This window comes from Litorilituus sediminis (assembly GCF_004295665.1).
GTDB classification, from domain to species: domain Bacteria; phylum Pseudomonadota; class Gammaproteobacteria; order Enterobacterales; family Alteromonadaceae; genus Colwellia; species Colwellia sediminis.
The window spans coordinates 1,557,132-1,614,802 of record NZ_CP034759.1 but is presented as its reverse complement, the minus strand read 5'-3'; the positions used below and the strand labels follow the sequence as shown (position 1 = coordinate 1,614,802).

Below are 57,671 nucleotides of genomic sequence, written 5' to 3'. Positions count from 1 at the left end.
CCTGTGGGCTCTTGTCACAATTTATTCCTTTTAAATAAGCAATTTGGAACTAATCCTATGTTTAAACACATCTTAACTGGCTTGCTTTTAGCCACAAGTTTAGCTGCGACTGCAAGTGAAGAAGTTAATGTTTACTCTTATCGCCAGCCGTTTTTAGTTAAACCCTTGTTTGATCAATTTACCGAAAAAACAGGTATTGAGGTAAATGTTGTTTTTGCCAAAAAAGGTATGGCTGAGCGTCTAGCAAGAGAAGGCAAATTAAGTAAAGCGGATGTGTTACTGACCACAGATATTAGCCGTTTAATTGAATTACGTGATAAAGGCTTAGTACAAGCGGTTGATTCAAATGTGCTAAATACTGTTATCCCTGAGCAATATCAAGCGCAAGATAAAACCTGGTTTGCCTTAACAACGCGTGTTCGTAATATCTATTCTGCTAAGCGTTTAGGTAAAATTGATTTTAATTATGAAGATTTAGCCGATGAAAAGTACCGCGGCAGAGTGTGTACTCGTAGCGGTAAGCACCCTTATACCGTGGCTTTAGTGGCGTCTATGATCAGTGAACATGGCGAGGCTGAAACGCTAAAATGGCTTGAAGGCGTTAAGGCAAATTTAGCGCGTAAACCTCAAGGTAATGACAGAGGCCAAGTGCAAGCGATCCATCAAAATTTATGTGATATTTCATTGGGCAACAGCTACTACTTTGGCAAAATGTTGAAAGATGAAAAGCAAAAAGTATGGGCAGACGCTGTTTATATTAACTTTCCAAATCAGAAAAACCGTGGCGCACACATTAATATTTCTGGCGTCGCTATGGCAAAATATGCACCAAATAGTGCTAATGCCAAAGCACTGATGGAGTTCTTAGTATCTGAATCAGCGCAAAAAATGTACGCTGAAACAAATATGGAATATCCAGTACGCGCGGGAGTTAAGGTTTCACCATTAGTTGCCTCGTGGGGAAGTTATAAAGCTGACACATTACCATTGGAAGAAGTGGCAAAAAATCGTAAACTTGCGCTCATGTTGTTAGACAAAGCCAAGTTTGATTTGTGATATCCCTCTATCATAGTAAAAAATGGAAATTTATTAGTTATTTAGCCGCTCTGGTACTTATGGTGCCAGTGTTGGTTATGTTAATTGGTGGTGTAGGCTCCTCAACACAGTTATTTGCTCATTTATGGCAAACTGTGTTACCTACTTATTTACAAAACACCCTAATGCTAGCGGCATTAGTGGTGTTTTTTTCGTTAATCTTTGGTGTCATTAGCGCCGCGATTATCAGCCAGACTAATGTTCTCTTTAAGCGCTATTTGCGCTGGATGTTATTGCTACCACTGGCAATGCCCGCTTATTTAGTCGCCTATATTTATACCGACTTATTTGATTATGCCGGCCCTGTGCAACGTTGGCTTAGAGCCAGCTTTAACTGGCAAAGCCCGGCGGACTACTGGTTTTTTGATATTCGAACACTTCCTGGTGCCGCACTTATGCTGGCACTGGTATTATTTCCTTATATTTATATGATCACTCGTGGGGCTTTTGAGCAGCAAGATCAAAGCTTGGCTCGCGCAAGCAGGTTGCTAGGGTTAACGACTAAGCAGAGCTTTTTTAAAGTGGCATTACCGCTTGCACGACCGGCAATTGCGGTATCGGCCAGTTTAGTGTTAATGGAGACCTTAGCTGATTTTGCCACAGTACAGTACTTTGCCGTTAATACCTTAACAACTGCTGTCTATGATACCTGGCTTGGTTATGGTGATATGGCAGCGGCTAATGCACTGGCGAGCATTTTAATGCTGTTAGTACTTTTTGTGATTGTTATGGAGCAGCGCAGTAGAGCCGGGCTTCGTCATCAAAGTGCCAGACCAAACCATAATAGAGATATTATTAAGCTTGGTGTTGTGACGCAAATACTGGCAAGTAGTTTTTGTTGGTTGCTGGTTGTTTTAGGCTTTGTACTGCCGTTTGCTTTGTTGCTTGCTATGGCGGTTGAGTACAGCACCTTAGCACAGTTAGAAGTATTGCTAGAAACTGGCTTAAATAGTATTAAAGTTTCTGTTATTGCGGCAACAGCAGCAGTCGCCATTGCTTTGCTGCTCGGTTTGTATCAAAGGTTACACGCTGATAAGTTTCGTCATTTACCTATTCAAGTTTCTGGCTTTGGTTATGCGATACCCGGTACTGTCTTAGCTATGGCGATGTTATCGACTTTTGGACCGCTAGATCATTGGTTAAACGATATAATGGAGTCATTTGGCCTACAAGCGCCAGGTTTGATTTTATCGGGCACCATGTTTGCGATGATATTTGCCTTTGTGGTTCGATTTTCGGCGATAGCTAACGGCACGATAACCAGTGCGATAAAACAAATTCCACCGTCATTAGATTACGCCCCGGCAACGCTTGGCGTGAGCTTAAATAAAGCCATACAGCGAGTGCATATGCCACTACTTAAACCGGCTATTTTGGTTGCCTGGTTATTGGTGTTTGTTGAGTCGATGAAAGAGCTGGCCGCGGTATTAATTCTCAGACCGTTTAATTTTGAAACCTTAAGTAGTCAGATATATCAATTGATTTCAGATGAAATGTTAGAGCAAGGCGCTTTAGGTGCTATTTTAATTGTTTTATTTGGTTTATTGCCCATTGTTTTATTAAACCGAACTAAGGAAACCTGATGACAGCGTTGCTAACGATTAACCAACTCAGCGTTAATTTACAAGATAAGAGTATTTTGCAAGATTTACAGCTAACACTTGCTCAAGGGGATATTCTCGGTTTAGTGGGACCAAGTGGTTGCGGTAAAACAACCTTGTTAAATGTTATTGCTGGCTTTATTGAGCCAAGCATGGGCTTTATTAATATTGATGGTGTTGATATTGTCAGTGACAGTACTTTTATCGCGGCGGAAAAGCGACATGTAGGTATGATATTTCAAGATTATGCCTTATTTCCTCATTTAACTGTGCGCGAAAATATTGCTTTTGGTATCGCGAAATTGTCAGCCGAGCAACAAGCTGTTCAAATTGATAATCTACTTAACTTATTGAAGCTTTCAGAGCATGGCGATAAATATATTCACCAGCTTTCAGGTGGTCAACAGCAAAGAGTGGCAATAGCGAGGGCGTTAGCTCCTCAGCCTAAATTACTGTTACTGGATGAGCCGTTCTCGAATATCGACGCTAGATTAAGAACTGAGTTGATGTTAGAGATTCGACAGCTACTCAAGCAATTTAATACAACGGCCATTTTTGTTACCCACAACAAAGATGAAGTGTTTACTTTTGCAGATAAAATGGCCTTGATGTCACAAGGTAAATTATTACAGCTTGATAGCCCGGCGATGATTTGCCAAAAGCCTAACAGTTGGCAAGTAGCAGATTTCTTACAGCTTGGCTCTTGGTTGCCTTGTCGAATTCTTGATGGCAAAGCACATAGCGCGTTAGGGGAAGTAGCATTACCGAAAAATACAGAGATCCCTCAAGCTAATCATCATCAGGTATTAATTAAGCCGCAGAACTTAATGCTTGTCAGTGATGCAGAGGCTAATGCTTATGTTGAACATATCAGTGTTACTGAGCAGGGCTATCATTATCATCTTGCCAGCATAAGTGATGAACATGACTTACACTTTGATAAACTCAGTTTTTACAGTGATCAGGTACTCGCGATAAAACAGGCGGTTGCGATTAAGGTCGAATCCGATAATTTATTATTATTTGCCAAAGAAGATATTGTCTAGTAGTCGATTTTTGTTTATTTTGGTGTTTTTATAGTAATCAATTCTCGTTGTGTTAACACAGGCTAGGGAATAAAGATTAAAAAATAAGGTTTAAGGATATGAAACTTATTGGTTCGATAACATCACCCTATGTACGCCGTATTAGGCTCTATTTAGCCAGTCTGCAACATCATGATTATCAGTTTATTAATCTTGATATTTTTTCGCCCAATGACAGGGAAGTACTGACCGAGAATAATCCTGCACAAAAAGTGCCTGCGCTTGTGCTGGATAATAATGACAGCCAAGAGGTTGATTGCATTTATGATTCACGTGTTATTTTTAGATACCTGCAACAGCACTTTAATCAAGAGCCACTGACTTGGCAGCAAGAGAACCTATTAACATTAATTGATGCCGCTAATGACTCCTTTGTTAGCTTATTGCTTTCAACGCGTTCAGGCCATGATGTCAAAGATGATAAGCTGTTTTTTAATTTACAGCGTGAGCGGATAGAGACTGTGCTAACTGAGCTGGAAAAAGATGCCGCTAAGCAAGCGTTTTCAAGCTGGTCATATCCAAGTATCTGTTTATTTTGTTTACTTGATTGGATTCGTTTTCGAGCTTTATATGATGTTGAGCCATTTCCGCATCTATCGGCATTTTATCAACAAAGTTTACAAGGAGAGTTTAAGTTAATCATTGAGCAAACCGATCCCCGTCAGTGATGATGACTTTTACTGTCATATTGACATTCTACTAAGTGTTACACAGGCGTTACAACATCTTACAATGTAGCGCTTAGCTTTCTCTTATCATTTCAGTGTAGAAAAAATAATCTCAAAGCAAGTGCTTTTCCTTATGCGCTTTTGTTTTGAACTGAATGTTTAAGGAGAAAAGTTATGACTGCATATACAAACCTTATTGAAAAAGAGTCAATGTATCAGGCTCCAAAACAACTTGCCCCTCAAGGTAATATCTTGCTTATTGAGAATGATTTGTTTCTATCAAATTCTCTTAAGTCATTTTTATCTAGAAAAGGCTTTGAGGTAGAACAAACGCGCCATCAGGCCGATTTGAATGAGGTTATTACCAGCGCACAAGCAGATATGGTATTGCTTGATATTGGCTTTGTTAGCCTTGAACAGCTGTCAATAATTAAAGAGATCCGTGAAACCTTTACCGGTTTACTGATTGTACTGACTTCTCGCGATAGTGAAGCAGAGCAAGTTAAAGCCTTTAACTTAGGGGCTGATGATTATTTAGTGAAACCTATTTCAATAAATATTCTAACGGCTCGGATTACGTCACTATTTCGACGACAACAAGATAGAGTAGATTACAATGAAGCTAGTGATATATCTTTAGCCGAGATATTGTTACAGCCTAAATCGCAAAAGTGCTTTGTTAGCGGTAAAGCGGTTAAGTTAACGGGATTTGAGTTCAACTTACTGAAATTACTAATGCAGCATGAAGGTAGGATTTTAACGCGGGATGCGATATATACTCAGTTGCTTGGGCGCGCATATAACGGTGTTGAGCGTACTGTGGATGTAAGAATGTCGCAACTTAGAGAAAAGTTAGCGCTTGAAGGCTTAAAGCAAGTACAGATTGAAACCATTTGGGGACAAGGTTACATGCTAACTAAGTTAAATTAAGCCGAGCTAAGGTTGAGCTAGTGTTTAGAACGAATAGCTTGTTCCTATCAAGGCGATGCTGTTAGTGTTTTCGCCTTGGTAGGCTCTATTAAGCTCTGTTGTTGGTACTGAGTGAACAATACCACCACTTACTTGCCATGACGGTGTTAATAAATAGCTACCAACTAAGCCATAGTGACTGGTATTTTGTCGTTCAATAGATAATTGCTTATGATTTAAATGCTGACTTAAAGAAGTACTTTGATTATTTAATTCTGGGTTGTGGTTTGCTGTCATGGCAATATTAAAATTGTCAGTTTTATGTATGGTTAATTGTCCGGAAAAGTGAAAACTCTCGTTTGATATCTCCAATGGCGCAACAAGCAGCTGCTGGATATCAGCATTACTTGTATAGCTGGTATCAATAGCCAGTTTGGCAAAGCTTGCTTGGCTTGTTTGTGTTGCTGTGACTGACGTTAAGCTTAAGTTACGAACCATTGGTGCATTATCTTCAAGCTCCAAAGAATACGCAGCAAACGAGTGCATTACCGCTAAAATTGCAATTACTAGTCTCATGTTATTCCCTGCTGGTATTATTATAATGTTTTTTATTGTGGTCTTTCTAACTATAGCCAAGCTTGATAAAAATGCTGGCTAAAAGAGAACTAATTTGCAGATTTTTTACTTTAAATATAGGCAAATTTAACTAACTTGTTGAATTAAAAAGTTACCTAGCTAAAAAGAATTTTAAATATCTTTGACAGAGTAAATTTACCCAAAACAGTTGTTTTTCTGTATACTCGCTCTCTTGTTTTTGTATTGATGCTTTGGGAGCTTTAATTGCTAGCTGTTGTACGCCTATTATTAATGGCGATTGCCATGATATTGATAAGCATTATTTCGTGCTGTTATTGTTTGTTTAAACCATTTCACCGCGATAATGTATATCATGCTGCCAGAGGCGTGAGCCTTTTAAGTAAACTGGTGGGAATAGAAGTAGAAGTGAGGATCTCTAAAGAGATTGCTCAGCTATCTCCCGTGGTTTATGTCGCTAATCATCAAAACAATTATGATTTACTTACCATGAGCCACGCAGTCAGACCTTCAACGGTAAGTGTGGGTAAAAAAAGTTTAAAATGGATTCCCTTTTTTGGTCAAATGTATTGGTTAACAGGCAATATTTTAATTGATCGAGTCAATACCAGTAAGGCGATTAATACCATCAGCATGACCGCAGAAAAGATTCGCGAAAAGCGTTTATCTGTTTGGTTATTCCCAGAAGGGACTCGAAGTAATGGCCGAGGTTTATTACCGTTTAAAACTGGCGCTTTTAGAACAGCCATTCAAGCTAACGTCCCCATAGTGCCTATTTGCGCGAGTAATCAACAGGGCAATATTAAGTTAAATCGTTGGCATAATGGTAAAGTTATTATAGAGTTTCTTGCGCCGATTTATGCTGATGATGGCTCTCGAGAAGGTATACGTAATACCGCTGATATTGTCCATGCTTTGATGAAAGAAAAGATAGCTCAATTATCAGCTGAAGCGGCGTTAGAAGATAAGCCATCATTGACATAATATTAGATAACATTAGGTACAAACATGAAAAATGAAGAGCTACAGCATTGGTTAGAGCACACAGAACAGCTGATTCAAGAGTTGTTAGAAGACGGTACGAATGATGAAGTTTATCACACTATCGAGCATCATTTTGCTAGCAGTAATTTTGATACGCTAGAAAAAGCCGCAATTGCTGCGTTTAAATTAGGGCTAGATGTTGAAGAGCCAGAAGAAGCTGAGCTAGAAAATGGCGCTAAAATCTTTGCTTTTGATATTGTTACCGAGCAAATGCTTGATGTGAAAATACTTAAGCAAGAAACAGAAAAAATGTATGAGCTTGCTCAGCAGTGTCAGGTTGATTATGACGGCTGGGGAACTTACTTCGAAGAATAATTGAATAAATAATCTATAATAGGCTAGAATAAATTGAGCATTGATTGATGCATTGTTGATCATAAATAAAGGAGTTTTGCCATGGAATGGATTCAAGGTGCCTTGTTGCACGAGCCAGTTGTATTATTTGCATTGGTTTTTATTATCTTCGCTATTTTTATTTTTGCAGCTCGCAGGGCGCACTTAAATCATGTAGAGCGGATGCGAAAAATAGATGAAACCTTTAATCCAAGAGAAAGTTTTCATCGCAAGTATTGAATTACATTGAACTTTATAGAGCAAAAAGCTAACCAAACTGGTTAGCTTTTTTGTTTTTAGCTGTCCCGTCCTAAAAGTGTAAACACATTTCAGGACGGGACAAGCTTAGTTGCTGTTTAAGCGTTATTACGCAGAGGTTGAGTCTCTAACAACCAGTTGTGGAATATACTGGCTAGTGGTGGTTTTGCTTTCTTGTTTACGTACTTGGGCAATCAATAAGTTGGCAGCATCTTGAGCAATTTCTTTGTTCGGTTGATCGGCCGTGGTTAACTTAGGCCAGGTTTGACGCGAGAAGGGGCTGTTCTCAAAGCCAGCAATTGAAAGTTGCTCAGGTATAGCAATATTCATTAATCTTGCTGCAAATAAAGCACCGGCAGCAATTTCATCGTTACATGAGAATACGGCTGTTGGGGTAATATCATCAGCTGAGCTTGCCGACATAAGTTGCTTTGCTCCTTGTACGCCTGATTCAAATGAGTACTCACCTTCAACGACTAGTCGTTTATCAAAAGCGATATCATTAGCTTTTAATGCTCGTCGATAGCCTTTATATCGTTCAATGGTTGACATATGCTCAGCATCACCCGCGAGAAAGCCAATTTTCTTATGGCCAAGGTCAATTAAGTGTTGAGTTATGGTTTGCGCCGCTTCCCTATCATTTACCATAACACATGGAGTTAATTCATCTGGCGCGATATCGCCCGACATAATACGAACAACCTTGACATCAAGCTCTGTCATACGTTTAACGAATTCAGGCATCTCTGAAAAAGGGGGGGTTAAGATTAAACCTGCGGTGCGCGAGTGTTTGACCATGTTAACCACTTCATCAGCGATATTGGCATTTTTTGCATCACATGGGTGGATCAGCAACTCGAAGCCTTGTTGACGACAGGCTGATAAAATACCTTCTTGCATATCAATAACATAGTAGGCATTCGGGTTGTCGTAGACATAGGTGATACTGAATGATTTAGTACCCGCGAGATTTCTTGCAGATAAATTGGGTTGATAATTTAATTCATCAACAGCAGCTTGTACTTTTTCCCGTGTTAATTGCCTAACGGATGGCTCATTATTTATGACTCGAGATACTGTTTTTATCGAGACTCCCGCGTGTTTTGCTACATCGTTTATCGTCGCTTTCATGGGTTGACTAAGCCTTACTCGTTATTATTTTTTGTATACTATCTTGTTATTAGCGGCAATAGGGTAGTGTTTCCTGCGCAAAGCGGCAATAACTAATGCAATTTTTATCTAAATTATTATGCCATATCATGCAAAATTACCATTATTTAAGCAAGAATAGCAATTGACAGCGCTGTCATTATTTAATAGGGTAGCATAAAATCAATAAAAATACATAATGGCTCAGTTGAACATTTGGGGTGGCTTGTTGATGTGTTAGCCGCTAGTTCAATGTATCATTTAATCGAAAACTTATTTTATTTACAGGAAAAAATATGTCAGCTCGTCAAACATTAGCCAGTTGGAAGAAGTTGCAACAACTCGCGCAGGTGAAAAAGTCTCAGCATATGAATACATTGTTTGCCGAGGATAGTGACCGTTTTAATAAGTTTTCTATTGAATTGCCCAATATGCTGCTTGATTACTCGAAAAACTTAATTGATAGCGAAACGATTGATAGCTTATTGGCACTTGCCAAAGAGACTGAAGTTGAGCAGTGGCGTGAGCGCATGTTTCGTGGTGATAAAATCAATAAAACCGAAGATCGCGCTGTACTGCATACCGCGCTGCGTCGTCAAAGTGATGAGCCGTTAATACTTGATGGCGAAAATATCACTGAACATGTTCAGCAACAGTTGGTAAAAATGGAAGCGTTTGTTAATAAAGTACGTGAAGGCCATTGGCAAGGTTATTCAGGTAAGCGCATTACCGATATTGTTAATATTGGTGTAGGTGGCTCAAATTTAGGGCCGCAAATGGTCACTGAGGCCTTAAAACATTACAGTGATAATAGTGTTAATGTGCACTATGTTTCTAATGTTGATGGTGCGCAAATTGTCGAAATTTTACGTCCTTTAGATCCTGAGAAAGTACTTTTTATTGTCTCAAGTAAAACCTTTACCACAACTGAAACCATGACCAATGCAAGAACGGCAATTAATTGGTTAACCAGCTCTTCTTTCGATGAATCTTCTGTTGCTAAGCACTTTGTTGCGGTAACGGCGAATAAAGAAAATGCCATGAGCTTTGGTATTGAAGAAGACAATATTTTTGATATGTGGGATTGGGTTGGTGGCCGCTTCTCCCTTTGGTCTGCCATAGGTTTAGCCATTGCACTTGATTTAGGCTTTGAGAAGTTTAAGGAGCTACTCGAAGGTGCGCACGATATGGATCAGCACTTTATCAAGGCGCCACTAAAAGACAATATGCCGGCAATTATGGCGCTTATTAGCGTGTGGAATACCACATTCTTAGGCTCTCAATCACAAGCCATTTTACCTTATGATCAAACCTTACATATGCTGACGGCGTATTTACAACAAGCTGAAATGGAAAGTAATGGTAAGTCAGTAACTTGGCATGGCGACGAAGTTGATTACGCAACCGTTCCTTCGATTTGGGGGGAGTTAGGAATTAATGGTCAACATGCGTTTTATCAGTACTTACACCAAAGCAATAATGTTGTTCCGGCTGATTTTATTGGCTCAGTGGAGAGTGTCACGCCAGTTAAAGGTCATCATGAAACCTTAATGGCTAACTTTTTTGCCCAAACTCAAGCATTAATGGCCGGGGTTGACGAGAAGCAAGTAAGAGCGGATTTAAAAGCGAAAGGGCGCACAGCTGACTACATTGATAAAGTAGCACCACATAAAGTGCATAAGGGCAATAGACCAACCAATACGATTTTATTAAAACGTATTGATCCGAAAACGTTAGGTAGCCTTATTGCCGCCTATGAGCACAAAATTTTTGTTCAAGGTATTATTTTGCAAATCTGTTCATTTGACCAATGGGGCGTTGAATTAGGTAAAGGTTTAGCGGCTGACATTCAGCATGAACTCGAAAATGATGCTATTTCTGAGCATCATGACTGTTCAACTGCTAGCTTGATGAGATTTTATCAAAAGGCAAAGTAGTTTCTAAATTAGATGAACAGGATTAGCGCGTTATCTGTTCATTTGTTGTCATTTTGTTGTGATTATTGTTTTAAAAAGCCAATTGTTACTAAGCTAACAATTGGCTTTTTTGTGTAAAGAACAGTTTACCTTGTGAAAATTCATCCTTTATAATTGAATTTATATGCAAATATGTGAATATCGAGTTGTTTTTTTAGACGTTTTTTGGCTGTTTTTTCTTAAAACTTGAAAAATAATACAAAAGTTACAATATTTAAAATTTAATAAAATCAGGTACTTATGTTGTTTTCGACTGTTTTCAGGCAATTTTTTGTTAATTTAATCTAGCCAAATGTAAAAATAAACGGTATGGTTTTAGGTGTCTTATGACAGCGTTGTCATGAATTGATGACAGCGCTGTCGTAAAACATGAAAATTATTATACCTAGTTATTAAAAAATATTTTAAAAAACAAAACGTGTGTAAGGGAAAGTCGATGTCATCAAAAACATTTAAAAAAGGCATGCTAGCAAGTTCAATTGCTATGATCTTAGCTGGCGCATCATCGCAAGCTATTGCTGCTGATGAAGCTAATGCCGAAATAAACAAAGACGAAGTTGAAGTAATTCAAGTTACTGGTATTCGTGGTTCTAACCGTGCTAGCGTAAATGCTAAGCGTTTTGCTGATGCAGTTGTAGATGCTGTTTCTGCAGAAGATATTGGTCAGTTCCCTGATTCAGATGTTGGTCAAGCCTTAGGTCGTATTCCTGGTGTTACTGTAGGCCGTTCATTTGGTCAAGGTGCATCAGTATCAATTCGTGGTACAGATCCTGTGATGACATTAACTACCTTAAACGGTCAAAATGTTGCCTCAACTGGTTGGTACGATCAATTAAACATTGACCGTTCATTTAACTACTCAATGTTACCGTCTGAGTTAATTGGTGGCATGGAAGTTTATAAGTCAAGCCAAGCAAACCTAGTAGAAGGTGGTATTGGTGGTACGGTAATCGTTAAAACACGTAAGCCATTAGATATGGATGCCAACACTGTATTTGCTGGCTTAAAAGGTGAGTACGGTTCAATCAATGAAACAGTTTCTCCTGAGTTCTCTGGTTTATATAGCTGGAAAAACGATTCTGAAACATTTGGTATTTTAGTTGCTGGTTCATACGTAGATCGTGAATATTTACGTGTAGGTACTGAGTCTGATTTAGACTGGGGTGGTCGTTCTTCTATTCAGCCATCAAGCTTCTTACAAAACCAAGAGCGTACCGCATTAGATGCAACTATTCAGTATCGTCCTACTGATAACCTAGAGTTTGGCTTCCACATGTTATCTCTTGAGCTAGGTGCAGACAGCATCGGTGCCAACATGTACATCAACACTGACACTAACTGGGGTGCTGGTGAGTCAAACTGTCAACAATTTAACAATGCTGGTGTGTGTACTATTAGTGATACGCCAGAAAGCGCACCAACTGATGTGTTCTTCCAAAACTGGGCACGTAAAGGTGAAATGACTTCAGAGACGTTCGAATTTAACGTAAATTATGAAGGTGATGGTTTCGCTATCGCAGCTGTAGCTGGTAACACATCTGCTGAAGGTGGTACTCAAATGAGTGCAAACTTTGGTTACGGTTGGTGGGGTGACAACTTCGGTCAAGTGAAATGGGCTGGTAAAGTTGACGCAACTGGTAAGCAAATTGCGATTAACGGTCGTGATATGAGCTTCACACGTGATCAATTAGATACTACTGTTGGTACGTCACAGTGGACTGGTGTACAAGGTCCTAACTCAGATGAAGAAAAATACGTTCAATTAGATGTAGATTTCGACTTAGACTTAGGCGCAATCACTAAGTTTGAAACGGGTGTTCGTTATACTTCGCACGAATTTAAGAAGTCTTTCTACAATGCACGTTATACCGATGCTCCTAACTCATTTAATACTGAAGATTTATACTCAGGTACAATGAAGCTAGGCGCTGCTGAGTACACGATTCCAAAAGCAAACCTAGATGCTATGATTAATGGCACTTTAGATTTAGTTGACCACTTTACATACAACCGTCCAGGTTACGGTTTAATTGAAGAAGATAACTTCTCATTATACGGTATGTTCACTTTTGAAGGTGACGGTTTCCGCGGTAACTTCGGTTTACGTTATATCTACACAGATGTAACTTCACATGGTCATGAAATTGATAACTCACCAGAGGATGACTTACCAGCAAACGCAGGTTGGAGTGAAGAAGTTATTAGCCATAACGAAAGCTATAACGATGTATTACCAAGCTTTAACGTGTCATTTGACTTAGCACAAGACGTACTATTACGTTTCTCTGCTGCACAAGCGATTACGCGTCCTAGCTATGATAACTTATTCTTATCAGCGATTTCTGGTTATCCAGATGATCGTCAAGGTAACGAAGAAATCACTTACGGTAGCCCAGGTTTATTACCGATGAAATCTTCGCAAGCTGATTTAAGTATCGAGTACTACTACGGTGACGGTAACTTAGTGTCTGCAACTTACTTTGTTAAAGACATCAGTAACTTTATCGTTGCATCAACTGAGTTTGACCAACAAATTGGTGTACCAAACTTAGATATTGACCCTGAAGGTAATGTTGATAGCTGGACTATTCACCAGTACGAAAATGCTGGCGGTGGTACTATCGATGGTATCGAGCTACAAATTAACCATGCGTGGGATAACGGTTTTGGTGTAAACGCTAACTATACCTTCACTGACGGTGCCGCTCCTGCTGAAGTTTACACTGATAATATTGGTGTATTTACTGAGTCTTCAGACCATACCGCTAACTTAGTAGGTTACTGGGAAAATGATGACTTCTCTGCACGTGCTGCTTATAACTGGCGTTCAGAGTACATGGTTCGTGAATACGGTAAATACTATGGTAACCGTATGCATGATGACTTTGGTACTTTAGATCTTACCTTAGGTTGGAATGCAACTGATAACATCTTAGTTAAGTTAGAAGTAGTTAACTTAACGGGTGAAGACGATATCCAATACGGTGCAGCAGCTCCAGGTACTGATGTTAAACCAGCACTACAAGATGGTTACCCAACGTGGTCATTTAGTGGTGAAACTACGTACAAGTTAGGTGTTAGCTTTAACTTCTAATCTTAACTAGTTGAAATAAAAACCCAGTTTCGGCTGGGTTTTTTTATATCCGAAATTACTGATTTTTTCATGATGTGAGGACGTTATGCAAATAAAACGAATTGCCATTGTTGGGGCTGGCACTGCCGGTTGGTTGGCGGCAAACCACTTAGGCTCAGAGCTTAACGCAGAAGAAAATATTGAAATTACCGTCATTGAATCGCCAGATGTACCGACTATTGGTGTTGGTGAAGGCACAGTGCCTTATATCATGAAAGGATTAGAACGCTTTGGTATCTCTGAAGCTGAGCTTTTAGTCAGTTGCGATGCCACCTTTAAGCAAGGTATTAAGTTTGTTAATTGGCTAGACAGCGAAAAGCATGGTCAGGATAATTATTACTATCACCCATTTGATGCGCCATATCCGCAAGGCTTTAATGCCACGCCTTACTGGCTTGCTCACGAACAACACAGACCATTTGATGATGTCGGTATACAAGCGCGAGTATGTGAATTAGGGCTTGCGCCCAAGCTAAAGAGTTCAGGTGAGTATCAAGGGCAGTTGTCGTACGCGTATCATTTTGATGCGGCAAAGTTTGCCCAGCTATTAGCCAATAATGCCAAACAAAGATTTAAAGTACAGCATCAATTTGCCACGGTGACCGGAGCAAAATTGTGTGATAAGGGCAATATTAGCCACTTAGAAACTAAGCAGGGTGAGCTACTTGCTTATGATTTTTATGTTGATTGTAGCGGTTTTTCCTCAATTTTAATCGATAAAGCCTTAAAGGTACCTTTTATCTCTAAGGCTGATGAGCTACTAACCGATACGGTGTTGGTACAACAAGTCCCTATTTCAGAAGAGGAAGCATTAAACCCATATACTACCGCCACAGCACATAAAGCAGGCTGGATTTGGGATATTCCATTAACCACTAGGCGTGGTACTGGCTTTGTTTACTCCAGTCGTCATATGGATGAACAAGAAGCCAAAGCGCTTTATGCCGAGTACCTTGGCATTGATAGTAAAGATTTTAATCCTAGAAAGTTGCCTATGAAAATTGGCTATCGAGAAACCTTCTGGCAAAACAACTGTGTCGCCTTAGGCTTAGCGCAAGGCTTTTTAGAGCCTTTAGAAGCAACGTCAATATTGTTATCTGATTTTTCCGCGGAATTGTTAGCCCGTAACTTTCCGCGTGAGTTAGCAGAGATTGATTCAACAACTCCCTACTATAATGAGGTGGTTAGCTATGCGTGGCAACGCACTGTCGATTTTATTAAATTGCACTATTGCTTATCTGACAAGACCGACTCGGCATTTTGGTGTGAAAATCGCGATCCGGCAACTTACTCCGATGAGCTAATTCAAAGGCTTAATAAGTTTAAATCTAAACCACCACAGCAGTCAGATTTTTTTAGCCGTTTTGATATGTTCGATGATAAAAACTTTCTCTATGTGCTTTATGGTATGAAATATCAGACCAAAGCCCTTGCTATATCAGATGCAGAGCAACAACACAGCAAAAGCTTGTTGCTGCAAAATGATGACTTAGTTGCCAAAGCACCAGAGCATTTAATGAAACATAAAGATTGGCTGTTGGGCTTAAAAGCAGCGATGCAAGCTCGTTAATTGAAGCATGGTAAGATCAAAAGGTAACGCTTATGCAGCAACAGGTATTTAATCAAACTATTTGTGTGTATGATTTTGACGATTACGCTCAGCTTGAAACAAAAGTCGCCATGGACAATATTCTCGATGAATTATTTGCTTTACCTGAAGTGATTAACAAAGAAAATGTTGATGATGCTCAAGGGGGTAGGGCATTTTCCACAGTGCATTTATCGCAAAGTTTAGTGATCCCAGAAATTCTAAACTTTAAGCAAACCCGCTTAGGAGTTTGGATTCTAAGAAACCTATATCAATCAGCGCAAGCATTGGGTTTGGATAAAACCCGCAATATTAAAAAAATGAAGTATCATCGTACTTGGGTTAATCGAATGACAAAAGGTTGTGATGCCGTTGCCCATCGCCATGCTGGTGAAGATTGGTCTATTCCGCATTTAGTGGCCATATTCTACACTCAGGTTCCTGATGAGAGTGCTGATTTGATTTTTATCGATGATGATAATTTTGAGCTAATGCGGGGGGCTAGCGCTAAGGAATACCCCCTAGACAAGCAATATAAAATTGCATCAAAAGCAGGGCGTTTAGTGTGTCATGATGCTAAAGCCTTTCATGCAACTAGCGTGCATAATAGCGACTTGCCACGTAGTTGCATTATTATCGAGGTTGGTTTTCCACCACGTTAGTGATGATTTAGCCTAGAGTTGTCATAGGCTAAATCAACAGGTGCTGTATCGTATTACTTGTCTTTTTGCAGTTGCTTCATGGTTAAGCGGTTGATTTGGTGCAAAGAGTTTAGGTGGGCATAAATTAATGGTAATAAGCCCTTGCTTCGTATGTCTTCAAATTCTGGCGTTGCTAGCTCAGCTAGTTTCTTCTCGTCAATTAAATATAAGCCATTAATAGTAAGCGGTTGCTCATTTAATTTCACGGTTAATTGTTGTGATACAAGCAAGTCTTTTTGTGCGAAATATTGCGTGATGGCCGTGGTTTGTTGAGAGAATTGTGCTAGCTCAAGTAACGCATTTGAACGATTTTTTAAGAATTCAGTTTGCTCACCCTTATCATCAAACAGTGCCTGACCATCTTCTGAGTTGACTTGAGGATCATCTAAGTCAATGCAAACAGTAGCTTCGTTACTATCCTCACTAGCTTTAGCTAAAGAAAACGGGGCGTTTCTAAAGCCAAGCGGTGTCACTGGGCTATGCCATTCGTTTGTTTGACAGTATAAGTTTTCCCCTTCTTTTAAACCCATTAAAGCAACAGGAATAAATTGGCCATTGTCTGAATTTTTAACAAACACAATCGGGAATTCAGCAGCTAAAGGAGCAAACTCTTGTACAACAACGGGTATTAAGTGTTGTGCCTTAAAACGGCTAAAATCGTTACTTGCCGTTACTTTTAACGCTTTATGTGCTTCGTTATGCAGTGGGGTTTTATTACTCATAGGGAACAGCCATTCTATTTGATTAATTTTACGGATGAACTCAACATTTCAACATAAATGAACTCATCCGCCAATGTTTTTACTTGCTTAAGCATAATTAGTTTTGACAGCGCTGTCAAAACTGTGGAATAGTATAAATATCAGGCTGGTTTTTTTCAGCGCATAAGCACATTGATAGTTTCATCACTGCTGCTGATTTCAAGACGGAAGATATAATGAAGAAAAGATTTTTAGCATTAGCTATCGCATCAAGCTTAACTTTAATGGCATGTGACTCGAATACGCCTGCCAGTGAAAACAGCGTTAACAGTGAAACTAAGCAGGCAGAACATCCGTTAATAGCTTTACATTCTGCGACTGAAAAAGATGTTAAAGCAATTGCTGAAAGTTTGCAGGTTAAATATCAAGTATTAACCAATATTCCGTCTGAGCAGTGTAATAAAGATATTGCCGATGGCCTTTGTTTTGAAGCTGAAATTGCTTTTACTGCAACTAAAGCCATTAGCGCTAAAGATTGGCGTATTCATTTTAGTCAAATATCACCCATTCAGTCTTACGAAAGTGACCAGCTAAGTGTTAAACACCTTAATGGTGATTTACATTTGCTCACTTTAAAGGATAACTTTACAGGTTTTGCCCAGGGTGAAACTAAGCGCTTGCGCTTTAGAGCACAATACTGGTCACTGGCTGAATCTGATGCGATGCCAAACTATATCGTCAGTGCTGATAATAGCAAAGCGCATGTTATTGAAAGTACTAAACCTTATATTGACGAAGAAACTGGCTTAGAAATGCTGTCGCATGTTGTCGCTATTACTGATCATGAAAAACAGTTTAAGCGTAATGCCAAAGATAAGACCCAATGGCTAAATAGCGCATCTTTATACCAGCGTAACGCTGAGATGTTTGATAGTCATAAGCTAGCTTTACAGCCTACTATAGCCAAGCAAATAATTCCTACGCCTAAGTCGGTGACTTATAGAGATAACGGCGCGACAGTTGATGTAGCAAAAGGTTTGAAATTAGATTTGGGCAATGTCTCCCAGCAAGGTGTTGATGCAGCTTTAGCAAGATTAGCTGATTTATCTGTAAATATTAGCTCTGCAAAAGATGCCTTACCCTTGGTGCTTAATATTGCTGCGGATGATAGTAAGCCGATAGGTAGTTATCATTTATCGGTAACCGCTTCGGGGATTGCCGTTGAAGGTGTTGATGAAACTGGCGTGTTTAATGGTTTAATGTCGCTTGCCTCATTGGTTACTTTAGGCTCAAATTCATTGCCTTTGCTTGAGGTGGTTGATGAGCCGCATTATGCCTTTCGTGGTATGTTAGTCGACGTTGCTCGAAACTTTCACTCGAAAGCATTTATTCTTGATTTACTCGATCAAATGGCGGCATATAAGTTAAACAAATTACACTTACACCTTGGTGACGATGAAGGTTGGCGTTTAGAAATACCAAGCCTACCTGAGCTGACACAAATTGGCGCTAAACGCTGTTTTGATACCCAAGAGCAAAATTGCTTAATGCCACAGCTTGGTGCTGGTGTTGATGAAAACAGTTCAGTCAATGGCTACTACTCAGTTGCTGATTATCAAGAGATATTAAAGGCGGCAACAGCACGTCATATTCAGGTTATCCCATCGTTAGATATGCCAGGACATTCGCGTTCATCGGTTAAAGCTATGACGGCGCGTTATAAAAAATACCAAGCGCAAGAAGATGAAGCTAAAGCGAAACAATTTTTACTTGATGATTTTGACGATACCACCAAATACTCTTCTGTTCAGTTTTATGGTGATAACACCATTAATGTTTGTTTAGAGTCTTCATATGATTTCGTTATTGAAGTGATGACGCAAGTGAAGAAAATTCACGCTGAGGCTGGTCAGCCACTGACCCGTTATCATATTGGCGCTGATGAAACCGCGGGTGCTTGGGTTGATTCGCCTGCTTGTAAAGCCTTTGTTGCTAACAATGATAAAGGCGTTACCGATATGAAAGAGTTGGGCGCTTATTTTATTGAACGTGTTGCGGGTATCTTATCTGATCTTGATATTGAAACCGCTGGCTGGAGCGATGGCATGGAGCATACGCGCAAAGAGAATATGCCAGCCATTGTACAGGCTAATGCTTGGGATGCGTTATTTTGGGGCGGTCACTCAAAAGTACATGGCTTAGCAAATCGTGATTGGCAAGTGGTTATCTCAAGCCCAGATGCACTGTATTTTGACTTCCCGTATGAAGCAGATCCGAAAGAGCATGGCTATTACTGGGCATCTCGTCAAACTAACACTGAAAAAGTTTTCCAGTTTATGCCCGACAATTTGCCAGTACATGCGGAGTTCTGGTTTGATAGAAATGAAAACCCATATGAAGCTGATGACACTAAAACACCTTTGGTCAGCGGTACACGCTTTTTAGGAATTCAAGGCCAGTTATGGAGTGAAAATACTCGCACCGATAATACGGTAGAACATAAAGTCTTCCCACGTTTATTAGCACTTGCTGAAAGAGCATGGCATTTAGCTGATTGGGCTGTACCTTACAATTATCAAGGGGCGAAATATAGCCAAGACACGAATGCCTTTACTAGTGAAATGCAGCAACAGCGCGATAAGCAATGGCGCGTGTTTGCACAAACCTTAGGGCAAAAAGAATTTGCCAAGTTAGAGTTGGCTAATATTGATTATCGTTTACCGACGGTAGGCGCGATAATCAAAGCAGGTAAATTACATGCCAACATTGCTTTTCCAGGCTTAACGATTGAGTATCAAGTGGCAGATGGACAGTGGCAACGCTATCAAGGGCCAGTTGAAGTGACAGGTGATGTGAAAGTACGCAGCCGTAGCCTAAATGGTAATCGAGCAGGCCGTACCACATCAGTTAAGCAAGCAGGTTAAGTTTTTCGAAATCATACCAGTTGATAATTATTTAATTATCAACTGGTTACTTCTTTTATTTGGCAGAATGTAAAAAAAGCGCTGAATTTGTAAAAAAAGTAAATGACAACGCTGTCATTTGGCGATAAGATGAAAACAATCAAAAAGTGAGCGATATATTTTTCCCAAATATTAGGTGAGTATGTTTGTGAAAACTATATTGAGACAACATAGTTAGTTAGAGGTTGGTATGCTGAAAAGCAGTGATATAGACAATGAGTTATTTTTAGGTATTGATGGTGGCGGCAGTAAGTGTAAAGCCATTGTTATGAATAAAGATAACCAAATACTTGGTACTGGCATTGCAGGCCCAGGTAACCCTTTACATGGATTTGAACAAGCAACCAACTCAATTACCGAATCAGCCAAGCTGGCCTTAGAAGATGCAGGCTTAGCGCATATTGAATTAAATGAGCTTATAGCTGGTGTCGGTTTAGCAGGCGTTAATTTACCTGTACTCTTTGACAAAATGCAATCATGGCAACATCCGTTTAAGCACATGTATTTAGCAACAGATTTGCTTATTGCTTGCTTAGGCGCGCATCAAGGCCAAGATGGTGCTGTAATGATTTCAGGCACCGGTTCGTGCGGTTTCTCATGCATAGACGATGAAGAGTTTATTATTGGTGCACACGGTTTCCCACATGGTGATAAAGGCAGTGGTGCATGGTTTGGTTTACAAGCGGCTAAACATGTATTGCTCTCAATTGACGGTGTTATTGAACCATCAAGCATGAACCAAGTACTACTTAAGAAGCTTAATTGTAAAGATGATACCGAATTAGTCGAAGCCATCGCAGGTAAAGTGGCGACCTATTATGCACAACTGGCGAATCTTGTTTTTGATGCTGCTGAAGCAGGCGATAAGGTTGCGCTTGGTATAGTAGAAGAAGGCGCCGAATACATTAACAGTATTGCAAGAACGCTTTGGGCTAAGAATCCAAAGCGCATGTCAATGATTGGCGGTTTAACCCCGCGATTAAAGCCATGGCTTGCAAAAGAGATTCAAGCGCAACTGTCTGAGCCGTTAAGTCCGCCAGAGGTTGGTTCAGTTTTATTTGCCCGTAAGCAACACGCTAAACTTCAAGCGTAATGCTATTAAGTTGGTATACTCAAACACTAGTTTAAATAGAGCATAATTTTAGGATCATAAATGACACAATTACGCATTCATACGCCAAAATTATTTGATGGTGAACGCTTTTTACAAGAGCAAGTGTTAACTATTGCTGATGGCAAGATTTTGGCTATTGATGAAGATACCAGCCAAGTAGATATTGTTGCTAGCGGATTAGTTGTGCCAGGTTATATTGATTTGCAAGTCAATGGCGGTGGCGGTGCCTTATTTAATGATCAGCCCAGCGTAGCAAAGTTAAAAACTATTATGGCGGCACATGCCAAGTTTGGTACTACCGCTATGCTGCCAACATTAATTACCGATAAAGTGTCGGTTATGGCACAAGCTGCCGATGCTATTGCTCAAGCAATTAAAGAAAATGTTCCGGGTATTATTGGCGTGCATTTTGAAGGGCCGCACTTATCTGTTGCTAAAAAAGGCACTCATTGCGCGGATTATATTCGAGCAATTTCAGATGAAGAGTGGCAGGTGCTTTCTCGCCAAGATATTGGTGAGGTGATGGTAACTATTGCACCAGAAACGGTATCGCCAGCAGAAATTCAGCGCATGGTTGAGCTCGGCATTAAGGTTTGCCTCGGCCATACTAATGCGGATTACCAAACAGCTGAGCAAGCGGTCAATGCCGGTGCCAGTGGTTTTACTCATTTATTTAATGCCATGTCACCACTACAAGGGCGTGAGCCGGGGGTTGTTGGTTGTGCACTATTAAACGATGCTACAAGTTGTGGTTTGATCGTTGATGGTCACCATGTTGATTATGCCAGCTGTAAGCTCGCAATTAAGGCAAAACCTCAAGGGAAAGTTTTTTTAGTGACTGATGCCATGCCACCAGTAGGAACAGAGCAAACTCAGTTTGCCTTGTATGATCGCACCGTATATGTGGAAGATGGCAAGTTAACATCAACCACGGGTGAATTAGCTGGCTCATCACTTGATATGGCAACTGCGGTAAAAAATACCTATCAAGGTCTAGGTATCAGCCTTGATGAATCGTTGAAAATGGCAGCTTTATATCCAGCTCAGTATATCTATCAAGGTAAAGAGGTTGTTCGCGGTGAACTGAAAGTGGGTAAGCAAGCAGATTTTCTCATTTTAAATGATGACTTAACTGTGTCACAAACCTGGATTTCAGGTAAAGCACTGTAAAAACAAATACAAGATAACAATAATTATAAATACTCAATAACCGAATAATTACGAGGAAGTTATGGAAATGTCACTTACGCAAGATAAGCAAGAGAAGCAGAAAAGTAATGCCTTACCCATGATTATCGTGGCAGGGCTGTTTTTTATCTTAGGCTTTGCCACTTGGCTCAATGGCTCATTGATGCCTTATTTAAAACAAATTTTGCAATTAACGCCATTTCAAGCTTCGTTAATTCTGTTTTCATTTTATATTGCGGTTACTTTTACCGCATTACCTTCTGCCGCCATTATCCGCAGAGTTGGCTATAAAAATGGTATGGCGTTAGGTATGGCAACTATGATGCTTGCCGGATTATTGTTTATTCCTGCGGCGAAAACTCAAGTCTTTGCGCTATTTTTATTTGCGCAATTAGTTATGGGGGCAGGGCAAACCTTATTGCAAACTGCTGTTAACCCATACGTTGTCCGTATCGGGCCAGAAGAGTCAGCAGCAGCGCGTATTTCCATTATGGGAATTTTAAATAAAGGTGCAGGTGTGGTGGCGCCTATTGTGTTTACCGCGTTGATTTTAAGTGGCTTTAGTGATACCGCCAGTGGTGATTTATCACAAGAAAAGATTGACGCTATGGCAAATGCTTTAGTGTTCCCGTATTTAGGTATGGCGCTATTTATTGGTTTATTAGGTTTTGCGGTTAAAAAGTCTCCTCTACCAGAATTAGAAAAGGAAGCTGATGAGGGCGATAACAAAGGTCATATCAAAGAAGCCTTATCTCACCCTAACTTGGCACTTGGTGTACTGGCATTATTTTTCTATGTCGCGGTTGAGGTGATTGCAGGTGATACCATAGGTACTTTTGCACTATCACTAGGTGTTGAAAACTATAGTGTTATGACCTCTTATACTATGGGCTGTATGGTTATTGGTTATATCTTAGGTATTGTCTTAATCCCTCGTTATGTCTCTCAACAAACTGCGTTGATGGTCTCGGCAGCTTTAGGTGTAGTACTTAGTTTAGGTGTTGTCTTAGGGGATAATAACTCTTTTGCCATTGCTAATGCCTTATCGTTTATTTTAGGTGATGTTGCATTCCCTGATACCTTAATTTTGATTGCCTTTCTGGGTTTAGCTAACGCAATTGTCTGGCCAGCAGTATTTCCATTAGCACTTTCTGGTATGGGCAAGTTAACCAGTGTTGGTTCGGCATTACTTGTGATGGGTATCTCTGGCGGCGCATTTGGTCCTTTATTTTGGGGCTTAGCAAGCGGTACCTCAATGGGTCAACAAGGTGGTTATATCGTTATGCTACCTTGTTATCTGTTTATTTTATTTTATGCAGTAAAAGGCTGCAAAATGCGCTCTTGGAAATAAAGTTTTTGTTGTTTATTTGTTATTTAAGCTTGTCGTTAAGGTACAAGTGATTTTTAGCTAAGTACTACGGGGGCGTTTTACTTAGTTATCTGCTCTAGTGTTTAGTTTGTTAGGCTTTCATGTGGTTTAACAAGCTAAGCCGTTGAGGGTGCGTTAAACGGTCAGTTGATCGACCTCGGGTTTAGCTTGCTAGCCCGAGGTTTTTTTATGCCTTATTTTTGCTGAGTTAAACAGTATATTCACATAGGATACATGTTATTGCTTTTTGGTGTTTTAAATATGGGTTTCTGGTTGTACTAGTTGTCGACTAACTGGTCGTACCATAATGTGCTAAGACCATGTATAGAAATATACGCGTAACTGGTAACCAGCATGATTAGCTGAACAACCTCAGGTTTGCATAAGAAATGGTGCTAAAACTAACCGAATCAAAAAGTTATTGTTGTTTGTTATTTCTAGCTAGATATTTTTGTCTGAATTCAAGGCTTTTTGAAGTAGGAATAGCTGGCTATTTCTCTTCAAAGTAACGCAGAAGTCAGTAAAAATAACTGCTAGAAACACATGGCTTATGTGAAGCTGAGGTTGAATATATATGTGTGAAGCGCAGCGCAAAGTAACAGTCATTTATTGTAGTGATGGTGAATTAACCTTATACCGAAAGACGAAGAGCTTTGCGGTGAATGCCTACGGCGATATGATTATTCCGCAAGATTTTAAACAAGGAAAGACAATTGTCGCGCTATGTGAAGGTGATGTTGAAGTGATCAATAGCCTTGGTGATAGGCTAATAAGCGATTATTAGTAGCTTAATTTGCTTAAAGAGTATGACTTGATATGTTGCGCTAGCTAAGCATTTAGCTAGCGCTTTTTTATTGCTAGTTAGGTGTTTTCTCTAGCTGTTTTTCAGAGTAAGTTGCTTTGTGATGACCTTTACCTTCAGCCTCTGCTAATTCGGCCGGCATATAGTTTTCATCATGCTTAGCAAGTACTTCTGTTGCTTCAACACTTAGCCCAGTTAAGTTATGTTTAACCAGTTCGCCGTTGGCAACAATACCTTGCCCTTCACGAAATAAATCAGGCAAGATTCCTTCATAGTACACAGTTATTCTTGGCTCACCTTCATCAAAAGTCATTGGGGTTTTCATATCAGATAGCTTAAAGCTTACTTTTAAGCTTTCTGGATCACGCTTAACCGAGCCAGGTACAACTAGGCCACCAATACGAATACGTTGACCAATACTTGGCTTCATACCTGTATCTTTTTTACCTTGAGTGATTTCAGAAGGGGTAAAGAAAAGATCAATGTTTTGGCTTAATGCAAAAAGTACTAGGCCGGCAACGGCACCTATGCCTATCAACACTGAGCCTACTATGGCAAGACGCTTTTTACGACGTGGGTTCATGGGTTTACCTCAATTACAAAATTTAAAACTGGTTAGTAAGCCAACTATTTAACAAGCTATTAAGGCGCTGCTTGCTGGCTTTGCTGTTGTTTACGTTGCTCACGCGCTTGGCGCAGTTTATCTTCACGTTGCTTGCGTTTGGCAATATTGTTTATGGTTCTTTGATGTCCTGATTTTGAGTCTAAGAACAGGATAACAAGTAGCAAGGCAGCGACACCGAAAGAAAGCCAGACATAAAAGCCATAACCACCCATATTGATAAATTCACTAAAACTACTAAATTGCATGTGCTCTCTCCAGCTATTCGCTAGCCTTAATTATAAATTAACTTATTTAGTTGCTTGTTCACTAACTAATTCACGTACCCAAGGACGAATACTATTACGTGCTAAAATTTCACTTCTAAAGCGTAAACAAACAATCACAGCCACCAACATTGAAAAACCTAAGAAGCAAAATAAGAAAGGCCATAGCATATCTAACGACATGGCAGGCTTACCTAATTTACTTACGGTTGAGCCTTGATGAAGGGTATTCCACCACTCAACAGAGTATTTAATGATAGGTAAATTAATTGAGCCTACTAAGGTTAAAATGCCAGCCGCTTTACCTGCTAAGTTTTTATCTTCAAAAGCGCTGTGTAAGGCGATAACACCTAAATATAAAAACAGTAAAATAAGCTCTGAGGTTAATCTGGCATCCCAAATCCACCAAGTACCCCACATAGGTTTACCCCAGGCAGCACCGGTAATTAAAGCGATTGCAGTGAATACTGCACCTACTGGCGCCATAGCAGCAGCAGAGGCGTCAGCCAGTTTTAGTTGCCAAACAAGGCTACAAAAAGCGGCAATAGCCATACCCAGATATATGCCCATTGAAAGTGAAGCAGCAGGGACATGAATGTAAAAAATGCGGAAACTTTCCCCTTGCTGATAATCAGCAGGTGCGAATAATAATGCCCAAACCAGACCAATTGAAAGCAGTATCGCGGCTAAGCCACTAAACCAAGGTAATAAGCGTCCAGTGAAGTGATAAGATACTTCAGGGTTTGCGTAAGGATGTAACCATTTCCACATTAGTTTGTACTCACTTTTAAAGCTGCCCCAACAGCAAATGGGGCTAATGTAATAGAACCAAAAAATAGTGCTGCAATAATAGCTAGTTGTCCGCTATAAGGAAGGCCTAGTGCTGCGGTATCAATTGCGCTGGTGGCAAAAATCAATACAGGAATATAAAGCGGTAAAACCAGCAAGCTGAGTAACACGCCGCCTTTTTTTATGCCAACCGTTAAGGCGACACCTACCGCGCCAAGTAAGCTTAATACCGGCGTGCCAAGTAGCAGAGTTAACATTAACGCGCCATAACTTTGCTCATCTAAGTGGAGTAATACTGCTAGCAAGGGGGCGATAAAAATCAGCGGCAAACCGGTAATTAGCCAGTGGGCAATAACTTTTGCAAGCACGAGCAAAAAGACTGGGTGAGGGCTAAGTAGCATTTGTTCTAACGAGCCATCAGCGTAATCAGATTTAAATAGTCTATCAAGCGATAATAGCGTGGCTAAAAGCGCGGCCACCCAAATAATACCAGGGGCAATTCTACTGAGTGTTTGCTGTTCAGGACCAATTCCTAGCGGGAATAAAGTCACGACAATAATAAAAAATAGTAGTGGGTTGATAATATCATCACGATGGCGCAAGGCGATGGTTAAATCACGCTTTAATACCAGTAAGAAGGCGTGACGATAAGACAGTGTTGGCAAAGATTGTTGTTTGTCACTTTGCTTGGTCATTATAGTGTGCTCTTGATTATGGCTTAGTTCTGCTTTGCTATTCATCTGCGTAATGTCTCATCGCTTACTCAAAAGCATATTCTAGGGTGACTTTCTTAACTTGCTCAGCAGGTATGGTGATTAAATCTTGATGCGTCGTTAATATAACACAGCCTCCGCGTGCTGCATGTGCCGAAAAAAGCGCTTCTAAACTGGCAACACCTTGTTTGTCGATGGCGGTAAATGGCTCATCTAATATCCAAATTGGTGCGCTACTTTGGTATAAGCGTGCTAAAGCAATGCGTCTGTGTTGGCCTGCACTTAAGTGTGATGCTAGGCTATCTTCAAAGCCGAGTAAGTTGACTTTGGTTAGGTTTTCTAAGCATTGTGAGGTATCTATGCCGTGCAGTGCTAGATTAAAGTTAAGATTTTCTTCTGCGCTCATCTCACCTTTTACGCCGGGTAAGTGACCAAAGTAGAGTAAGTGCTGATGATATTCTTCACGACAATGACTAATTGGCGTGTTTTTAAAGCAAACATCACCATCATAGGGTTGCGATAAACCGGCCAGTATACGTAATAAACTGGTTTTTCCTGAGCCGTTTGGCCCTTCAACTTGCACAATATCACCGGCATTAATTGCTAGATTGAGCTCGTCAAATAATAAACGCTCTTCTCTAATGCAGGTTAAATTTACGCCACTGAGTAAACTAACTTGCTTATTTTTATCGATGTTTTTTTGTGCTTGGGTCACGTCTGTTATTTCTTTCAAAGCTTATATCTAAAAGGCTGTGGCAAATATTAACCCATGTTTGTCGAATAATTCTTGATATGGATCGTATAATCACTTTGCATGATATCATACCATAGCCAGCGAAATGCAAACTAAATTAACATGTGTAAAGATGTAACATTATGAAACAACTTGACCATGATAATTGAGTTAATATTTTTGCGACGAAAATGCTAAAATCGGCATTCTTTTTAAACTTAGATTGAAATAGCTTGTTAAGAAATAGAATGTTATTCATTTTCTTGAAGTAAAGCGGAGAAATACATGATACCTGATTTGGTACCAATCCTCATTCCTGAGCTCGGACATTTTGCGTTAATTATTGCGCTTGCTTTTGCGGTTTGTTTAAGCATAGTGCCATTAATTGGTTTGCAATGTGCACAAGATAGCGGTCTTAGAAAACTAATGACCTTTGCTAAGCCATTAACCTTTGGCATGTTTATATTTACTGCCATCAGTTTAGTTATCTTAGCTTATAGCTTTGTTGTCGATGACTTTTCTGTCAAATATATTGCCAGTCACTCAAATAGTCACTTACCTTATTATTTTAAGATTAGTGCTGTATGGGGCGGACATGAAGGTTCATTATTACTCTGGGTATTTTCGTTAACCGCTTGGACAATGGCTGTTGCTAAATATTCAAATGGTATTGAGGAAGAGTTTATAACACGTGTATTAGCGGTAATGGGCATGATAGCCGTTGGTTTTATCGCCTTTACTTTACTTACTTCAAACCCATTTGAACGATTATGGCCAAATGTACCGGTAGAAGGCAGAGACTTAAACCCACTATTACAAGATGTTGGTTTAATTGTTCACCCGCCGTTACTGTATCTAGGTTATGTTGGTTTTGCCGTAGCTTTTGCTTTTGCTGTTGCGGCGTTGATGTCTGGTAAAATGGATGCTGCATGGGCACGTTGGTCTCGTCCATGGACAGTTGCCGCTTGGATGTTCTTAACCTTAGGTATCGCGCTTGGAAGTTGGTGGGCTTACTATGAACTTGGCTGGGGCGGCTGGTGGTTCTGGGATCCAGTTGAGAATGCTTCATTTATGCCGTGGTTAGTTGGTACTGCGTTAATTCACTCGCTCGCCGTGACCGAAAAACGTGGTACTTTTAGAAACTGGACCATTCTTCTTGCTATATTTGCCTTTGGTTTAAGCTTGTTAGGTACTTTCTTAGTACGTTCTGGCGTCATCACCTCTGTGCACTCGTTTGCGGCAGACCCATCTCGTGGTATCTTTATCTTAATGCTACTAGCCATTGCCATGGGCGCATCATTAACCTTATATGCCTTTAGAGCAAATACCGTGGCAAGTTTTTCACGTTTTGCGTTTTTCTCCCGCGAAACTGCCTTGCTTTTATGTAATGTTATTTTAGTGGTTGCGACAGTAACTGTGTTACTAGGTACCTTGTATCCGCTATTAATTGATGCCTTAGGTTACGGTAAAATCTCTGTTGGTCCTCCGTACTTTAATGCGGTATTTATCCCTATTATGAGCTTGCTCTTTATTGTTATGGGCATAGGTCCACTGATTCGCTGGAAAAAAGCTAAACAAGGTGAGTTAAGCAAGCAAATTTTAAAACCATCAGTTATCAGTATTGTTACTGGTATTGCTTTCCCGTTTATTTATGGCGGTGAGTTTAATGCGCTAGTTTCTATGGGCATGATTTTAGCTATCTGGGTATTCCTAGTTGTCGTGAAAGAAGTACGTAATCAATACAAGCAAACTGGCAAGCTAACCATGAGTCATATAGGTATGGCGGTTGCTCATGCGGGTATTGCGTTCACTATTGTCGGTGTCACCATCGTTTCTATGTACGAGAACGAAGTGAACGTGAAAATGGCCGTTGATGAGAAACTGTCGGTATCAGGTTATGAAATTGAATTTAAAGGCATTAAGCATGTTGAAGGCCCTAACTATAGTGCTGAGCAAGGTCAAATTAATGTTTATAAAAATGGTGACTTTGTTGCTTTATTAAAACCTGAACGCCGTGCTTATCGCGTACAAACTATGGGCATGACTGAAGCAGGTATTGATCCTGGCTTATTTAGGGACGTATATGTTGCTCTAGGTGACCCACTTCCTGATGGTGCTTGGGCAGTACGTATTCATTACAAGCCATTTGTCCGCTGGATTTGGTTAGGGGCGATCTTTATGAGTATTGGCGGTATTTTATCTATGTTTGATAAGCGTTATCGTCAAAGAAAGTCAGCAAAAGCCAATAAAACGGTAGTGGCTGATGCTGTGACTAATAAAGTGATCAATCAACAGCCATCGGAGGCATAAACTATGGGTAAGTTAATTCGTTTTTTACCGCTTATTTTAGTGATTGCTTTAGGTGTGGTGTTATATCGTGGCTTGTCATTAAACCCACAAGATATGCCTTCTGCCTTGGTAGGCAAGCCTATGCCGCAGTTTTCTTTACCTACCTTAAATAATAGCGAGAGAATTGTCACCAGTGCTGATTTAAAAGGGGATATTGTTTTACTGAATGTTTGGGCAACTTGGTGTCCAACGTGTAAATATGAGCACCCATATTTAGTTGATATTGCTAAAAATCCACAGTTAAAGCTGTATGGCCTTAACTACAAAGATGAACGCGCTGCAGCACAAGAATGGCTGACCGTATATGAAGACCCTTATATGTTCTCTATTTTTGATGACGTAGGTACCTTAGGTTTAGATTTAGGTGTTTATGGTGCGCCAGAGACCTTTGTCATTGATCATCACGGTATTATTCGTAAACGCTTTGCAGGTGCTATTGATACTCGTGTTTGGCGTAAAGAGTTTGAGCCTTTGATCGCACAGCTTATTAGTGAAAAGCAGCAAGGAAAGTAACTTAATGACTATGATGAATAAAACATTATCAAGCATCTTAGTGATGTGTACTGCATTTTATCTAGTAATAGCTGCTATCGGCACAGCGAATGCAAGCCCGGTAGATACTTATGTGTTTGAAGATGAAGTGATGAAGATTCGTTTTCAGGCATTAAGTAAAGAGCTACGTTGCCCTAAATGTCAAAACCAAAACTTGGCTGATTCCAATTCACCTATTGCCGCTGATTTAAGACGCGAGCTGTATGATTTATTAAAGCAAGGTAAGGCAGATAGTGAAATTGTTGACTTTATGGTGAATCGCTACGGCGAGTTCGTGTTATATCGTCCAAAAGTATCTGAATTAACCTATGTATTGTGGTTTGGTCCTGCGGTGTTAGTGCTGTTAGCAATTATTGTCGTGATTGTTGTCGTTCGCAGAAAACCGGCCAACAAAGAAAAACTGGCATTAAGCTCAGAGCAACAAGATAAGCTAAAGCAGCTATTAAAAGATAAGTAGAGAAGTAGATACTATTATGGAATTCGTACTGATAAGCCTTGGTTGTTTAATTTTGTTGTTAGCCGTTGTTTGGCGACCTTTTTTTAAACAATATAAGCAAGCAAATCAAAGCAGTGTAGATGTTGGCTTACGCAAGCAAACCAACATAGATTTATATCACGAGCATAAGAAAGAAATTGAGCAAGACTATGCTGATGGTGGTATCGATGAAGAGAACTATCAATATTTATTAGCTGAGCTAGACAGCACCTTATTGCAAGATATTGAAAACAATGACTTAGAGTCAACGCAAGCGGCGACACAAGCTAATAAGCAAGTATTTTCGATATTTTGGCCTGTTGGCATAAGCTTATTTATATTAGCATTTTCATTTGCTTTATATACCAAGCAAGGCACTTATGAAACCTTGACCCGTCAAGCGCCAGCAGATAGCCAACATATGTCTGCACAGCAAAGCCAAGAGCAAAGAGCACAACAAGCATTGGCCTATATTGATGAATTGAAATTGCACTTAAAAGATAACCCGAACGACGGTGAAGCTTGGTATAACTTAGGGCAAACATTAATCAGCGTTGCTGATTTTGATGCCGCCATTGCCGCGATTGACCAAGTAATTCGCATTGAAGGTGAGCATGCTGATTTAATTGGTACTAAGGCGCAAGCAAGTTATTATCGCAATAATCAACAGATTGATGAGCAAGTCCAGCAATATATAGATAAAGCGTTAGCGTTAGATCCGGCAGATCCTTCTACCAATATATTACTGGGTATGCATAACTTTATTGAGGGCAATTTCCAGCAGGCAATCGTGCATTGGCAATTAGTAATTGATGCAAATAAACCTGGCGTTAATACCGCAGCGTTGCAAGAAGCGATTGCAGAAGCGAATAAGCGCATGAATATGCCACAAAGTCAGCAGCAGGCCGTTGCAGGTCCGCAGCTTAAGCTGAATGTTACCTTGTCAGATAGCATAGCTAAGCAGCTAGAGCAAAGTGAAGATAAAGTCGTGTTTGTTTATGCTGTACCGACTGATGGTCGCCGCGTACCACTTGCGGTAGTAAAAATGATGTCGAGTGATTTGCCCACTCAAGTTGTCTTGAGTAATCAACAAGCTATGACACCTGAAACTAACTTAAGTAGTGTCGAGAATGTCCACTTATATGCGATAGTTTCTAGTCAAGGTGGTGTTGGTATCAAGCCTGGTGACTTTAAAGGACAGTTACTTAATATCGACGTGAATTCTCAAGAAATCATTGAGTTATCTATAGATCATCAAGTAGAGTAATTAATACTTGTTATTTCGGCATTTTTATAAGGGCGGCATGAGTCGCCTTGAATACCAATTGAATTAATTATTTGATCATTCAGCGAGAATTAAAAGGCTTATAGGCAAGGCATTGATTGCAGAGAATGGTTATTCCCTTGTCAAAATCAATAACACAGCATATATGCCTTTTAAACTCGCCCTTGGGAGCTTGTCAGGAAGATGATAATTTCACAAATTTCTTGGCTGGAGAATGACTACAGCGGCATCAATTTGCTTTATTCTCACCTCCCTGACACAGCTCTGAACTGGTCAAATAACTATTTCACTTGGTATATTTTTTGGAACAATAATAATGAAGTCTAGATTTTCCGCTGCCCTAGGTGTTACCTCTAAGGTAAAAACAGGCGTTTTACTTACTAATTTAGGTTCTCCAGAAGCGCCAACAGCGCCAGCTTTGCGTAGTTATTTGCGCGAGTTTTTATCAGATCCGCGCGTGGTGGAAATCCCTCGCATTATCTGGCTGATTATTTTACACGGTATTATTTTACGAGTAAGGCCAGCAAAGTCTGCCAAGTTATACCAAAGTATTTGGACAGATAATGGCGCACCTTTGATTGAAATAAGCAAAAAGCAGCGTGATAAAGTCGCTACGCGCCTTCAAGCTGAGTATGGTGAAGATGTGGTGGTTGAACTTGCTATGCGTTATGGTCAGCCAAGCATTAGCAGTGCTTTACAAAAGTTAAGACAACAGGGCGTTGAAAATATTATTGTCTTGCCCCTGTATCCTCAATATGCGTCACCAACAACAGGCTCAACCTTTGATGCCATTAGTCGAGAGTTAACTCAGTGGCGATGGCTGCCTAATATTCATTTTTTAAGTGGTTATCATACTAATAAAAAGTATATTGCCGCATTAGCCAATTCAATTATTGAACATGTTGAGCAACACGGTCAGCCAGATAAATTTGTTTTGTCGTACCATGGTATGCCAGAAGCATTTCGTCAGTGGGGAGATCCCTATTATGACAAATGTCTTGAAACGACTAAGTTGCTTGTTGCACAAGTTAATAAAACCATTAACATTTCTGAAGAATGCTTTCTTAGCTGTTTTCAATCTCGTTTTGGTAATGCGCCCTGGTTACAGCCTTATACGGATGAGGTTTTAGAGCAATTACCGCAGCAAGGTAGTAAGCATATTGCTATTTTGAGCCCTGCCTTTAGTGCTGATTGTTTAGAAACCCTTGAAGAGCTTATTTGTGAGAATAAAGAAGTTTTCATTGAGGCAGGTGGTAAGCAGTACCATTATATTGCTGCGTTAAATGAGCGTGATGATCATATTGATGCCATTGTTGATGTATTACAGCCAGCGCTCAATTCGGCATGTAAGTAATTTATAGCCTTATATAAATAAACAATAGAAGTACTTGCCAATTTTGAAATTCATCGTATACTGTTTTTACATACAGTGTTTGGTGGCGAGGGTAAAGGCAAAGAGCAGAAAGATTATGTGTATCGATATAAATCGTTAATGTCAAAAAAATATATGCGTACATAAGTTTTTGATCATCAAATGCCCTCTTATTAACTTCATGCAGAAAAAGATCGCGCACATTGATATGGATGCATACTATGTCTCGATTGAAATCAGAGACAATCCATCTTTAGCTAATAAGCCAGTTGCTGTTGGCGGTAAATCTAATCGAAGAGGGGTTCTCTCAACCTGCAATTATATTGCAAGACAGTATGGCGTTAGCTCGGCGATGCCAATTGGATTGGCACTTAAAAAATGCCCTGATCTTGTTGTCGTCCAGGGAAGAATGGAGGTGTATAAAGAGACTAGCCAAATTATTCATAGCATATTTGAAAAATACACAGATAAAATCGAGCCATTGTCACTCGATGAAGCCTATTTAGATTTATCTGAATCCTCACTTCATCAAGGATCTGCGACCTTAATTGCCCAGGAAATAAGAGAGGAGATTCTAAAGGCTACAGGCTTAACAGCTTCGGCAGGGATTGCTCCGCTTAAATTTGTCGCTAAAATCGCTTCCGATCTTAACAAACCCAATGGTCAATGTACCATTGTACCAGAGAATATATGGCAGTTTTTAGAAACGTTGCCACTAAAAAAGATCCCCGGTGTAGGTAAGGTAACTTTTGATAAGCTTAAGGAGCTTGGGTTTGAAACTTGCGGTGATATAAGGCGTTCTGATGAAGGTTTCTTGGCAAGCAAGTTTGGAAAGTATGGTCACGTACTATGGAAGCGAAGTCACGGAATAGATGATAGAGAGGTGCAAGTATCACATATACGAAAGTCCGTAGGGGTTGAGAGAACTTTTGAGTTTGACATCAGTGAGCAGAGTGAACTTGAATCGATAATAGTTGACAAGTTATTGCCAGAATTGAGGCGTCGTTCATCGAAGTACCTTGAGACTCGTGCTATGAGTAAGCTTGGCGTAAAGGTTAAATTTAACGACTTTCAACAAACAACAAAAGATCAGAAAGCTAGTGAAATTAGTTTAGATTTGTTAAAAGTATTGTTATTGGAAGCAATGAGTAGGGGAAAGGGAAAGCCTGTAAGGTTACTTGGTATTCATATCGGGTTAAAAGAGCCTGAGGAAAATAGCGTCCAGCTCGGCTTAGAGTTTGACTAATACTAAACCTTAGCCATATATAAAAACAGAGTTAATCTTTTCACAAAAGCAAACCTAAATAGTGTTTGCAGAATGTAAGAGAAAAGACATTCATTAAAAAATATTTGTTGCCACGACTACTTTTAATTACATTAGCGACATTGATGAATGACGGACATAACAAATGGATACCCGAGTTTTTAAGACTTTCATAGCGGTAGCAGAAAATAAGCACTTTGGCCGTGCTGCTGAAACCTTATATATCACTCAAGCGGCGGTAAGCGCTCGTATAAAACAGTTAGAAGAATTTTACTCTACTCAATTGTTTGTAAGAGAGAAAAACAATTTACGTCTCACGCCCTCAGGCGAAGCATTGATTGCTCATGCCTATTTGATGGTGAGTCAAATGGAGCAATCTAAACTAGCAATTTCATTAGCCAACCACCAAAAAACTTCTTTCAACATTGCAGCTACGCCGAATGTATGGGATGCATTTTTTAGTAATCGTATTCATGATGCGATGGAGCTCTTTGTCAATGTTGCACTAGGCACTGAAATTTCGGTTAGAGAAGTCATTCAAAGAAAATTAGATGATAAAAGTTTAGATGTTGGACTCTTAATGGATCCAATAAAAGACGATGATTTTACTAACGAACTTATTGGGCATTTCGATTTATCTCTCGTCGGTAGTCAACCTGAATTTGACAAAAATGTTGAAGATTACATATTAGTTGATTGGGGAATTACTTTTAAAAAGGAGCATGCTTTACATCATAAAGTCACGCCTCATTTTAAAACCACTGCGGCAATGATTGCCCTTGAAGTTATTATGTCAAAAGGGGGATTTGCCTATTTGCCGACAGAGCTGATTAAGGAGTATGTTGAATCATACGAGTTATTTGAAATAGAAGCCCCTGTTCAAATTAAGCGTTCAATTTTTATGGTTTATAGAAAAAACAATAACAATGAAGATTTAATTAATAGGCTGAAGGAGCTTTTTGTAAAGATTGCCGTCAATAAAAAACCTTAATTTTATGAGGCTCAATGTCAATCACTCTTTTGACATTATTCGAGAAGACACTGGTATAATGCCAATCGAATTAGTTGTTCAATTAAAAGGTAAACCGCAAGAGTATTGTAGTGGGTTTAAAGAGGTTGCAAAGCGTTATAACGCATTAATTGAAAATAGGCTCGATGTAAGATTGCAGGCCTTGAGCCAAGTGTTAAGGTATCAACAACAGACATAGGCAAGATTAAGGGGTCCTTTAGTTCATTTTGTCCTATTGAGGATGCCATTGAGATTGAACAAAAACTGACGACTGATTTTTTTGAAATTTGGAATCACTGCTTGCAGCATTAATTAGGAGAGTATTTGTGGAAGGTTTAACAGAGATAACTGAAATTAATGAGCTTATAGAGTTACTAGAGCAGGAGCAAGTTCAGTTACCTTCACATTATAGCGAGCTTAATGCTGGGCAGTGGGCGCGCATTTTGGAAGGCTTAACTAATGATATTAGGTTAAAACTGTGGCCGCATATTGATGCGTCGTTAAACAGTGCCATTTTAGTGGAACTTCATGAAGATACCTTGCAGCAATTTCTTGCTGTACTTCCGCAAAAGTCGATAGAAAAAACCGTTTGTTCCAGTACGCAGGTAGAAACTGTTGAAATATTAGAAGCACTTCCTCAAAAAACTGCTCGTAGGATTGTTAAAAAGCTATCTCCTGAAGCGCAATCTCAAGTAAAAGTATCATTTAGTTATAAAGAAGATCAGGTTGGACGTTACGCGAATCAACAAGTTTATACCATTGACGAAAATGAAAATGTTGCAGAAGTTATCGCTGAAATTAAAAGTGGTGAAAACACATTAGAATCAAGCAATTTTATTGTTGTTAATAAAGATATGCACTTCATAGGTGAAATTTCTATCAATGAGCTGTTAAACGCAAAAAATAAAGAAAAAATCGCTGAATTGGTCAATACAAGCGATTCAACATTAAATGATCTTCAACTACTATTAGATGCATCTAATTTAGTAAAAGAAAGTCAAAGAAACTACTTGCCCGTTATAAGTAATGATGGGCGCTTTGTCGGTATATTTTCAATCCAAGACGCTTTAGATGTTTTCCAAGTTTTTTATGAAGCACAAGTTGCCCATATGGGTAACGTAAGTGATGAGGATTTATTTTCTCCAGTGCTACTTAGTTCTAGAAGAAGAGCTGTATGGCTTGGAATTAACTTAATTACTGCATTTTTAGCGTCAATTGTAATCGGCGTATTTGATAAGGTGTTACTTGAAGTTGTCGCGCTAGCGGTATTAATGCCAATCGTAGCAAGCATGGGAGGGATCACCGGAAGCCAATCGCTAACCTTAACGATAAGAGGTTTGGCGACAGGTCAAATAAGTAAAGGTAACTTGAGTGTATTAAGAAATAAAGAGTTTTTAGTTGCCTTAATAAACAGTTTGTTTTGGGCTTTACTTGTTGCTTTTGTTTGCCATTATTGGTTTGAAAACGCTACGTTAGCTCTCATTCTCGCGGTTTCAATTGTTATAAATATGCTTGTCGCTTCGTTATCAGGTGTTTACATTCCTGTAGTTCTAGAAAAATTTGGGGTAGATCCTGCTATTGCTGGCTCTGTGATATTAACGACAGTAACTGATGTTGTGGGATTTTTTGTCTTTTTAGGCGGTGCAACTTTAATTTTCTTAAGTTAATACACCAAAGCTTAGGCAGTAAAATATGTTGCAATTAAATAACTTATTAATAGAAATAGTAGCAAAGCAATATCGACTGTATTAATTTTTAGCCACTTCATAGATATACTCATTTACGTTTAAGTTAGATAACTTTAGTGGCTAAGTATTTAATTGAAAAGCTAAAAATAATTAACCTAACGACAATAATTTTTGATGGTGATGTTCGCCTTAAATTAATTAATAATGTAATGAGTGCCTTTAATTTTTTTAGCTTGATAAACAGCTTTATCAGCTGATTCTAATAACTCTTTTGATGCTTTTGTTAGTTCGCCAATAATCGCTATAGAAGTTGCACCGATTGAACATTTTATTTCGATATCTAGGTTGTTAATTTGTTGTGACTTAGATAGACACTTGACTATTTTTTTTGCCATTAATTCTAATTCAGGTTTTAAGGTGTCAGGCAGTAATAGTACAAATTCGTCGCCACCGAACCGAGCTATGGTATCTGTTTCTCTAGATACCGATGATACTAACTTGACAAACCTTTTTAGTAGCTCATCACCAACGTCATGACCGTACAGATCATTAACAGGTTTAAAATCATCTAAATCAAAGTAAAGTAGGCTTACGGCTCGTTTATTTCGCTTTGCTGATTTTAATGTTTGCGTCAATCTATCTTTAAATAATAAGCGATTAGCAGCCCCTGTCAGGGGGTCATAATGAGCCAAGTTGGTAAGCTTTTGATTTAGCCTGAAATCTTGCATAACAGACTTGATACCATGTTCAAGTAATCTTATGGTAATTGCTGGTAATGGAATGGTATCGATGGTTAACTTACTGTGTTTTGGTAGGTTAAAACCGTCAAATTCATTGGTAATTACTAGGATAGGTAATAATTTTCCTGTTTTAGATAGGTGATTATGAAGAGGTTTGAATTTCTCTTGAGTAACAATAATAAGTGAGAATTTTTTATCGGCTAAATCACTTGCTTTTTCAAACTTGTAGATATTGTCGATAATTAATGAGGTTAAATTGAGTGTAGAAGTAACCCAGTTGGCTATTTCAATAGAGCCACTATAAATTGCTAATTGATTTAGTTTTTTCACATTCATATTGAAGACTTTACCCTGCTAAGCTTTTAGTTGTTTTTGCTTTGTTACCTAATAAAGTTAACATATTTTACAATGCCTTGTTTGCTGATAACAGAGTCAATCACGTTAACATATAGGTCGGATATGACTTACTTAATGTTGCAGGGACGACAAGCTTTAGGTGAGCATTTTTACATTGATGCGGCTAATGTATTTATTGCATTTCATAGTTAACTTCAGCTTTGATTGTTTGTTTACACTTCAATCATGACACCTTGATGTCGAATAAGGGAGGAGATTATCACATCAGGTTAGCTAATTGCCCTTTCATGAAGCTAAATAAATTTTGTCACATCGACAATTATTATTTGCTTTTCTTTTTTCAAGCTCAGCCATAGATTTAGCCATAAATTTAATCCCTAAGGAAAAGCAATGAAACTTAGCAAATTAATCGTGTTTAGTTTGTTAGTGACACTAAATGCAGTTGCGACAGAAATTGGATCAGAAAATTTAGCTCCGCCGTCTCAGGTAGAGGAATATTTCTATTACTGTACTGATACACTGTCTGATGAGGAAGGTACTGATGAGCATATCTTGAACTGTGTTAATTATCAGCTAGTTGATTCAGGCTTTAAGCAATTTTCGACATACGCTGAAATGATAGCTCACATAAATAAAAAGGGTGATGAATAACGAACAACATATGAGTAATGAGTTGAAGTTAGCTAAGGAAATTCTATCGTTAGGCATCATAGATACCAAAGAATGGGAGATTGATGAAAACGAGCTAATCGATTACTTAGTAGTTTGTATTAAAAATGAGCTTGAAGCAAATGACAACAATCTTTTGTCTTATGCACAGAACGTCGAGCTTATTAAAAATTTAAACGGGTAAAATTACCAATAGTTTGATTAATTCAATTAAGAGATAAAGAGCATGAGCATTGAAGACTTTGATTACGATGAGGAAGAGGAAGAGGAGTGGGAAGATAAATTCCAAATTTCATACACAACGGGTAAACCTTCTCCAATGAGAACTCGTCGAAAAAAAGTAATACCATTATGGCAAAAGATTGAGCAGCTTAAAGATGAAGCGATACTCAAGAGACAAACGGAATTAGATGATTATTCATATTATGATTGATAGTTTAGTAGGGGTTACTGTATTTATCCTTGACCTCGAAGAATAGAAGCTATTATCACATCACATAAATTTAAGAAAGCGACCTTAGTGTCGCTTTTATTTTGTTTGTGAGCATGAGAAGTGAGTAGGCAGTGTAAACCTTTGGTAATTGAAACGACCTGGCACGAGATATAGATAATCAAGAAGAAAGCTTAAGCTTGATAGCTAGCTTGTATCAAAAGTAATTAAAAAGACTTGATAAGTACAATGAACGAATTATAGTGCGACAGGGGATTAAACTAAAATTTACTGACTTTAATCAAACCACGGTGGAGCAGCAATCTAACCGTTGTTTTGAGCCATTGTTTAAGGATTTATTTATTAAAGCTTATAAGCGAGCTAACTCAAGAGGAGTTCGTTTAATTGGTTTAACGCTAGGTTTTGAAGAGAGCCAACAGCGTGAGCAGCAGCTGTCCCTACCTGATTTTTAACCCACGAAGAAGAACCCACAGTGAAGCAAACTGCCTTACAATGTGCTGTTGGCTTGTTAGCTCGGCGCGAACATTCTGAACATGAACTGGCACAAAAATTACGCCAGCGCGAGTTCAATGAGCAAGAAATAGATGATGCAATGAGCATATTGCTAGAAAAAAACTATCTGTCAGATGAAAGATATGCCGAAAGTGTTTGTCGGTATCGAGCAAGTCGGGGTTATGGCTGGCGATATATTGCTAACGAGTTACAACAAAAAGGGGTTTGTTCAACAATTATTCACGATTTGCGTAAAAACTGTGAAATTGATTGGTATCTTCAAGCCGAGCTTGCGTATAATAAGCGTTTTGGTATAAAGACCATTAGCGATCAGAAAGATAAAGCCAAAAGAATTCGCTTTTTACAATACCGTGGCTTTTCTCACGAAGAAACCATGACGGTAATTAATGCCAGTGAGCAAGCTTATTAAGCAAAATAGATAAGTTACTGTAAAGAGAAAGCAGTACCCAGTTTTAATAGATTGAATTATTGAGAACCCCATGATTAGAAGCACCGCCGAAGTACGTCAGGCATTTTTAGACTTTTTTGCCACCAAACAGCATCAAATAGTCAAGAGTAGCTCTCTTGTTCCTGGTAATGATGCAACTTTACTATTTACCAATGCTGGTATGGTGCCATTTAAAGATGTGTTTTTAGGCGCTGAGAAGCGCAGTTATACCAGAGCAACCTCAGCACAGCGTTGTGTGCGAGCAGGCGGCAAGCATAATGATTTAGAAAATGTTGGTTATACTGCACGCCATCATACGTTTTTTGAAATGTTAGGTAATTTTAGTTTTGGTGATTACTTTAAAGAAGATGCCATTAGCTATGCGTGGGAATTTTTAACCGAGGTGTTAGGCTTACCAAAAGAAAAGCTATTAGTTACTGTTTATGAAACCGATGAAGAAGCTTTTTCATTTTGGAAAAATAACATAGGCGTTCCAGAAGAAAAGATCATTCGTATTGGCGATAAATCACCAAATAAGAAATATGAATCAGATAATTTCTGGTCTATGGGTGATACTGGCCCATGTGGACCTTGCTCTGAAATCTTTTATGATCACGGTGAAGAAATCTTTGGTGGTCCTCCGGGTTCACCAGATGAAGATGGTGATAGATTTATTGAAATCTGGAACATTGTTTTCATGCAGTTTAATCGCCAAGCCAATGGTGATATGGAGCCATTACCGAATCCATCGATTGATACCGGCATGGGCTTAGAACGTATTTCTGCCATTATGCAGGATGTGCACAGCAACTATGAAATCGATTTATTCCAAGCATTAATTAAAGATACTGCCGCTTTGCTTGATTGTAATGACTTAGATAATAAATCATTACGTGTAATTAGTGATCATATTCGTTCTTGTTGTTTCTTAATCGTTGATGGTGTTGTCCCGTCTAATGAAGGTCGTGGTTATGTACTACGTCGTATTATTCGTCGCGCCATTCGCCATGGTCATAAACTTGAAGCGAAAGGGCATTTCTTCCACAAATTAGTGGCTTCACTGATTGAGCAAATGGGCGAAGCTTATCCTGAGTTGGTACAACAACAGCATATTATTGAAAAATTATTGCGTATTGAAGAAGAGCAATTTGGTCGCACGCTGGATCGCGGCATGATGTTGCTAGAAGAGATTCTAGAAAACCTAGAAGGCGATACTATCAGTGGTGATGATGTCTTTAAACTGTATGACACATACGGCTTCCCGGCTGATTTAACTGCAGATATTGCCAGAGAGCGCCAGCTTAATATTGATCATAATGGTTTTGATGTTGCTATGGGGCTGCAACGTGAGCGAGCTCAACAGGCGAGCCAATTTGGTACTGATTACAATCAACAGTTAAAATCAGATCATAAAACGGGCTTTAAAGGCTACGATAACGATTCATACTCAGCAACGATTGTTGAATTATTTAATAACAAAGATCAGGAGCCAGTAAGCCAGCTTAATGCAGGTGAAGAAGGCATTGTTATTTTAGATAGAACGCCATTTTATGCCGAGTCTGGTGGTCAAGTAGGTGATACAGGCTTATTACATTTAGATGGCGGCGTTTTTGAAGTTAAAGATACGGTAAAACTAGGTGATGCTTTTGCTCACCGAGGCGTTGCTCGTACTGATATGGGCGTTAATCGTCGCGTTAAAGCTGAAATTGATGTTGAACGTCGAGCGGCGATTGTTAAAAACCATACAGCAACTCACTTATTACACGCGACACTACGCAAAGTGTTAGGTGAGCATGTAACTCAGAAAGGCTCTTTATGTGATGCTGAAAAGCTTCGTTTTGACTTCTCGCATTTTGAAGGGGTAACAGCCGAGGAGCTAGAAACTATTGAGCGCATGGTAAATGAGGAAATTCGCCGAAATCACGTGAAAGAAACAGAATCTATGTATATCGAAGAAGCCAAAGCGAAAGGTGCTATGGCATTGTTTGGTGAGAAATACGATGATGAAGTTCGCGTGGTTACCTTAGGTGATTTCTCAATTGAATTATGTGGTGGTGTTCATGTTGAGCGCACCGGTGATATAGGCTTACTGAAAATAGTATCAGAATCAGGTATTGCCGCAGGGGTGCGACGCATTGAAGCGGTCACTGCGAATGCCGCTTTAGATTTTATTAACCAACAAGCGGAAACCTTATCTGGTGTCGCTTCTTTAGTTAAGACTGATGTTGCTAATGTTGCTACTAAGGTTGAGCAATTAATTGGCCGTACTAAGCAGCTTGAAAAAGAAATTAGCCAATTAAAGCAAGAATTAGCGGCGCAGGCTGGTTCAGACTTGCTAAGCAACACCATAGAAATTAATGGTGTGAAAGTGCTTATTGCTGACTTAGATGGTGTAGAAAGCAAAGCCTTACGTGGTATGGTTGATGAGCTTAAGAATAAGATGCAATCAGGTATTATTATGCTGGCAACGGCAAATGGCGGTAAAGTGGGCTTGATTGCCGGCGTAACTAAAGATTTAGTTGCTCAAGTGAAAGCGGGTGAGTTAGTGAATATGGTTGCTCAACAGGTTGGCGGTAAAGGGGGCGGTCGTCCTGATATGGCTCAAGCAGGTGGTAGTCAGCCAGAAAATATCGCTAGTGCTTTAGCATCAGTACAGCCTTGGTTAACAGAAAAGTTAGGCTAATCTTTCCTGTTAAAGCTATAAAAAGTTATCAACAGTAAAAAGGAAGCCTTGGCTTCCTTTTTTTGTCTCTTGTAAAGCTAATGTTAACGAAATTAACCTTGTAGTTAAAACAGTACAAAGAAACACTGATTCAGGACAATAAATAACAGTTTTACGGTTAAAAAGTCGCTATAAAACTATTCAAGGGCATAGAAAGCTTGTTAATATGCCGCTTACTAAACTGACAACCTTAGTTTGGTTTTTGTCAGTTGATTAAAGCTCATTAATTTTGCTTTGGGAATAAAGTAATTTTGATGAAATATGATTTTTTATGAAAACTTTACTATTACTTAATAGGGAGTTGAGTAAAAAGAAACTAATTCTATATATTACTAGCTTATATATATTTTTTTAGTGATTCTCATTTTTTAGAAAAGGAAGATATAATGCTTATATTAACACGACGCGTAGGTGAAACTTTAATGATAGGTGATGAAGTCACCGTAACTGTTTTAGGCGTTAAAGGAAATCAAGTAAGAATAGGTGTTAATGCGCCAAAAGAGATTTCAGTACACCGTGAAGAAATTTACATGCGTATACAAGCTGAAAAAGGTGATACGGAAGTATCTGGTAATAAGCTTTAATTTATTGAGTGATATTACCCATAGAAGCGCCACATTATGTGGTGCTTTTTTTTGCCTATTTTTCTAGAGTGCTAATTTATACACAATTTATGATCGATATACTAAGGACAAAAAGCTCTCTCAGTAGCTGTCTTTTTACTGGTCATTAGTAGCAGAATGGTTAAAAACTAGCATTATTGTTTGAATTGTCAGCAAACGATTCAAAAAGACAAATAAATGCTAAAAAATGTTTGACTTATTTCTGAGATCCATTAATATTCGCACCCACTGGAGAGGTGGCCGAGTGGCCGAAGGCGCTCCCCTGCTAAGGGAGTATCTGGTTTATCCCGGATCGAGGGTTCGAATCCCTCCCTCTCCGCCATTGCGGACGCGTAGCTCAGCTGGATAGAGTACCTGGCTACGAACCAGGCGGTCGCAGGTTCGACTCCTGCCGCGTCCGCCACTTTTATTTAGCAATTTAAGTGGCAATCAATGGCAAATCAGCTAATGTTAAGGCTGACTAAAGAAATTTTCATACCGCGGACGCGTAGCTCAGCTGGATAGAGTACCTGGCTACGAACCAGGCGGTCGCAGGTTCGACTCCTGCCGCGTCCGCCACATAAGAAACCTAGCTTTTAGCTAGGTTTTTTTTTGCCTGAAATTCCCATTCGACTAGCCAGCTAAATATCTGCGCTTCAAACAACTTCTTGCTCACTTTCTATTGAGACAAGCGCATTGCATGAGAAATTAATACCAAGTTAATTAAGTATTTGATCATTTAGCGAGAATTAAAAAGCTTATAGGCAAGGCGCTAATTGCAAAGAATGGTTATTCCATTGTTAAAATTAGCAACGCTGCATATAAGCTTTTTAAACTCGCCCTTTGGGAGTTCAAGAATAACATGATAACTGCACAATATTTACTTGATGTAGAACGACTATATCTTCATAAACCTTGTTTGTTCTAATGCTATTCTTGTAACTCTAAGTGACTAAATATTTAATCAAATTGGTATAAGATGTAAATGAATATCTTGCCACTTGTATTGCTTTTATTAAAAGCAGATTAACTTGCTCTATGTTTAAAACAAACCTAGGTTATTTTCACTGCTAACTCTCTTAGTTCTATATAGGATAGTTGATAAAACTTGCTTATTTTTAAAACGCATGTGTGAAATAATATTCACGCTTTGTGAATAAAGTGAGTCTGCATGTATATTGTATCCAATTGTGTTATTTTCTCTTGAAAGTCTTGTTATTCATATAAGTGATAATGTATACAATATTAAGATATGCGAAATTGCATGCATATTTATTGAAAAAAGCCTGAATAAATGCGTTTTTTGCTATTGACGGGGAATTATTTTTCTGAAACGGACTAAAACCATTTGCAATTTAGTGATTGGAGTGATTATTCTAATTGTACAAATTTTGAATGAGACTAAAAAATGGACAATATGCAGCTGCAATTTATCGAAGCTGGCACATTAATGTTAGCCGGTATGGTATTTGTATTCGCTTTTTTAAGCTTACTAATTATTTTTATTAATACGGTTTTGGCCAAGTTATCGGTTAAGTTTCCTGATCCGGTTGCCAAACCAAAAGCTCGTTCAGATCGCAAACCGAAAAAATTAGCGCAAGGTGAGGTTTCTCCTGCCGTTGTTGCTGCCATCAGTAGTGCTGTTACACGCTATCGTCAGCAACACTCGCAACCTAAATCATAAAATTATAAAGGGTACTATCATGAGCAAACCATTAGGAATTACTGAAGTTGTATTAAGAGACGGGCACCAATCGTTGCTTGCAACTAGGTTGAGACTTGAAGATATGTTGCCAATTGCCAAAACACTGGACGAAGTGGGCTACTGGTCAATTGAATCTTGGGGGGGAGCAACGTTTGATTCTTGTATTCGTTATTTGGGTGAAGATCCTTGGCACCGTATCCGCGAATTAAAAAAGGCTATGCCAAATACTAAGCAACAAATGCTGTTTCGTGGTCAAAATATTTTAGGTTACCGTCACTATGCTGATGATGTGGTAGAAAAGTTTGTTGAGCGCGCTCATGTAAATGGTATTGATGTTTTCCGTATTTTTGATGCCATGAATGATGTACGTAATTTGCAAACATCGATTAAAGCCGCAGTAAAAGTAGGTGCTCATGCACAAGGGACGTTAAGTTACACTGAAAGTCCTGTGCATACTTTAGAAGGCTGGCTAACTATGGCTAAGCAGCTTGAAGATATGGGCGCACACTCTCTATGTATCAAAGATATGTCTGGTTTGTTAAAGCCTTATGATGCGCAAGAGTTGATTAGTCAATTAAAAGAAACGGTGTCATTACCGGTTGCTTTACATTGTCATGCAACAACAGGCTTAAGTGTTGCTACGCAAATGAAAGCCATTGATAGTGACGTTGATGTTATTGATACCTCAATTTCTTCTATGAGTATGACTTATGGTCATTCACCTACCGAAACCATAGCTTCAATTGTTGAAGGTACAGAACGTGCTACGGGTTTGAATGTTGATAAACTTGCTGAGGTTGCCGCTTATTTTCGTGATGTTAGAGAAAAGTATGCACAGTTTGAAGGCAGCTTAAAAGGTATTGATGCGCGAATTTTAAGTGCGCAAGTTCCTGGCGGCATGTTAACTAACATGGAAAACCAATTAAAAGAACAAGGTGCTGCTGATAAGTTCGATGAAGTGCTGACTGAAATTCCGAAAGTGAGAAAAGATTTAGGTTACATCCCGCTGGTGACACCAACCTCGCAAATAGTCGGTACGCAGGCGGTGTTAAATGTACTAACAGGTGAGCGTTATAAGTCTATTACCAAAGAAACCTCAGGTGTATTAAAAGGCGAATACGGCGCCACTGCAGCACCAGTGAATGCAGATTTACAAAACAGAGTGCTTGATGGTAATGACGTCATTACTTGTCGCCCTGCTGACTTACTTGATCCAGAAGTGGATAAGCTATCAAGTGAACTACAAGAGCTAGCGTCAGAAAAGAATATTACTTTAGCTGATGATGTTATTGATGACGTATTAACTTATGCACTGTTCCCGCAAATAGGCTTGAAGTTCTTAGAGAATAGAAATAACCCAGAAGCGTTTGAGCCAGTGCCAACAAAACAAGCAGCAGTTAAAACTAGTGAGCCAGCGTCTAAAGCGTCTGCATCAGCTACTGCGCCAGAAAGTTATGCCGTTAGTGTTGATGGTAAAGTATACGATGTTGTCGTTGCTCCTGGCGGCTCTATTGAGTCGGTTAGTGTCCCTGTTGGTGATGAAGCAATTAAACAGTCAGCTTCTATTTCGGCAGAAGAAACATTAAACGCGCCACTTGCCGGTAATATCTTTAAAGTGCTTGTGAGTGAAGGTGATCATGTTGAAGCGGGTGACGTTGTCATCATTATGGAAGCGATGAAAATGGAAACAGAAGTGCGCGCCTCAACGTCAGGTCAGATTGTATCCTTATACACCAAAGAAGGCGACTCGGTTGCTGTTGGTGATGCCTTGCTAGGCTTTTCATAGGAGTTAGCATGGATTCATTATATACATTGTGGATGTCAACGGGCCTAGCTAACTTTGAAACAGGCCAAGTGATTATGATGCTCGTTGGCTGTGGCTTGCTGTATTTAGCTATAGCTAGGAATTTTGAGCCGCTGTTGTTATTGCCTATGGGCTTTGGTGCCATTTTAACGAATATTCCTGTGGCTGGCTTTTCAGAAGTAGGCGGGTTATTACACTATATTTACTACGCTGGTATTGATACGGGGATTTTTCCACTGATCATCTTTATGGGCGTGGGTGCTATGACTGACTTTGGTGCCTTGATAGCAAACCCGAAAACCTTGCTGTTAGGTGCTTCTGCGCAATTTGGTATTTTTGCCACCTTATTTGGTGCTATCGCTTTAAATGTGATCCCGGGGATTGAATTTACCTTAAAAGATGCCTCTGCTATTGCCATTATTGGTGGTGCAGATGGACCAACAGCGATCTTTCTAGCCTCGAAATTAGCTCCTGAACTATTGGGCGCCATTGCAGTAGCAGCCTACTCGTATATGGCTTTAGTACCCATTATTCAGCCGCCAATTATGAAAGCGTTAACTAATGAAGAAGAGCGTAAGATTGAAATGGCGCAGTTACGTCATGTAACTAAGATTGAGAAAATCATCTTCCCATTGGGTGTGTTGTTAATGACAATATTTTTCTTACCCGCAGCAACACCGCTTGTAGGTATGTTTTGTTTGGGTAACTTAATGCGTGAAGCTGGTGTTGTTGATCGCTTAAGCTCTACCGCACAAAATGAGTTAATTAACATTACGACCATTTTCTTAGGATTAGGTGTAGGTTCGAAACTAAGTGCTGAATCATTCCTAAATGTAGAAACGCTAGGTATTTTAGCTTTAGGTGCGGTTGCCTTCTCAATTGGTACAGCATCGGGGGTATTAATGGCTAAAGTGATGAATAAGTTCTCTAAAGAGCCGATTAACCCGCTAATTGGTGCGGCCGGTGTATCTGCGGTACCTATGGCGGCAAGGGTTGCTAATAAAGTTGGTTTAGAGGCAAATCCGCATAACTTCTTATTGATGCATGCCATGGGACCCAATGTCGCCGGTGTTCTTGGCTCTGCGGTTGCTGCGGGTATTTTATTGGCTTTAGTTGGTGGTTAATTCGATTGGTATAGCCAGTTAAGCTATATCTGAAAGATGAAAAGCTCAGCATTAGGCTGAGCTTTTTGTTTTATGGTCTTGGTAAAAATTTTACCTCAGTGGCATATAGTAATTTAGTGAATTAGTTTTTAAAATAGCGATACTTTGATAAAGATGGAATGATTATGAAAACAGCCTCTCTCGCTTGCATTGCTTTACTTGCCTTAAGCGCTTGTTCAACCTCGACGACAGGTAGAAAGCAAGTGATGTTATTTTCAGAAACTGAGCTGAGTAAAATGGGCGCAGCTTCGTTTGAAGATATGAAAAAGCAAACGCCGATAAGTAGCCATAAAGCAACCAATGAATTCGTTCAATGTGTCGCAAGTGCGATTACCAAAAATGTGCCTGCTTCTGCTCATAAGGGCGAGTGGGAAGTGGTGGTTTTTGATTCGGCGCAAGTTAATGCCTTTGCTTTACCTGGTGGCAAAATAGGTGTTTACACTGGCATTTTAAATGTAACGGAAGATCAAGACCAATTAGGCGCCATTATAGGTCATGAGGTTGGTCATGTAATTGAACATCATTCAAATGAGCGTTTATCTGCCAATAAGTTATCTAACATAGGTATGGCGGTGGCGACGGTTGCTGTTGGCGCCAGTGATCTAGAAAATAAAGGCTTATGGATGGCGGGTCTTGGTGTTGGCTTGCAATATGGCGTTATTATGCCTTATAGCCGTTCACATGAAAGTGAAGCGGATATTGTTGGTCAAGAGTTGATGGCAAAGTCTGGCTTCAATCCCAAGGCGAGTATTAAGCTATGGCAAAATATGGATAAGTTAGGTGGTAATGCACCAGCAGAGTTTATGTCTACGCACCCGTCAAACCAGACACGGATCAAGCAATTAAATGCACATTTAGCACAGTCAATGCCGTTATATCAGCAAGAAAATAGTCCTAACTGTAAAAAGCCTAAAGTCATTCCTAAGCCGCCTGCAGCTAAGGAAAAGTTAGGGTAAAGGAAGAATAATAACATTATTCGATAAACGTGTTATTAGTAAACACGTTTATCGTCATAGCGTTAATATTAGGGATGCAGTTTATGCTGTTGCCAGTTGCCATCAACTAACTGAAAACACACTCTGTCATGCAAGCGGTTAGCGCGCCCTTGCCAGAACTCAATATAATGTGGTTTTACTCGCCAGCCCCCCCAAAACTCAGGGTGTGGTACTTCACCTGTAGCAAACTTTTCACTAAAGTGTGCCATACGTTCGCTTAGTTCATTATCGTGTTCAAGCTTTTGGCTTTGTTTTGAAGCCCATGCACCGACTTGGCTGCCTCTATCACGACTGTGAAAGTAGTTTGCTGATTCTTGTGCACTTACTTTCTCTACTGTACCTTCTATGCGAACTTGCCTTTGTAGCACGTTCCAATGAAACAGTAAGGCAACCTTGCTGTTATCTTGTAACTCTTGGCTCTTTCGACTGGCGTAATTGGTATAAAAAACAAAACCTGCATCGTCATAGCTTTTTAGTAAAACCATACGAGAACTCGGTTGACCATCATTGCCACAGGAGCTTACTGACATTGATTCGGGCAATAAAATACCTGATTTGTTGGCATCCTCAAACCAGTGCTCAAAGAGCTCAAGCGGGCTAGTGTTTGCTGATATTTTAGGTAAGGGTAGTGCGACACCTTGACCAAACGTGAATAAGCAGCGGAGTTTTTCAAAAAGAGTCATAGCTTGTGTGTATTTGTACAACAAAGTAGGTGTATTTTAGATATTAAAACTATGATTGCAATAGTAAAGCTGCTTTAGCTTCAGATTTGTTTGAGAGGAGATAACTGCAAGTGCTTTGTCGTGTTTAACACTTGCAGGGAATTTTTTGTTTAGCTTGTGAAGCGGGTCATCAATTACCAGTCTTCACTGTCGTCTAAAAGTTCTTTTAGGCGCTTTTTCTCCATTAATTCATCAATTTTTTTTCTGGCAAGCACATTCTTTTGTGCTTGTTCTTGCGCTTTTTTATCTGCAAGTGTACTGCTTTCTATATTGGTGTCAGTACTATCTGCTGATTCACTATCAGTGCTCAAATCATCAGAGAAGTCATCGTCAATATCATTTACCATTGTTTCTGCCTTATCATTTTCATGGTGGTTAACTGGGCTAATTGCACTTTGTTGCTAAAGCGAACAGCAGAGCTCAACTAGCCCTTAAAAATAATTATGATAGATATGTATCAACATAGGCAAATACAAGGGTATTTTCAAACATTTTTTTGTAACTGATTAAATGCTTATATATTGGTCTATTATCAATAGCTTGATAAACTTAGGCTAATTTTACTTTGCCTTAGGTTTTTTGTGTTTATGGTCAGTCAGCAAATGTCTGCTTGGTGTGATGACTTTTTTAAGTTGCCTTGGGTAAGTAATGAGCGCCGTCTGATGGTATTAGCAGGTGATGAGTTATGGGCTAAGTCATTTATAACGCCTATCTGTTCTTTCTTACAGATAAAAGCTGACTCTGCATTACTGGTTTATGGTGATAGCCAAGTCTTTCCTGCCAATGTTTCTTATCAAAGGTTTCATGATCATTTAGGCACTGAAAGCCGCACTATTGTGTTTGCTGATTCACAATTTAATATTGATGCTTTTGCTGCACTTTCTGGCACGATTAAAGCCGGTGGCCTAATGTTTGTCGTTATTTCACCAGCGCAACAAGACGCCAAAAGTCTTTTTTTACAACGATTTCTGCATTTTGTCAGCTTAGATAGTAGACATATATATCTTAAACAACACAGCGAAAATGACCCTCTTAATCAGGCCCTTAATTTATCTGAAAATCATCACTTAGATTCTAAGCTCACCGCTTTATCACATGATGAAAATGGTAGTATTACCCAGGAGCAGAGCTGTGCGGTACAGGCCATTGTTAATGTTTATCGGGGGCATAGAAAGCGTCCTTTAGTATTAACTGCTGATAGGGGACGTGGTAAGTCTTCTGCCCTTGCAATTGCTTGTGCGCAGTTGTTATTAACTAAAGGTGATAATCAGGAAAATTTGCATATTGGTATTACTGCCCCCGATAAACAGTCACTGTCAGTGTTTTATGCGCAATTACAACGGAGTTTACCTGCATCTCAAGTGGTACAAAATCGTGTTATACATGAACATGGTCAAATAGAGTTTTTTGCCATTGATGATGTTATTCAAACACCTAGGCAATTAAGTTTGCTCTTAGTAGATGAAGCGGCCGCTATTCCTGTTTATTTATTATCAGCATTGTTAGGGCATTATCACCGTTTGGTTTTTTCAAGCACTGTGCATGGTTATGAAGGTGCTGGGCGCGGTTTTACGTTAAAATTTACCAAAGAACTTGCTACAAAAACGCCGCAGTGGCAAAAATATCATATTAATGACCCCATTCGTTGGGGTAATAATGACCCTTTAGAAGCACTCGTTTTTAAGGTCGGCTTGTTAAACGCTCAACTGACAGAGATTGAGCCGTTAGGCAAAACAAATGATTCAGCTCAAAGCGATTCTGCTGATAGCTCATATCACTTTCAGCAAATAGACATAGCTCAACTAGCAGCAGATGAGGCTTTATTAGCCCAGGTGTTTTCAGTGTTGGTGACTGCTCACTATCAAACTAAGCCAAGTGATTTAAAATTGTTGCTCGATAACCCAAGTGTTCGACTTATTATCATGCGCACCAAGGCAGCTTCGTCACAAGTTGTCGGGGTTGCCTTATTATTAAAAGAAGGCAAGAGCGCAGGCTTAACTGCAAAAGATGTTTTGGCAATAAAACAAGGTAAAAGGCGCTTTAAGAGCCAGTTTTTACCACAAGCTTTATTAAGCCAATGCGGCTATGGTAATGCCTTTAATTTTGATTATTTGCGGGTAATGCGCATTGCAATTCATCCGCAGATGCAGCAGCAAGGATTAGGGGCTTTGTTGATGTCACAAGTGAAAGCTTATGCGCATAAGCAAGGCTATGATTTTGTTGGGGCAAGTTTTGCTGCTAATGCAGATTTATTAAGCTTTTGGTTGCAGCAAGGTTTCCATATGGTAAAGCTAGGTTTTAGTAAAGATAAGGCTAGCGGTGAACATTCTGCCTTAGTGCTTAACGCAACTGATCATAAGGCCAAGTCTGTGCTTAACACTTTAGCGAGTCAGTTTTATTTAAGCTTTTATCATTTGCTCGTTGATGAGTATCAGTTAGTCGATAGTGCGCTTATCGCCATGATCTTAGCTAGTTGCCCAAAAGAGCTTAATGCCAAGTTAAGTGAGCATGATAGTGAAAGCGTTAAGGATTTTTGCCAAGGTTATCGGCAATACAGTCATTGTGTTTATAGCTTGTACTTGTGGTTTAAACAGCATTTACTTGGCGCGAGTAAAGCGCAGCAAGCAGAGTGTTTGTTTTTAGTAGCAAGGTTAATGCAAAAGCACACCATTGCAGATACCTGTAAAAAACATCACTTATCAGGTAAAAAGGCGTTAAATCAAGCAATACAGCAGTATATCGCCAAATATCTAGATTAATATTTAGATTCATACTTAGATAATATTTGGCGAATACTATTTGCCTTATTAGCGTTTTTGACTTTGCCAGCGCCAATAGCGTTGCATAGATAAATAATCGCAACGTTTGCTTTTGCAATAGTTAAAATCATCATGATTAAGTAATTTGTTTAGGTAATAACAAATAGTTTGCGCTAAGCCGTAGCTAGGGGTTTGTTTATAAGTGGTTATCAATAAAGTTAACCAGTTCTCTATACGGGTGAATTCTGTTGATGCTGGTAATGCCATATTCCCTCCTAGTGATTTAATTATTGAGCACTTGCCAAACTGCCGTGTTTGCATGTCAATATGAATTAAAAATAAAATAGAATTTTATTTTATGCAAATGATAATTGTTATCATTTTGTTCTGTATCAATAAATGTATCGGATATATTTGCTGCTTGGCAGGATAAGCTTAAGTGTCGATTGACTATCAATCTTGGCATTATTTAGTACAATGGTGGTAGGGCGTTTTGAGCTTTGTTGATATTATAAACAAAGCTCAACACGCCCTATTTATCTTTCTAAGGAATTACTATGAGTGCAGCAATATCTGTTCAAGGCTTGAGTAAACATTATCAAGAAGTTCGTGCTGTAGATAATGTTAGCTTTGAAGTTCAGCAAGGTCATTGTTTTGGTCTTTTAGGGCCAAATGGCGCAGGAAAAACAACTACCATTGAAATAATGGAAGGCATTATAAGCGCGACCTCTGGTCAGGTTTTATATCAAGGAAAAGCAGTCGATAAGCATATTTCACAACAAATTGGTATTCAGTTTCAGCATACCGCATTGCAAGATTTTTTAACGGTAAAAGAAACCTTGAATTTATTTGCATCGTTTTATGATAAAACCTTGCCGCAAGAAACCTTAATTGAGATCTGTGATTTAAGTGATTTTTTAAATCGAGATAATCGCTTGTTATCTGGCGGTCAAAGACAGCGATTGTTATTGGCACTGGCGTTAATTAATGATCCTCAAATAGTCTTTTTAGATGAGCCAACCACAGGTTTAGATCCTCATGCGCGCCGAAATTTTTGGCAATTGATAAAAAACATTAAAGCGAAAAATAAAACCATAATATTAACAACGCATTACATGGATGAAGCCGAGCAGTTATGTGATGATATTGTCATTATGGATAAAGGCAAGATCATAGAAACGGGAACGCCACATCAATTATTAAGCAAACATTTTCAAGAAGTATTTATTTATTTGCCACTTGCTCAAGTTGATCCTGCCCTGATTGAGCAGCATGGTTGGTGCGTTTTATCTGATCGCATTGAAATAAGTAGTGGTAATGTTGAGCAAACGCTTGCCTTATTAATGCAGAATAAAGTACCACTTGATGGCTTACACGTTAAGTCTGCAAATTTAGATGACTTATTTTTAAAGTTAACCGGTCATTCGCTACAATCTTAACCATTGCTATAAGCAAACCTTATTAGGGACGCAATATGAATTTAAGTCGTTTTTTGGCGGTATTTAAAGCGCGAAACATAGAGTTTTTTCGAGATAAATCTTCACTGGGTTGGAACTTGTTTTTCCCCGTATTACTACTGGTTGGTATGTCACTTATCTTTTCTGGAGATGGTCGCTCTGCCTATAAAGTTGGCATAATTAGTGAACAAGACCAAGTGCTTGGGCATGCTTTTACTCAAACGCGCTTTATTGATTTTATTAACTATCAAGGTTTAGATGAAGCTAAGGCTAAATTAAACAGACATGCGCTGGACTTACTGGTTGATTTTGACAATAAGCAGTATTGGATTAATGAGCTGTCGTCAAAAAGTTACTTGGTTGAGAAAATTTTTCTATCAGAGCAGCAAGATTTTCAGCGTTTAGTCACCATAGGGAAGAGTATTCGCTATGTTGACTGGGTTTTACCGGGTGTTTTAGGGATGAATATGATGTTTAGCTGTCTGTTTGGTGTCGGTTACGTCATTGTTCGCTATCGTAAAAATTCGGTATTAAAGCGCTTAAAAGCAACGCCTCTGTCAGCATTTGAGTTTGTCTCAGCTCAGTTATTGTCGCGACTATTTATTGTCATGTTTATGTCGTCTGTGGTGTATCTCGGTTGTAATTTCTTATTTGATTTTTTCATGCTAGGTAGTTATTGGGATTTACTAGTAATAGGTGCTTTAGGTGGTTTTTCTTTGATTAGCCTAGGTTTATTAGTGGCTTGTCGCAGTAAAAGTGAAGAATTGATTGGCGGTTTACTGAATATGGCGTCCTGGCCAATGATGTTGTTATCTGGCGTTTGGTTTAGTTTAGAAGGTGCACCTGAGCCGTTAAAAGTACTTGCTGACTTTTTGCCGTTAACGCATTTGGTTGCTGGCGCGAGAAAAGTGATAACAGAAGGCGCTACGCTGGCTGATATTAGTTATCACGTGAATATTTTACTGCTGATGAGTGCGCTATTTTTACTGTTAGGCTCTTATTTCTTTAGTTGGAATACCGAGCGCTAGTATTATTTGTAGTGTAATTATTACGGTGCAGGCGATAAGCTATACCAAGTGAAATAATTATTTGACCAGTTCAGAGCTATGTCAGGGAGGTGAGAATAAAGCAAATTTATGCCGCTGTAGTCATTCTCCAGCCAAGAAATTTGTAAAATTATCATCTTCCTGACAAGCTCCCAAGGGCGAGTTTAAAAGGCTCATATGCTGTGTTATTGATTTTGACAAGGGATAACCATTCTCTGCAATCAATGCCTTGCCTATAAGCCTTTTAATTCTCGCTGAATGATTAAATAGTTAATTCAATTGGTATTAATTAGTTTATTTGTGCAAAAATCGACATCGTCGGTAAAATAAAATACAGTGCCTAAGCATAACAATTTAAAATTAAATTTAGTGATTTAGTTATCCTTAACGTGAGAAACAATTATGTCTGTGGTCATTAGTGGAACCGGGTTGTTTACACCACCTGAAAGTATTTCAAACGATGAATTAGTTCAGTGCTTTAATGAGTACGTTGAAAGATTTAATCAAGAAAATCATCAAGCTATTGCAGCGGGTGAACTTGAAGCGCTTTCACCGTCAGATAGTGCTTTTATTGAAAAGGCTTCAGGGATCAAAAGCCGCTATGTTATGGCGAAAAAGCATATTTTAGACGTTAACACTATGGCACCGCGCTTTGTTGAGCGCGCTAATGATGAATTGTCTATGCAAGCTGAAATTGGCGTAAAGGCGGCAAAGCAGGCGCTAGAGGCGGCGAATAAAAGTGTTGATGATATAGATTTAATTATTGTCGCTTGTGCTTATACGCAGCGTTCATATCCTGCCATGGCGATTGAAATTCAACAAGCACTTGGCTGTGGTGGTTGGGCATTTGATATGCTAGTTGCCTGTTCAGCGGCAACTTTTGGTATTATCAATGCCGCCAATGCGATTCGCAGCGGCACAGCAAAAACAGTCTTAGTGATTAATCCTGAAATACTTTCGCCACAAATTAATTACCGCGATCGTGATAGCCACTTTATTTTTGGTGATGTTGCTACGGCAAGTGTTATTGAAGATGAAACAACGGCAACTAGTGAACATGTTTTTAAAATCATTGCTGAGCAACCAATAACGCAGTTTTCTAATAATATTCGCAGCAATATCGGTTATACCAATGTTTGTACACCAGAGACAGCTTTAGCAGCAGATAAGTTCTTTATTCAGCAGGGGCGAAAAGTATTTAAAGAAGTACTCCCTATGGTAAGTAATTTAATTGCTGAACAAATGAGTAAACTGGCATTAGCTCCTCAAGATATTAAGCGTTTGTATTTGCATCAAGCCAATATCAACATGAATAACTTTATTGCTAAAAAAGTACTAGCACGAGATCCTTTACCTGAAGAAGCGCCAATCATTCTAGATGAATATGCTAATACCAGCTCAGCGGGTTGTATTATTGCATTGCACAAGCATAAACAAGGCTTAGTCTCAGGTGATAAAGCGGTATTATGCTCTTTTGGTGCTGGCTATTCTGCTTGTTGTTTACTGCTAGAATATATGTAAAAACATGAATTAACTCTTCGAGGCACTTTTATGACCCAAGTGAGCCTTTGGCAAGAACAAGCGAACTCTTCTGATTATGCAGAGCTATGTAACGCTTTGTATGAGCGAGAAGTTCGCATACTTGCTCAAGGTGAATTTAACAATATTAGTGTCTTGCAGGGGCGATTATTAAGCCTAAGTCACTATATTAGTCGAGCAGCCCACCTAATGGTGCAAGCACAAACTCCGATGCAGCTTGATGTGCAAAATGCCAGTTGGTCGAGTAAACAAGCGAGTAAATTACCTATGTCAGGGCAAGAGCATGCGTCTATTTGTGCTTGGTACTTATCAAAAGATATTAGCTTAGGTTTAGTCGTCCCTGTGTATTTTCAACAAAGAGTTTTACTCGATTGTGTTGATCGCCTTGATAGAGAAAACTTACGTATAAGAACCAATGTGGCTGGTTGGTTTTCATTGTCAGCTAGCGCAAGTGACAATAGCATTTGTAGCAAAAAAGCCTATCAGTTGTTAAAACCCAATAAGAAACTTATGCAAGCGGCTTGCTCAGGTCATCGCTGGCAAGATAATAAAAAAGTCCCTCCGTCTATGCTATCTCTGCGAGAATTGTTACTTTCTTGTAGCATTAATTGG

53 protein-coding genes and 3 tRNA genes (1 of these 56 only partly in view) are annotated in these 57,671 nt (G+C 39.3%); 44 read left to right on the top strand and 12 right to left on the bottom strand.

Features of this window, described 5'->3' with window-relative positions; all coding sequences use genetic code 11:
* The first annotated feature begins 57 nt into the window (after window positions 1-57).
* The 5 genes from EMK97_RS07215 to EMK97_RS07195 all read left to right on the top strand — a co-directional run bounded on the left by EMK97_RS07215 (window position 58) and on the right by EMK97_RS07195 (window position 5,379).
* Window positions 58-1,056, top strand: coding sequence for an extracellular solute-binding protein (locus EMK97_RS07215; RefSeq protein ID WP_130600772.1), 999 nt, complete (start codon window positions 58-60; stop codon window positions 1,054-1,056).
* The gene (locus EMK97_RS07210) at window positions 1,053-2,678 is read left to right on the top strand and encodes an ABC transporter permease (RefSeq protein WP_130600770.1); all 1,626 of its coding nucleotides are present in this window, start codon (window positions 1,053-1,055) and stop codon (window positions 2,676-2,678) included. Before EMK97_RS07215 ends, EMK97_RS07210 begins: the two co-directional genes overlap by 4 nt.
* A complete protein-coding gene (locus EMK97_RS07205; protein WP_130600768.1) occupies window positions 2,678-3,742 on the top strand; it encodes an ABC transporter ATP-binding protein in 1,065 nt (354 codons plus the stop codon). The genes EMK97_RS07210 and EMK97_RS07205 overlap by 1 nt, the downstream gene beginning before the upstream one ends.
* Before the next feature lie 98 nt (window positions 3,743-3,840).
* A complete protein-coding gene (locus EMK97_RS07200; RefSeq protein WP_130600766.1) occupies window positions 3,841-4,449 on the top strand; it encodes a glutathione S-transferase family protein in 609 nt (202 codons plus the stop codon).
* Window positions 4,450-4,623: 174 nt separating this feature from the next.
* A complete protein-coding gene (locus EMK97_RS07195) occupies window positions 4,624-5,379 on the top strand; it encodes a response regulator transcription factor (protein ID WP_130600764.1) in 756 nt (251 codons plus the stop codon).
* A gap of 24 nt (window positions 5,380-5,403) precedes the next feature.
* On the opposite strand, the gene EMK97_RS07190 is transcribed toward EMK97_RS07195, so the two are convergent.
* A complete protein-coding gene (locus tag EMK97_RS07190) occupies window positions 5,404-5,934 on the bottom strand; it encodes a hypothetical protein (RefSeq protein WP_130600762.1) in 531 nt (176 codons plus the stop codon).
* 264 nt (window positions 5,935-6,198) lie between these two features.
* On the opposite strand from EMK97_RS07190, the gene EMK97_RS07185 reads away from it, so the two are divergent.
* From EMK97_RS07185 to EMK97_RS19035, 3 genes are all read left to right on the top strand, one after another.
* Window positions 6,199-6,936, top strand: a complete 738-nt coding sequence (locus EMK97_RS07185; RefSeq protein WP_130600760.1) for a 1-acylglycerol-3-phosphate O-acyltransferase — start codon at window positions 6,199-6,201, stop codon at window positions 6,934-6,936.
* A gap of 24 nt (window positions 6,937-6,960) precedes the next feature.
* Entirely contained in the window at window positions 6,961-7,311 is a 351-nt protein-coding gene (gene rraB / locus EMK97_RS07180) for a ribonuclease E inhibitor RraB (RefSeq protein ID WP_130600758.1), read from the top strand.
* Between the two features lie 81 nt (window positions 7,312-7,392).
* Complete coding sequence (locus tag EMK97_RS19035; RefSeq protein WP_170176733.1) at window positions 7,393-7,569, top strand: hypothetical protein; 177 nt, start codon at window positions 7,393-7,395, stop codon at window positions 7,567-7,569.
* 126 nt (window positions 7,570-7,695) lie between these two features.
* Here EMK97_RS19035 and EMK97_RS07175 read toward each other — a convergent pair whose 3' ends face one another.
* On the bottom strand, window positions 7,696-8,718 hold the full coding sequence (locus EMK97_RS07175) for a LacI family DNA-binding transcriptional regulator (protein ID WP_130600756.1): 1,023 nt from the start codon (window positions 8,716-8,718) through the stop codon (window positions 7,696-7,698).
* Window positions 8,719-9,032: 314 nt separating this feature from the next.
* Between EMK97_RS07175 and pgi the strand changes: the two genes are divergently transcribed.
* The 4 genes from pgi (at window position 9,033) to EMK97_RS07155 (ending at window position 16,095) form a co-directional block, all read left to right on the top strand.
* Window positions 9,033-10,673: a glucose-6-phosphate isomerase gene (gene pgi, locus EMK97_RS07170; RefSeq protein WP_130600754.1), complete on the top strand. Its 1,641-nt coding sequence runs from the start codon at window positions 9,033-9,035 to the stop codon at window positions 10,671-10,673.
* 475 nt (window positions 10,674-11,148) lie between these two features.
* A complete protein-coding gene (locus EMK97_RS07165; RefSeq protein ID WP_130600752.1) occupies window positions 11,149-13,806 on the top strand; it encodes a TonB-dependent receptor in 2,658 nt (885 codons plus the stop codon).
* 85 nt (window positions 13,807-13,891) lie between these two features.
* Window positions 13,892-15,415, top strand: coding sequence for a tryptophan halogenase family protein (locus EMK97_RS07160; RefSeq protein ID WP_130600750.1), 1,524 nt, complete (start codon window positions 13,892-13,894; stop codon window positions 15,413-15,415).
* Window positions 15,416-15,447: 32 nt separating this feature from the next.
* Window positions 15,448-16,095, top strand: a complete 648-nt coding sequence (locus EMK97_RS07155) for a putative 2OG-Fe(II) oxygenase (protein ID WP_130600748.1) — start codon at window positions 15,448-15,450, stop codon at window positions 16,093-16,095.
* 53 nt (window positions 16,096-16,148) lie between these two features.
* Here EMK97_RS07155 and EMK97_RS07150 read toward each other — a convergent pair whose 3' ends face one another.
* A complete protein-coding gene (locus tag EMK97_RS07150; RefSeq protein WP_130600746.1) occupies window positions 16,149-16,856 on the bottom strand; it encodes a SapC family protein in 708 nt (235 codons plus the stop codon).
* Between the two features lie 215 nt (window positions 16,857-17,071).
* Between EMK97_RS07150 and EMK97_RS07145 the strand changes: the two genes are divergently transcribed.
* The 5 genes from EMK97_RS07145 (at window position 17,072) to EMK97_RS07125 (ending at window position 24,253) form a co-directional block, all read left to right on the top strand.
* Entirely contained in the window at window positions 17,072-19,759 is a 2,688-nt protein-coding gene (locus EMK97_RS07145) for a family 20 glycosylhydrolase (RefSeq protein ID WP_130600744.1), read from the top strand.
* Between the two features lie 229 nt (window positions 19,760-19,988).
* The gene (gene nagK, locus EMK97_RS07140) at window positions 19,989-20,891 is read left to right on the top strand and encodes an N-acetylglucosamine kinase (protein ID WP_130600742.1); all 903 of its coding nucleotides are present in this window, start codon (window positions 19,989-19,991) and stop codon (window positions 20,889-20,891) included.
* Window positions 20,892-20,951: 60 nt separating this feature from the next.
* Window positions 20,952-22,082 (top strand): N-acetylglucosamine-6-phosphate deacetylase, encoded by a 1,131-nt coding sequence (gene nagA, locus EMK97_RS07135; RefSeq protein WP_130600740.1) that lies wholly within the window; start codon window positions 20,952-20,954, stop codon window positions 22,080-22,082.
* 61 nt (window positions 22,083-22,143) lie between these two features.
* Entirely contained in the window at window positions 22,144-23,451 is a 1,308-nt protein-coding gene (gene nagP / locus EMK97_RS07130) for an N-acetylglucosamine MFS transporter NagP (RefSeq protein WP_170176732.1), read from the top strand.
* Between the two features lie 592 nt (window positions 23,452-24,043).
* Window positions 24,044-24,253 (top strand): TIGR02922 family protein, encoded by a 210-nt coding sequence (locus EMK97_RS07125; RefSeq protein ID WP_130600738.1) that lies wholly within the window; start codon window positions 24,044-24,046, stop codon window positions 24,251-24,253.
* A 73-nt stretch (window positions 24,254-24,326) separates the two neighbouring features.
* Here the strand turns inward: EMK97_RS07125 and ccmE are convergent, their stop codons facing one another.
* The 5 genes from ccmE to ccmA all read right to left on the bottom strand — a co-directional run bounded on the left by ccmE (window position 24,327) and on the right by ccmA (window position 27,355).
* Window positions 24,327-24,854, bottom strand: a complete 528-nt coding sequence (gene ccmE / locus EMK97_RS07120) for a cytochrome c maturation protein CcmE (RefSeq protein WP_130600736.1) — start codon at window positions 24,852-24,854, stop codon at window positions 24,327-24,329.
* A gap of 59 nt (window positions 24,855-24,913) precedes the next feature.
* Window positions 24,914-25,141, bottom strand: coding sequence for a heme exporter protein CcmD (ccmD, locus tag EMK97_RS07115; protein WP_130600734.1), 228 nt, complete (start codon window positions 25,139-25,141; stop codon window positions 24,914-24,916).
* A 42-nt stretch (window positions 25,142-25,183) separates the two neighbouring features.
* On the bottom strand, window positions 25,184-25,930 hold the full coding sequence (locus EMK97_RS07110) for a heme ABC transporter permease (protein WP_130600732.1): 747 nt from the start codon (window positions 25,928-25,930) through the stop codon (window positions 25,184-25,186).
* Window positions 25,930-26,643 carry a heme exporter protein CcmB gene (ccmB, locus tag EMK97_RS07105; protein WP_130604411.1) on the bottom strand — a complete coding sequence of 238 codons (714 nt, stop codon included), beginning with the start codon at window positions 26,641-26,643 and terminating at the stop codon, window positions 25,930-25,932. Before ccmB ends, EMK97_RS07110 begins: the two co-directional genes overlap by 1 nt.
* 64 nt (window positions 26,644-26,707) lie before the next feature.
* Complete coding sequence (gene ccmA / locus EMK97_RS07100; RefSeq protein ID WP_130604410.1) at window positions 26,708-27,355, bottom strand: cytochrome c biogenesis heme-transporting ATPase CcmA; 648 nt, start codon at window positions 27,353-27,355, stop codon at window positions 26,708-26,710.
* A 324-nt stretch (window positions 27,356-27,679) separates the two neighbouring features.
* On the opposite strand from ccmA, the gene EMK97_RS07095 reads away from it, so the two are divergent.
* The 8 genes from EMK97_RS07095 to EMK97_RS07060 all read left to right on the top strand — a co-directional run bounded on the left by EMK97_RS07095 (window position 27,680) and on the right by EMK97_RS07060 (window position 37,367).
* Window positions 27,680-29,704 (top strand): heme lyase CcmF/NrfE family subunit, encoded by a 2,025-nt coding sequence (locus EMK97_RS07095; RefSeq protein WP_130600730.1) that lies wholly within the window; start codon window positions 27,680-27,682, stop codon window positions 29,702-29,704.
* Between the two features lie 3 nt (window positions 29,705-29,707).
* On the top strand, window positions 29,708-30,256 hold the full coding sequence (locus EMK97_RS07090) for a DsbE family thiol:disulfide interchange protein (RefSeq protein ID WP_130600728.1): 549 nt from the start codon (window positions 29,708-29,710) through the stop codon (window positions 30,254-30,256).
* Window positions 30,257-30,260: 4 nt separating this feature from the next.
* The gene (locus EMK97_RS07085; RefSeq protein WP_425462183.1) at window positions 30,261-30,752 is read left to right on the top strand and encodes a cytochrome c-type biogenesis protein; all 492 of its coding nucleotides are present in this window, start codon (window positions 30,261-30,263) and stop codon (window positions 30,750-30,752) included.
* A gap of 16 nt (window positions 30,753-30,768) precedes the next feature.
* Entirely contained in the window at window positions 30,769-32,037 is a 1,269-nt protein-coding gene (ccmI, locus tag EMK97_RS07080; protein ID WP_130600726.1) for a c-type cytochrome biogenesis protein CcmI, read from the top strand.
* A 334-nt stretch (window positions 32,038-32,371) separates the two neighbouring features.
* A complete protein-coding gene (gene hemH / locus EMK97_RS07075) occupies window positions 32,372-33,409 on the top strand; it encodes a ferrochelatase (RefSeq protein ID WP_130600724.1) in 1,038 nt (345 codons plus the stop codon).
* Between the two features lie 199 nt (window positions 33,410-33,608).
* Window positions 33,609-34,673, top strand: a complete 1,065-nt coding sequence (gene dinB, locus EMK97_RS07070; protein ID WP_130600722.1) for a DNA polymerase IV — start codon at window positions 33,609-33,611, stop codon at window positions 34,671-34,673.
* Window positions 34,674-34,836: 163 nt separating this feature from the next.
* Complete coding sequence (locus EMK97_RS07065; RefSeq protein ID WP_130600720.1) at window positions 34,837-35,682, top strand: LysR family transcriptional regulator; 846 nt, start codon at window positions 34,837-34,839, stop codon at window positions 35,680-35,682.
* A 344-nt stretch (window positions 35,683-36,026) separates the two neighbouring features.
* The gene (locus tag EMK97_RS07060) at window positions 36,027-37,367 is read left to right on the top strand and encodes a magnesium transporter (protein ID WP_170176731.1); all 1,341 of its coding nucleotides are present in this window, start codon (window positions 36,027-36,029) and stop codon (window positions 37,365-37,367) included.
* A 215-nt stretch (window positions 37,368-37,582) separates the two neighbouring features.
* Here the strand turns inward: EMK97_RS07060 and EMK97_RS07055 are convergent, their stop codons facing one another.
* Complete coding sequence (locus EMK97_RS07055) at window positions 37,583-38,464, bottom strand: GGDEF domain-containing protein (RefSeq protein WP_130600716.1); 882 nt, start codon at window positions 38,462-38,464, stop codon at window positions 37,583-37,585.
* A gap of 411 nt (window positions 38,465-38,875) precedes the next feature.
* Here EMK97_RS07055 and EMK97_RS07045 point away from each other — a divergent pair, with 411 nt between their 5' ends.
* The 14 genes from EMK97_RS07045 (at window position 38,876) to EMK97_RS06980 (ending at window position 49,497) form a co-directional block, all read left to right on the top strand.
* Complete coding sequence (locus tag EMK97_RS07045) at window positions 38,876-39,136, top strand: hypothetical protein (RefSeq protein ID WP_130600714.1); 261 nt, start codon at window positions 38,876-38,878, stop codon at window positions 39,134-39,136.
* A complete protein-coding gene (locus EMK97_RS07040; protein ID WP_130600712.1) occupies window positions 39,129-39,338 on the top strand; it encodes a hypothetical protein in 210 nt (69 codons plus the stop codon). Before EMK97_RS07045 ends, EMK97_RS07040 begins: the two co-directional genes overlap by 8 nt.
* 42 nt (window positions 39,339-39,380) lie before the next feature.
* Window positions 39,381-39,587, top strand: coding sequence for a hypothetical protein (locus EMK97_RS07035; protein ID WP_130600710.1), 207 nt, complete (start codon window positions 39,381-39,383; stop codon window positions 39,585-39,587).
* 260 nt (window positions 39,588-39,847) lie between these two features.
* Complete coding sequence (locus tag EMK97_RS07030) at window positions 39,848-40,057, top strand: hypothetical protein (RefSeq protein ID WP_130600708.1); 210 nt, start codon at window positions 39,848-39,850, stop codon at window positions 40,055-40,057.
* Between the two features lie 20 nt (window positions 40,058-40,077).
* Window positions 40,078-40,527, top strand: coding sequence for a regulatory protein RecX (locus EMK97_RS07025; protein WP_130600706.1), 450 nt, complete (start codon window positions 40,078-40,080; stop codon window positions 40,525-40,527).
* Window positions 40,528-40,597: 70 nt separating this feature from the next.
* Window positions 40,598-43,228 carry an alanine--tRNA ligase gene (alaS, locus tag EMK97_RS07020; protein WP_130600704.1) on the top strand — a complete coding sequence of 877 codons (2,631 nt, stop codon included), beginning with the start codon at window positions 40,598-40,600 and terminating at the stop codon, window positions 43,226-43,228.
* Window positions 43,229-43,653: 425 nt separating this feature from the next.
* A complete protein-coding gene (gene csrA / locus EMK97_RS07015) occupies window positions 43,654-43,851 on the top strand; it encodes a carbon storage regulator CsrA (protein WP_130600702.1) in 198 nt (65 codons plus the stop codon).
* Window positions 43,852-44,120: 269 nt separating this feature from the next.
* Window positions 44,121-44,212, top strand: a tRNA-Ser gene (locus tag EMK97_RS07010).
* A gap of 4 nt (window positions 44,213-44,216) precedes the next feature.
* Window positions 44,217-44,293: transfer RNA gene (locus EMK97_RS07005), tRNA-Arg, on the top strand.
* A gap of 78 nt (window positions 44,294-44,371) precedes the next feature.
* Window positions 44,372-44,448 (top strand) — tRNA-Arg (locus EMK97_RS07000).
* A gap of 829 nt (window positions 44,449-45,277) precedes the next feature.
* Window positions 45,278-45,553: an OadG family protein gene (locus tag EMK97_RS06995; protein ID WP_130600700.1), complete on the top strand. Its 276-nt coding sequence runs from the start codon at window positions 45,278-45,280 to the stop codon at window positions 45,551-45,553.
* A gap of 19 nt (window positions 45,554-45,572) precedes the next feature.
* On the top strand, window positions 45,573-47,360 hold the full coding sequence (gene oadA / locus EMK97_RS06990) for a sodium-extruding oxaloacetate decarboxylase subunit alpha (RefSeq protein ID WP_130600698.1): 1,788 nt from the start codon (window positions 45,573-45,575) through the stop codon (window positions 47,358-47,360).
* 8 nt (window positions 47,361-47,368) lie between these two features.
* A complete protein-coding gene (locus tag EMK97_RS06985) occupies window positions 47,369-48,502 on the top strand; it encodes a sodium ion-translocating decarboxylase subunit beta (RefSeq protein ID WP_130600696.1) in 1,134 nt (377 codons plus the stop codon).
* A 164-nt stretch (window positions 48,503-48,666) separates the two neighbouring features.
* Window positions 48,667-49,497, top strand: coding sequence for a M48 family metallopeptidase (locus EMK97_RS06980; RefSeq protein WP_211342279.1), 831 nt, complete (start codon window positions 48,667-48,669; stop codon window positions 49,495-49,497).
* A gap of 68 nt (window positions 49,498-49,565) precedes the next feature.
* On the opposite strand, the gene pdxH is transcribed toward EMK97_RS06980, so the two are convergent.
* Together pdxH and EMK97_RS06970 are read right to left on the bottom strand one after the other, a co-directional pair.
* Window positions 49,566-50,219, bottom strand: coding sequence for a pyridoxamine 5'-phosphate oxidase (gene pdxH, locus EMK97_RS06975; protein WP_130600692.1), 654 nt, complete (start codon window positions 50,217-50,219; stop codon window positions 49,566-49,568).
* A 173-nt stretch (window positions 50,220-50,392) separates the two neighbouring features.
* A complete protein-coding gene (locus EMK97_RS06970; RefSeq protein ID WP_130600690.1) occupies window positions 50,393-50,605 on the bottom strand; it encodes a PA3496 family putative envelope integrity protein in 213 nt (70 codons plus the stop codon).
* A 240-nt stretch (window positions 50,606-50,845) separates the two neighbouring features.
* Here EMK97_RS06970 and EMK97_RS06965 point away from each other — a divergent pair, with 240 nt between their 5' ends.
* Window positions 50,846-53,017 carry a GNAT family N-acetyltransferase gene (locus EMK97_RS06965; protein WP_246028903.1) on the top strand — a complete coding sequence of 724 codons (2,172 nt, stop codon included), beginning with the start codon at window positions 50,846-50,848 and terminating at the stop codon, window positions 53,015-53,017.
* Window positions 53,018-53,065: 48 nt separating this feature from the next.
* Here EMK97_RS06965 and EMK97_RS06960 read toward each other — a convergent pair whose 3' ends face one another.
* Window positions 53,066-53,284 (bottom strand): hypothetical protein, encoded by a 219-nt coding sequence (locus EMK97_RS06960; RefSeq protein WP_130600688.1) that lies wholly within the window; start codon window positions 53,282-53,284, stop codon window positions 53,066-53,068.
* Window positions 53,285-53,574: 290 nt separating this feature from the next.
* On the opposite strand from EMK97_RS06960, the gene EMK97_RS06955 reads away from it, so the two are divergent.
* The 4 genes from EMK97_RS06955 to EMK97_RS06940 form a co-directional block, all read left to right on the top strand.
* Window positions 53,575-54,456 carry an ABC transporter ATP-binding protein gene (locus EMK97_RS06955; protein WP_130600686.1) on the top strand — a complete coding sequence of 294 codons (882 nt, stop codon included), beginning with the start codon at window positions 53,575-53,577 and terminating at the stop codon, window positions 54,454-54,456.
* Between the two features lie 35 nt (window positions 54,457-54,491).
* A complete protein-coding gene (locus EMK97_RS06950; RefSeq protein WP_130600684.1) occupies window positions 54,492-55,502 on the top strand; it encodes an ABC transporter permease in 1,011 nt (336 codons plus the stop codon).
* Window positions 55,503-55,919: 417 nt separating this feature from the next.
* Entirely contained in the window at window positions 55,920-57,041 is a 1,122-nt protein-coding gene (locus EMK97_RS06945; protein WP_170176818.1) for a beta-ketoacyl-ACP synthase III, read from the top strand.
* Window positions 57,042-57,071: 30 nt separating this feature from the next.
* Window positions 57,072-57,671 carry the 5' portion of a hypothetical protein gene (locus EMK97_RS06940; RefSeq protein ID WP_130600680.1) on the top strand. 30 nt of this gene lie beyond the right edge of the window, so the window shows 600 of its 630 coding nt (coding positions 1-600); its start codon is at window positions 57,072-57,074; its stop codon lies beyond the right edge, outside the window.

What these genes read in the sequence shown, in the direction of transcription:
- EMK97_RS06980 (WP_211342279.1), top strand. Translation starts at nt 48,667, where the DNA reads ATGAAAACAGCCTCTCTCGCTTGCATTGCTTTACTTGCCTTAAGCGCT.
- EMK97_RS07055 (WP_130600716.1), bottom strand. Translation starts at nt 38,464, where the DNA reads ATGAATGTGAAAAAACTAAATCAATTAGCAATTTATAGTGGCTCTATT.
- hemH (WP_130600724.1), top strand. Translation starts at nt 32,372, where the DNA reads ATGAAGTCTAGATTTTCCGCTGCCCTAGGTGTTACCTCTAAGGTAAAA.
- EMK97_RS07175 (WP_130600756.1), bottom strand. Translation starts at nt 8,718, where the DNA reads ATGAAAGCGACGATAAACGATGTAGCAAAACACGCGGGAGTCTCGATA.
- nagK (WP_130600742.1), top strand. Translation starts at nt 19,989, where the DNA reads ATGCTGAAAAGCAGTGATATAGACAATGAGTTATTTTTAGGTATTGAT.
- EMK97_RS06970 (WP_130600690.1), bottom strand. Translation starts at nt 50,605, where the DNA reads ATGGTAAATGATATTGACGATGACTTCTCTGATGATTTGAGCACTGAT.
- nagA (WP_130600740.1), top strand. Translation starts at nt 20,952, where the DNA reads ATGACACAATTACGCATTCATACGCCAAAATTATTTGATGGTGAACGC.
- ccmE (WP_130600736.1), bottom strand. Translation starts at nt 24,854, where the DNA reads ATGAACCCACGTCGTAAAAAGCGTCTTGCCATAGTAGGCTCAGTGTTG.
- EMK97_RS07045 (WP_130600714.1), top strand. Translation starts at nt 38,876, where the DNA reads ATGAAACTTAGCAAATTAATCGTGTTTAGTTTGTTAGTGACACTAAAT.
- EMK97_RS06955 (WP_130600686.1), top strand. Translation starts at nt 53,575, where the DNA reads ATGAGTGCAGCAATATCTGTTCAAGGCTTGAGTAAACATTATCAAGAA.
- EMK97_RS07200 (WP_130600766.1), top strand. Translation starts at nt 3,841, where the DNA reads ATGAAACTTATTGGTTCGATAACATCACCCTATGTACGCCGTATTAGG.
- ccmB (WP_130604411.1), bottom strand. Translation starts at nt 26,643, where the DNA reads ATGACCAAGCAAAGTGACAAACAACAATCTTTGCCAACACTGTCTTAT.
- nagP (WP_170176732.1), top strand. Translation starts at nt 22,144, where the DNA reads ATGGAAATGTCACTTACGCAAGATAAGCAAGAGAAGCAGAAAAGTAAT.
- EMK97_RS06995 (WP_130600700.1), top strand. Translation starts at nt 45,278, where the DNA reads ATGGACAATATGCAGCTGCAATTTATCGAAGCTGGCACATTAATGTTA.
- dinB (WP_130600722.1), top strand. Translation starts at nt 33,609, where the DNA reads ATGCAGAAAAAGATCGCGCACATTGATATGGATGCATACTATGTCTCG.
- pdxH (WP_130600692.1), bottom strand. Translation starts at nt 50,219, where the DNA reads ATGACTCTTTTTGAAAAACTCCGCTGCTTATTCACGTTTGGTCAAGGT.
- EMK97_RS07085 (WP_425462183.1), top strand. Translation starts at nt 30,261, where the DNA reads ATGACTATGATGAATAAAACATTATCAAGCATCTTAGTGATGTGTACT.
- EMK97_RS07195 (WP_130600764.1), top strand. Translation starts at nt 4,624, where the DNA reads ATGACTGCATATACAAACCTTATTGAAAAAGAGTCAATGTATCAGGCT.
- EMK97_RS07095 (WP_130600730.1), top strand. Translation starts at nt 27,680, where the DNA reads ATGATACCTGATTTGGTACCAATCCTCATTCCTGAGCTCGGACATTTT.
- EMK97_RS07155 (WP_130600748.1), top strand. Translation starts at nt 15,448, where the DNA reads ATGCAGCAACAGGTATTTAATCAAACTATTTGTGTGTATGATTTTGAC.
- csrA (WP_130600702.1), top strand. Translation starts at nt 43,654, where the DNA reads ATGCTTATATTAACACGACGCGTAGGTGAAACTTTAATGATAGGTGAT.
- EMK97_RS07125 (WP_130600738.1), top strand. Translation starts at nt 24,044, where the DNA reads ATGTGTGAAGCGCAGCGCAAAGTAACAGTCATTTATTGTAGTGATGGT.
- EMK97_RS07145 (WP_130600744.1), top strand. Translation starts at nt 17,072, where the DNA reads ATGAAGAAAAGATTTTTAGCATTAGCTATCGCATCAAGCTTAACTTTA.
- ccmD (WP_130600734.1), bottom strand. Translation starts at nt 25,141, where the DNA reads ATGCAATTTAGTAGTTTTAGTGAATTTATCAATATGGGTGGTTATGGC.
- EMK97_RS07040 (WP_130600712.1), top strand. Translation starts at nt 39,129, where the DNA reads ATGAATAACGAACAACATATGAGTAATGAGTTGAAGTTAGCTAAGGAA.
- EMK97_RS07065 (WP_130600720.1), top strand. Translation starts at nt 34,837, where the DNA reads ATGGATACCCGAGTTTTTAAGACTTTCATAGCGGTAGCAGAAAATAAG.
- EMK97_RS07150 (WP_130600746.1), bottom strand. Translation starts at nt 16,856, where the DNA reads ATGAGTAATAAAACCCCACTGCATAACGAAGCACATAAAGCGTTAAAA.
- EMK97_RS07215 (WP_130600772.1), top strand. Translation starts at nt 58, where the DNA reads ATGTTTAAACACATCTTAACTGGCTTGCTTTTAGCCACAAGTTTAGCT.
- EMK97_RS06985 (WP_130600696.1), top strand. Translation starts at nt 47,369, where the DNA reads ATGGATTCATTATATACATTGTGGATGTCAACGGGCCTAGCTAACTTT.
- EMK97_RS06960 (WP_130600688.1), bottom strand. Translation starts at nt 53,284, where the DNA reads ATGGCATTACCAGCATCAACAGAATTCACCCGTATAGAGAACTGGTTA.
- oadA (WP_130600698.1), top strand. Translation starts at nt 45,573, where the DNA reads ATGAGCAAACCATTAGGAATTACTGAAGTTGTATTAAGAGACGGGCAC.
- EMK97_RS07090 (WP_130600728.1), top strand. Translation starts at nt 29,708, where the DNA reads ATGGGTAAGTTAATTCGTTTTTTACCGCTTATTTTAGTGATTGCTTTA.
- EMK97_RS07205 (WP_130600768.1), top strand. Translation starts at nt 2,678, where the DNA reads ATGACAGCGTTGCTAACGATTAACCAACTCAGCGTTAATTTACAAGAT.
- EMK97_RS07035 (WP_130600710.1), top strand. Translation starts at nt 39,381, where the DNA reads ATGAGCATTGAAGACTTTGATTACGATGAGGAAGAGGAAGAGGAGTGG.
- EMK97_RS07160 (WP_130600750.1), top strand. Translation starts at nt 13,892, where the DNA reads ATGCAAATAAAACGAATTGCCATTGTTGGGGCTGGCACTGCCGGTTGG.
- rraB (WP_130600758.1), top strand. Translation starts at nt 6,961, where the DNA reads ATGAAAAATGAAGAGCTACAGCATTGGTTAGAGCACACAGAACAGCTG.
- alaS (WP_130600704.1), top strand. Translation starts at nt 40,598, where the DNA reads ATGATTAGAAGCACCGCCGAAGTACGTCAGGCATTTTTAGACTTTTTT.
- ccmI (WP_130600726.1), top strand. Translation starts at nt 30,769, where the DNA reads ATGGAATTCGTACTGATAAGCCTTGGTTGTTTAATTTTGTTGTTAGCC.
- EMK97_RS07110 (WP_130600732.1), bottom strand. Translation starts at nt 25,930, where the DNA reads ATGTGGAAATGGTTACATCCTTACGCAAACCCTGAAGTATCTTATCAC.
- pgi (WP_130600754.1), top strand. Translation starts at nt 9,033, where the DNA reads ATGTCAGCTCGTCAAACATTAGCCAGTTGGAAGAAGTTGCAACAACTC.
- EMK97_RS07190 (WP_130600762.1), bottom strand. Translation starts at nt 5,934, where the DNA reads ATGAGACTAGTAATTGCAATTTTAGCGGTAATGCACTCGTTTGCTGCG.
- EMK97_RS06950 (WP_130600684.1), top strand. Translation starts at nt 54,492, where the DNA reads ATGAATTTAAGTCGTTTTTTGGCGGTATTTAAAGCGCGAAACATAGAG.
- EMK97_RS06965 (WP_246028903.1), top strand. Translation starts at nt 50,846, where the DNA reads ATGGTCAGTCAGCAAATGTCTGCTTGGTGTGATGACTTTTTTAAGTTG.
- EMK97_RS19035 (WP_170176733.1), top strand. Translation starts at nt 7,393, where the DNA reads ATGGAATGGATTCAAGGTGCCTTGTTGCACGAGCCAGTTGTATTATTT.
- EMK97_RS07165 (WP_130600752.1), top strand. Translation starts at nt 11,149, where the DNA reads ATGTCATCAAAAACATTTAAAAAAGGCATGCTAGCAAGTTCAATTGCT.